Genomic DNA, 57671 nt, shown 5'->3' on the forward strand with positions numbered 1-57671 from the left:
CCATATCAGAGAAGACAAGACCTCCTACATCGTCCATGTCCCCGGAGAAGACAATCCTTCGGTGATCATGAAAAGACTGCTGGAGGAAGGTGTGGAAGTCAGAAGCTTCTCTCCTTATCTTCCTTCCCTGACTGAAATCTTTGTGGAAACGGCAGGTGACAAACTATGAGAAATCTGAAAACCGTCTATCTCTTTGAACTGAGCAGCCTTCTGAAGAAGAAGGCCTACATCGTCACCACAGTCATCATCTGCGTTCTGATTCTCGTGGTCACCACCCTCCCCACCCTCCAGAGCATCATGGGTGGAGAGAATACGGGGGAGGAAGGGGCTTTTCAGGAAGGAACCTTCGGCATCTACAATGAATCGGACGAAATCACGCTTACGCATCTAGGTGAAAAGCTGCCAGGTGTGACGCTTCTTCCTTATGAGAGTGAAGAGGCGCTGAAGGAAGCGGTGCTGGAGGAAGAGGTGAGCTCCGGCTACATCCTGAAATCCTCCACGGACTATGTCAGCGTGGTCAATAACGTCGCCATGTATTCCGGTGGAGACTACCTCATGGATTCCGCCCTTCGCCTCGTAAATGAAGACCTGGCGCTGCAGGAAGGCGGTCATGACGTGGAAGCCATTAGAAGCATCATGAGCGGCATCACCATCACCCAGGAGGAGCCCATCGTCCTTGGCAAGGATGTCCAGAACAACTACTGGGTGGTCTACATCCTCATCATGCTCACCTTCATGATGATCATGTTCTACGGAAACAACGTGGCCACCTATGTAGCCAGAGAAAAAAGCGACCGCACCATGGAGATCCTCATCACAAGCTCTGATTCCAACAGCCTGATCATCGGAAAAGTCCTGGCATCGGGCACAGCCGGAATCATTCAGGCTCTCTTCATGGGTGTGACCCTCTTTGCAGGATACAGGCTGAACTACAGAAACTACGATGAGGAGATTCTTGATTTTCTCAATATGAATGTGGATCCGATGCTTCTTCTGGTCTACTTCATCTTCGCCTTCACCGGTTATTTCCTCTTCCTCTTCGTCTATGCGAGCATCGGAGCCCTCATGACCAAAGTGGAAGATGTGCCCTCAGCCACAACCCTTGTGACCATGTTCGTCATGGCCGCCTACTTCATCGCCATGTTCTCTCTGGGACTTTCCAATGAGAGCATCATCCTGAAGATCGCCTCCTACTTCCCTTTCACTTCCTTCATGGTCATGTTTGTACGGTATGCCATCACCAGCGTATCCCTGTTCACCGTGGCCATATCCTATGGGATTCTCATTCTCACAGCGGTTTTCACCGCCTTCGCTTCCGTGAAGATCTACCGCTTCGGTACACTGAACTACGGAAATACAGGCAGTGTGGTGAAACTCATTAAAACCGCCCTGAAAGACGACAACGGACGATAGAAAGAGCGCTTCCAGCGCTGTAATAAAGCAAAATAAGACAGGCATCTCGCAGAGAAGAGAAACTCTTCCCGCACAGGTTGCCTGTCTTTTCTATCTGTCGATCTCTTTTTTAAGGTCTTTTTTCAGATGCCTACTTGTAGAAATAGAGGAGCCGGTAGATCTTCTCCCTCTGAAGGACTCGCTCCACGTAGTTTCTGGTCTCCTCAAAAGGAATATCCGTGAGGATTTCTCCATCTGAAACATCCTCATCTTCAAGCCATGTCCTGACCCGATTCGGTCCGGCATTATAGGCTGCAAGGAGCGTTTCCACCCTGGGAAAGCTTTCCTTGAGATAGCTGAGATACCAGGTGCCCATTCGGATGTTCAGCTCCGGGTCCTTCAGCAATTCTTCCGTAAAGGAGGAGATCTTCAGCTGCTCGGAAATGAACTGCCCCGTATCCGGCGTCACCTGCATGAGACCGATGGCCCCTGCCGGAGAAACCGCATCTTCTCTGAACCTGGACTCCGTGTGAATCACAGCATAGACCAGAAAAGGGTCCACGTCATACTCCTTCGCATAGGCTGAAACGGTCTTTTCATGCTCCATGGGAAACAGCCGCCCATAGAGCACATAGGCTGATGCCAACACCAGCAGAAGTAGACTCATGAAAATACTAAGTCCACGGATCCCTCTTTTTCTTTTCTCTTTCTTTCTTACCATATTTTATACCTATCTTATCAAGAATCGCATGCAGATCCCTTATGGTGTCCTCCAGAGCTCCACTGTTGTTGAGCACATAGGTGGAACGGTCCATCTTCTCTTTCAGGTCCATCTGGGCACTGATCCGTCTTCTTGCCTCTTCTTCCGTAAAACCGTCTCGTTCCTTCAGTCTCTGAAGCTGCACCCTCTCCTGTGCATACACAGTGATGGTCAGATCCACATCCTTCTGGAACCCTTCTTCAAAAAGCAGCGGCGCATCTAAAACAATACACTCTTCCTCTGATTTCTCCAGCCTCTTTTCGATTTCCTGCCGGATTCTCGGCATGATCACCTGAAGATAACTCGAAAGCGCTTCCTTGTCCTGAAAAAGGATCCTGCCCAGAGCCCGTCTGTCGAGCTTTCCACCCGAAAAGACACGGTCTCCGTAGGTTTTTCGGAGATACTCCAGAATCTCAGGATATATCGTCAGCACTTCTCGTGCAATAAGGTCCGCATCGATGACCGGGATGCCCAGAGAGGAAAGGTATTTCGAAATGGTGGTCTTTCCAGTGGCGATGCCACCTGTAAGTCCGATCTTCACCATAGAATCACCTACGCCTCAAACCAGGTTTCTCCCACAGACTCTTCCGCCTGGAGTTTCACCTTCAGCTTCACTGCATTCTCCATCTCTTCCTTCACCAGTTTCTTCACCGTCTCCAGCTCATCCTTTCTGGTGTTCAGAATCAGTTCATCGTGGACCTGAAGGATCAGGCTGGATTTCAGGTTCTTTTCCTTCAGCGCTTCATAGACCTTCACCATGGCCATCTTCATGATATCCGCGGCACTGCCCTGGATGGGGCTGTTCATGGCCAGACGGACCCCTGCGGCCTGGACGATCTTGTTTCTCTGATTGATTTCAGGAATGTATCTTCTTCTGTTCATGATGGTTCGTACAAAGCCCTTTTCCTTCGCTTCCAGAACGATGTTGTCCAGATAGGCCTTGACCTTGGGATATCTGGAGAAATAGATGTCCATGTATTCCTTGGCTTCCTTTCTGGTGATCCCCAGATCCTGAGACAGACTGAAATCGGACATGCCGTAGATGATGCCGAAATTCACGGCCTTGGCGCTGCTCCTTAAGGCGTAGGACACCTCTTCCATGGGAACGCCGAAGACTTCCGAAGCGGTTTTGGTATGGATGTCGATGTCTCCGTTGTAGGCTTCAATCATCTTTTCGTCTCCGGAGATATGGGCAAGCACTCTCAGCTCGATCTGGCTGTAATCGCAGGAAAGAAGAATGGAGTCCTCATCGTGGGGAATGAAGACCTTTCTCACTGCTCTGCCCATTTCATGCCGGATGGGAATGTTCTGCAGGTTCGGGTCCGTGCTGGAGAGCCTTCCTGTGGTGGCCAGGGTCTGATTGAAGGTGGAATGGATTCTTCCATCTCCATCAATGGCTGCCTTCAGCCCCACGATATAGGTGCTGTAGATCTTCGTGACGGTTCGGTACTGCATGACCTTCTCGATGATGGGATGCTTATCCTTTAAAGCTTCCAGCACATCCACATTGGTGGAGTATCCGGTCTTGGTCTTCTTGATCACAGGCAGGTCCAGTCTTTCGAAAAGGATGGTCCCCAGCTGCTTCGGCGAGTTGATGTTGAACGCTTCTCCCGCCAGGTCATAGATCTCCTTTTCCAGCTGATCGATGTCTTCCTTGAAGGTCACGGTCATCTCATCCAGAAGGGCTTCATTGACATTAAATCCTTCGATTTCCATGTCCGAGAGAATGCCGGTCAAGGGAAGCTCCACTTCGTAATAGAGCCCATGAAGCTCCGTCTCTTCCATTTCCTCAGAAAACTTCTCATAGAGGTCAAAGAGCTTTGACGTGAGATAGACTTCTCCGTCTTTTCCTTCAGGAACCGCCGCCTCCGGCAGATTCTTCAATGTCAGGTCTTTCAGCGTCAGCTTTCCGTCTGTGGGTTCCAGAAGATAGGCCGCCAGATTCACATCAAAGCTGATGCTTTTAGGCTCTATACCCAGTCTCTTGAAAATGGTGAGGCCGTCTTTGATGTCGAAGGAGATCTTCGGCAGGCGCTCATCCTCCAGGAAATCTTTGAGCACATCCAGCGCTTTCTCGTCCGCGAATATGTTCTTCGTATTGATGTAGAGGTGCTTGTCTCTACTGGAGAGCACCATCCAGCTCATTTCCCGTTCCGAAAGCTTCGGTGCATGGTGCACATCGAAATAGAGGGCCACGGGCTGATCTTCTGCGATGTCCTTCTTCAGATCAGAAAGAGCACCCTCCAGGTCTTCCGGCTGCTCCACTTCCATAAAGTCCATCTTCACCGCTTCCTTCGGCTCAGCCTCTTCAGCCGGACCATCGGAAAGCTTCGCCAGAAGCGTACGGAACTCCAGCTCCGAGAAGAGTCTTCTCAGCTCATTGACGTCATAGGCCTCCGAGCTTTTAAGCTGCTCCATGTCCATATCCACCTGCACATCCCGGATGATGGTGGCCAGCTTCTTGGAGAAGATGGCATCTTCCGCATGGGCGATGAGATTCTCTCTCACCTTCTTCATGGTGATGTTTTCCGCATTTTCGATGGTATTCTCGATGGAGCCGTATTCCTTGATCAGCTTGAAGGCGGTCTTTTCCCCGATGCCGGGCACCCCCTTGATGTTGTCCGAAGCATCACCCATAAAGCCCTTCACATCAATGAACTGTGTGGGGGTGATACCGAATTCCTCTATGAACTTCTCTCTGTCATAGACATCCACCACACTGACCCCTTTTTTCGTGATGACCACCTTGGTCTTATCCGAAGCCAGCTGCAGGGTATCCTTGTCTCCGGAAAGGACATAGACCTCATCCCCCTCATTCTCCGCTTTGAGAGATAAGGTACCGATGACGTCATCCGCCTCGAATCCGTCGATCTCCAGTATGTCCACCGCCATATGCTTCAGCACTTCCTTCATCACGGGAAACTGCATGGCCAGCTCTTCCGGCATCTTCTTTCTGCCTGCCTTGTAGTCATCGTATTCCAGGTGACGGAAGGTGGGCGCTTTTCTGTCGAAGGCACAGACGATGTAGTCCGGGGAAAGGTCTCCCTTGATCTTCATCATCATGTTGATGAAGCCATAGATGGCTCCCGTATGCATCCCCTTGGACGTGATGAACTTGGGGTTTGCATAGAAGGCTCTGTTCATGATACTGTTTCCGTCAATAATCAATAATCTACTCATTTAAAACTCCTAAACGTTTTTCTCGTATTCTGATGGCTGCCGTAAGCTCTTCCTTGTTGTCTCTGGAGAAGGTCTCCAGTACTTCTTTCAGAAGCTCAAAGGCCAGTACGTTCTCAAGAACGATGGTAAGCGGCACCACCGCGGTCACATCGCTTCTTTCGTATCTGGAATCCGTATTCTTCTTCTCCTTCAGATCCACCGACGGCAGTTTCAGAAGGATACTGGGGATGGGCTTCATGTAGCAGTACACATCGATGTTCTCGCCGTTACTGATGCCGCCCTCAATGCCTCCGGCATGGTTGGAGGCTCTTATAAGCGCTCCGTCTTCGTACAGTATACCGTCATGGTATGTATATCCTGTGAAGTTCAGGAAGGGATTCCCGATGGAAACCTCCTTGACGCCCTGTATGGACATGACGGCACCGGCAAGGGAAGCATCCAGTCTTCTGTCATAGTGCATGAAGGAACCCAGTCCCCTCATGACGCCTTCCACCGAGGCATAGACCCATCCGCCCAGGGAGTCTCCCTGACGCTTCGCGCTGTCCACTAAGCTCATGAAGGCCTCTTCATTACGCAGAACCCGCATGGGGCTCTTCTCAATCTTCTCATAGAGACCATCATCAAAAAGGTCGCAGAAGGAATCATTGATTCCGTAGAGGGTCTGAACCTTGGAGCGGATTCTTATGCCCAGCTCCTCCAGAATCTGTCTGCAGATGGCCCCCACGGCGGTTCTGATGGCGGTTTCCCTGGCAGAGCTTCTTTCGATGCTGTTTCGAAGGTTCCCTGTACCGTATTTGAACTCCCCTGTGAGGTCCGCATGACCGGGCCTTGGAACGGACACGAAGGTATCCTTGGGGTCTTTGTTTTTCCAGTTGTCATGGTCTCTGTTCCGGATGAGGATGGTCACAGGCGCACCTGTGGTCTTCCCTTCCGAAAGACCGGAGATGATCTCTACCTGGTCTTTCTCCAGCTTCATTCTTTCTCCACGGCCGTAGCCCTTCTGTCTTCTGGCAAGTTCCTCATCGATCTTTTCTCTGGAAATGCTGAAATTGGCAGGAAGTCCTTCCAGAACTGCGCAGAGTCCTGGACCATGTGATTCTCCCGCATCTAAAAACCTGAGCATGGCATCACCCCTAAAATCATATTCTACCTATCATTATACCGATTAAAGGGCGAAAAAAATAGGAATCTTTCCTTAAGATTCCCATTTCATTGGAGACTTTGCCATGCCTTCTTAACCGATCTGGAAAATACTCAGCTCCAGCTTGCGGGACAGATATTCCATCATCCTGATCCCTGCGATGGAATTGCCCTTGGCATCCAGAGCCGGTCCGAAGGTGCCGATGCCGTACCTGCCGGGCACTGCGCCTAAGATTCCTCCGCCCACACCGGACTTTGCCGGCACACCGCAGGATACCGCAAATTCTCCCGATGCATCATACATGCCGCAGGTGGTCATGATAGTCTTCACGATTCTCGCATTCTCCTTCCGGATGACTCTTTCGCCCGTCACAGGATGAATGCCGTTTGCCGCCAAAACCGCCCCGATGGTTGCGATGTCCTTGCAGGTGCCCAGAATGGAACACTGCATGAAGTAAAGGTCCAGAATCTCTTCAGGGTCTCCCTTCATGATGCCTGTGCTTTTCATGAAATAGGCCAGGCTTCTGTTTCTGTTTCCTGTGGCTTTTTCCGATTCATACACGGTCCTGTCATAATGCGTCTCCTTATTACCTGTAAGAAGACTGGTGAACTTCAGAATCCGCTCGATCTTCTCCTTCTTGCCTTCTCCACGGATCAAGGACGTCACCACCATGGCCCCCGCATTGATCATGGGATTGAAGGGCTTCTCCGGATTCTTCACTTCAAAGGACATGATGGAGTTGAAAGGGTCCCCCGTGGGCTCCATGTGCACATGCTTGAACACTTCTTCCTCTCCGATGTCCTCCAACGCCAGAAGAAGGGTGATGACCTTGGTGATGCTCTGGAGCGTAAAGCTCTTGAGATACTGCCCTCTGGCCTTGTAGTTCCCTTTTAGATCCATGAGGACAAAGCCCACATCCTCCGGATTTCCCTTTTCAAGCTCCGGGATATAGCTGGCCACATTCCCCGATGCTGCCACTTTCGTTCCTTCCTCATAGGCCTTGTTCAGTAGATCTTCCATAAAAATAACTTCCTTCCCCCATTTGTTCTTTCATTTCTAATGATACCACGCTTTTTCATCCTTTCAACCCATGAGCGGAAAGGTTCCGGAAGAAGTGTACAAGGCTTCCCTCCACGGTTTGTCTATTGATTTCTTCCATGTGGTTGTGGTATCATCTTTAAGTAAGCAAAAAATCAATTTGCCGGTGTGATGGAATTGGCAGACGTGCGGGACTCAAAATCCCGTGGTAGTGATACCGTGCCGGTTCGAGACCGGCCACCGGCACCATCTTATAAAACGAAATCCCATACCCGCTTCCTAAGCAGGTATGGGATTTTTTCCGCTGTTTTTAAAAAAGGCTCTGCATTCTCATCTTCACTCAGCACCGGATCAGTTTTTGAGCAGTCTCAGACCGTTCAGAATCACGAGGATGGTGCTTCCTTCATGAAAGACCACGCCAAGAGGCAGTGTCACCACCTGAAAAAAGTTGGATGCGATGAGCAGCATGATCACTGTGATGGAAAAAAAGATGTTCTGCTTCACAATCCGGTTCATCCGGGTGGACAGCTTCACGGTCTGAGCAATGAGGGGCAGATGATTCTTCATGAGCACCACATCCGCTGTCTCCAGCGCCACATCGCTTCCTTCTCCCATGGAGATGCCAACGGTTGCTGTAGCCAGCGCTGGGGCATCATTGATGCCGTCTCCCACCATGGCCACCATGCCGAATTCCTCCTGGAGCTTTCTGATGGCCTCCGCTTTGGACTCCGGCAGACAATGGGCCGTATACCGGTCAATGCCGCTTTCCCTGGCAATGGCCGCAGCGGTCCGTTCATGGTCTCCTGTGAGCATGACGGTTTTGATTCCTTCTTCCTGAAGGGTACGGATGGCTTCCAGCGCCTCTTCCCGGACCACGTCTTTCAGTGCAATGAGTCCCGCAATGCCTTCCCCGTCTCTGGCGAAAATCACCGTCTTCCCTTCATCTGAGAGCCTCTTCATGATTTCTCCATGAAAAGCCTCCGCTTCCTCTTTCCCGACAAACTCCGCCTTGCCTACTTTCCATTCCACGCCTGAGAAAGTGCCTCGAACACCGAATCCTGCGATATCTTCCATCCCTTCCACTCTGCAGAGCGCAGTCTCCTGGAGCTGTTCCGTTGCATAGGAAACCACCGCTCCGGCCAGGGGATGATTGGAGTACCTCTCGATTTCCGCCACATGAGAAAGAAGGTAGTCTTTCGTGATGCCATCCCGGACATAGACATCCGTGACTTCAGGCTTTCCTTTGGTCAGGGTTCCGGTCTTGTCGAAGGCGATGACTTTGATCCTTCCGATATTCTCCAGATGAACGCCTCCCTTGAAGAGAATCCCGTTTCTTGCCCCGTTACTGATGGCGGACAAGGTGGCAGGAGTCACCGAGGCCACCAGAGCGCAGGGGGAAGCCACCACCAGAAGCACCATGGCTCGATACCAGGTCTCGTTCCAGCTCCAGCCGAAGGCATAATGGGGCACAAACATCATGAGCCCCACTACGATGAGCACCGTTCTGACATAGGGTCCTTCAAAACGCTCGATGAACTGCTGGGAAGGTGATTTTTCACTCTGGGCTGACTGGACCAGCTCAATGATCTTATGGAAAAGCGTCTCGTCACTGGATCTTATCATCTCCACCGTGACGATTCCTCTGAGATTCACTGTACTGGCGAAGACCTCATCCCCTTTGGATTTCTGTACCGGGATGGATTCTCCCGAAATGGAAGATTCGTCGATGTTTGTCTGACCCTTCACGATCTTTCCATCCGCCGGAATTCTTTCTCCGGGCCTTATGAGCAGAAGATCCCCGATGGACAGGCTTCCGACAGGCACAACCTCTTCCTCTTCTCCCTTAATCCTCGTGGCCTCTTCCGGCTGAAGATCCATCAGCGATGAGATTTCCCTGTGGCTCTTGTTCATGGTGTAGGTTTCCAGGGCGCCGCTGAGACCGAAGATGAAGATGAGGATGGCCCCTTCCATCCAGTATCCGATGAGGGCAGACCCGACGGCTGCAAGAATCATCAGAAGCTCCACATTGAGCTTCTTTGTGGCCAGGGTGTCCTCGATGCCCTGCTTCGCTTTGGCATACCCACCTATGACGAAGGCAGAAACGAAAATCACTGCAGCAGCGGTATCCACCTCCTGATTCAGAAGGTACCATCCAATAAGAATCAGCCCCCCGCTGAGACCTGCCGCCATGAGTTCCACATGAGGTTTCATGCCATCAAAGATGGTTTTTCTTTCTTCATTCTTAACGCTCGCAATCATTTCATCATCTCCTTCGTTTACTTATAATCCGGAATTTCTGCTCCGTATCTTCCTTTTATGTCCGCTTTTCTAATTGAGAATTCTTCTCAACCCATTGATATCACTGACTTTTCTTCATTCCCATCATACATCAGTTTAAATATTTTGTAAATAGAATCATTATAAAATAATAATTATTATTGTTAATTGATATTGAATCTCATTCTCATCATCATGGAGAAGTTGGCACTTTTGCCAGCTGTTTTCAGGAAAGAGAACCAGAGGATCTCTCCTTATCCACACCGTCAGGAAGGGACTCCCTCTCCGGCAGCAAACACCTCTTTCTCTTTACTGTCGCCCATTGAAGCATTATAGTAGAAGCAGATGTTATTCTTTCAATTGGAGGACTCCTATGGAACTTGAAATTCTGCGCGCCATTCAGAGTATACACAATCCTTTTCTGGACACGTTCTTCGAAGGCATCACCATGCTGGGAGAAGAGACCTTCATCATTCCCCTTCTTGCCATCATCTACTGGACACTGGACAAGAAATTCGGTGAAGTCCTGGCTTTCACCATGTTCACAAGTTATCTTCTGAACAACTCCATGAAGGATCTCTTCTCCTTCAGCCGTCCCATCGGAGAAGAAGGCATCCGGACCCTTCGGCCGGAAACGGCCACTGGAAAATCCTTTCCCAGTGGACACAGTCAGAGTGCGGGTGCTGCTGCAGGCGCATTTTCGCTGCACCTCAGAAACAGATGGGTCACGCTCCTCACCATGATACTGATGATCCTCGTGGGATTATCCAGGCTCTATCTTGGTGTTCATTATCCGAAGGACGCTGTAGCGGGCATTCTGCTGGGACTACTTACGGCAGGTGTCTGCGCCACACTGTTCCGGAAAGTGGATGAGCTGAAACTCTATCTCCTTGTCCTGGTCCTGTTTCTCCCGGCACTTCTCTTCGCCCAGTCCACGGACTTCATCAAGTCCCTGGCCTCCTACATGGGATTTTTCCTGGGCATCCTCCTGGAAAAGAGGAAAGTGAACTTCACCACCGATGGCTCACTTTTGAGAAAGGTGCTGCGCGTTGCTGTGGGTCTCATCCTGGTGCTGCTCATCAAAGAAGGTCTTCATGTGGTCTTCCCGGAAACGAATCTCTTCGATTTCATCCGCTACTTCCTCCTGACCTTTGTGGCCATGGGGCTCTATCCCTGGTTCTTCGGAAAAGTCAGGCTGTAACTTGGAAAAATCTTCTCTGAAACGATCCGTTATACCGTAAAATGAAAAGTCGCCAAGATGCATCAGGGATCTGTGCTGCATCTTGGCGACTTTTTCTATTCATTCATTTTCTTTTCTTCTGCTTCTTTTTCTTCTGCTGCTGCTTTTTTTGCCTTGCCTGATTCCGGAATTCCCTATCGACTTATCTCACAACCACTGCCCATTTCAGCGCATTGTAGGAAGCTTCGAACTTTTCCCTGGAAACCCAGTACTTGTTTCTGCTGCTGGCGGGGTCTGTCACATGGTAATCCCCTTCGGAATTATACCCTGTAAGCACCATGACATGCATGTTGTCCACGATGTTCACGATGCCTGCTTCACCCATGTCGTACTCTTTCCACTTGGGCGCCTCATAGTCTCTTGTGGTGACGTAGGCCACCACCGGGTTCCCCTTGTCGATTTCAGCCTTCAGCTGGGCCGTGGTGTAGCCTGAAATATTCACTACATTCGCATCATATTTCTTTCCGTAGGCGGTGAGCGCTTCGGGGAAGATGGACTGGAAGATTTCAGGATCCCCTTTGACCACTGCAAAGGGGGTGCTGGCAAATCCCTCGAAGGGATTCCGCTCTGTCTTGGGCATCTTCTCGAGGAATTCCTTGAGCCCCATACTGGTGCTTTCTTTGTACTGAAGCGCCATGAGAAGACTGGCCCCCTCACAGCCCATGGGCGCATATACGGGACTGTACTGATTGATATAGGGAAGGTCCAGGACCTTCTCACTGTAATTCGCCACAGCCTTCAGATAGGTTCCAGAAGCCCAGCCTGTCTTTCCGTTATAGGTCACCTTGAACCATCCCCCTGAGGATCCGGAAACAGGCACCACGGTCCCTGCCGGCATGGTGGCCAGAACGCTGTAGGAAGTGCCCACGCCCGCTCTCATGTTGAGGTTCACCGTGGTTTTCATGTAACTGGTGCTGACTTCCCCTGCCGGAGGAGCTGCCACTGTCACAGCCTTCAGATATTTTCCTGAAGACCATCCCGTGGATCCGCCATAACTGACCTTGACCCATCCATCTCTGGTTTCATAGGCCGTGACCTTTGCACCGGACGGGATGATTCTGACACTGCTGTAGCTGGTGCCAGGACCCGTTCTCATATAGAGATTCACCGTGGTTGTCATCTGACTGCTTTTTACCGGTTCAGAAGGTGCTGGTGCCGGCGCTGGCTGCGCAGTGGATACGCTCTTCAGATAATTTCCTGAGGACCATCCCGTGGACCCGCCATAGGTGACCTTATACCATCCATTACTGCTTTCCGATACCGCCACTCTGGCTCCATTGGGAATGATGCGGATGCTTTCGTAGCTGGTGCCAGGGCCTGTTCTCATATAGAGATTCGCCGTGGTGACCATTTCGCCGGTGGCTGCTGGCGCAGAAGGCGTCGGCGCGGTGCCTGCGGCTTTAAAGGAGACATAGGCGGTATTTGCTGTGATGTAACGCCCGTTATCCAGTCTGTACATCTCCCTGCCATCCACTGTGACTTTATCCACCACTGTAAAGGAAGCACCCTTTCCCACCACTTCGATCTTTGCAGACCAGGCAGCCCTGCTGTAGGTCCAGAGGGCACTGCAGGTTACCGTCACCGTTCCGGTTTCCGCAGCCATGACCACAGAGGGCTCCTGACTGAGCGGTGACCCGAAGGGCGCCGAGAACACCACAGGAGAGGATGCCGTCAGCAGGGTCATCAGGGTGATTTTCGCAATGAGTCTTTTCAGATTTTCACTTCGCATTTCATTCACATTCCTTCTCATCATATTTCATTCCATTCTAGTACCATTATACCCTCAAAGGATTCTGGTTTCACGGGTTCCTGAAATTTCACGATTTCTTGGACTGTAAATTTGATTTCCCTATATCTATCCACTATACTATACTCAATACAAACAGGAGGTAAAGAAAAATGATTCACAAAGAAGAATCCAAAACAGAATAAACTTCTTGCCTCAGAAAAGGCAAGATCTGGGAGTTGATAGACCTTGCTGAAAATACTAGTAAAAGACGTAACCATGCACTTTCCATCGAAAGCGCTTTTTTCCCATGTTTCCCTGGAGGTCCAAGATCGAGACCGTATCGGCATACTGGGAAGAAACGGCTCCGGAAAGACCACCCTGATGAAGATCATCCTGGGAGACATTCTGCCCGTGGAAGGACAGGTGAAGGTCCCCGTTCCCTATGGATATCTGCCTCAGAGCGCCGAAGTCTCAGAAGAGAAGATCAGAAGCATTCTGGCAGGCAGTTACGGAAAAGACCTCCTGAAACTCATGGAGGATCTGTCCATTAAGCCACTCATGAACAGGGAAGTCCATACGCTCAGCGGAGGAGAAAAGACAAAGCTTCTTTTCCTTCATGCGGTGAAAGACAATCCTCCACTGCTCATCCTGGATGAACCCACCAATTTTCTGGATACCGGAAGCATTGAAGTCCTGGAGAACTACCTGGCCGCCTATAAGGGAGCCGTGCTTATGATCTCCCATGACCGGGATTTTCTCGACCATACGGTGGATACCATCTACCATCTGAATCAGAACAGCCTCAAGAAATACAGCGGCAACTACAGCTTCTTCAAGGAGAAGCGGCAGCAGGAAATCAGAAGAGCCAATCTGGAGTACATCCGCTACACAAAAAAACGGAAAGAACTGGAAGCAGCGGCCAGAGGAATCTCCGATAAGGCAAACAAGATGGAAGGCCTGTCTTCAAACGATTATCTCCGGTCACGAAACAAGCAGCTGCAGAAGAAGGCCAAGTCCATGCGCAAACGCATCGAAAAGATGGAAGTGAAGGAACGACCCCATTACGAGAAGGAAGTGAACCTCTCCTTCCATGTCTCTTCGGAAAAAGCGGCTCCGATTCTTCTCCATGGAGAAGACATCGGCAAATCCTTTGACACGCTGCTCTTTGACCAGGTGAAGTTTCATGTGAGAAGCGGCAGTAAAATCGCCCTGCTCGGAGAAAACGGAGCGGGGAAGACCACCCTGATGAAGATCATTCTGGGACAGACAGACTATGAGGGAAGGATTCATATACCACCTTCCACAAAAATCGGCTACCTTTCTCAGGAGCTGTACCATCTGGAAGAGGAGAAGACGCCGCTGGAAGATCTTTCCCGGTACTCCGATGACAAGACAGAAATCAGAAACCTTCTGGGCTCCATGCGGATCACGGAAGACATGGTCTTTCAGAAAATCGGCACCTTAAGCTATGGAGAAAAGCTGAGAGTGGAGCTCTGTAAGCTGATCCTCAAGCAGTGCAATCTTCTGATTCTCGATGAACCGACAAACTTTCTGGACATCGAAACCAAAGAAATCATTGAGGAAGCCTTGAGAGACTATGCAGGTGCCCTGCTTCTCATTTCCCATGACCGTTACTTTGTAAGGGCCGTGGCAGAGGAGGTCTGGCATCTGGCAGAGAAGAAGCTCACTGTCTATGAAGGAGACTATGATTACTTCCTTTCGAAGCAGATTCCCGAGAAAGAGAACCAGGAGATTATCCTGATCATGGAGATGAACCTGGCGGAGCTGGCGCACAGGATGACCCTGGCAGGAAAAGAAGAGAAAAAGAAACTGGAAGAGGAGTATTTCCGTATCGCTTCCAGAGTGCATCAGATCAAACACAGGTAAATACGAAAGGATCTTCCCGAGCCGGGAAGATCCTTTTTCTTCTGTCATATTATCATTTCGTCTCTAGTTGAACAGTCTCAGAATATTACCCAGCAGGATACCTACGATACCAAAGTCCGCATCACTGAATGTCGTGTTAGCGAATCCAAGGTTGCCAAGAACAGGCATCAGAAGGACCGGCAGGAAAGTGATCAGCAGACCGCTGGCGATGGCACCAAGGACAGCACCTCTTCTTCCACCTGTTGCATTACCGAATACACCTGCTGTGGCTCCTGTAAAGAAGTGAGGCACTACACCTGGAAGTATGACGGGTGCATCCAGGGCGATGAGGATCGCCATACCGATGATTCCACCAACAAAGCTTGATAAGAACCCGATGATGACTGCGTTTGGTGCATAGGGGAATACCACTGGACAGTCCAGGGCAGGTTTCGCATTGGGGACAAGCTTCGTTGCGATACCTTTGAATGCAGGTACGATTTCACCAAGAATCAGACGAACACCAGCCAGAATAACATATACGCCTCCAGCAAATGTGATGGCCTTCAGCAGTGAAAAGATGATGAAGTTCTGTCCGCCACTCAGCTGGGATTCTACAAACTCCGCGCCCGAAGCGATGGCTACGATCACGTATAGCACGCCCATGGTGATGGAGATGGCAACGGAGGTGTCTCTCATGAACAGCAGCCATTTAGGGAAGTTCATTTCCTCTGTGGATTTGGATCCCTTTCCTACCAGTTTACCAACCTGTGCTGAGAGCCAGTACCCTACAGCACTGAAATGACCAAATGCGATTTCGTTGGATCCGGTGATCTTTCTCATGGTCGGCTGAACCAATGCAGGAGAAAGAACCATGATGAATCCAAGTAAGATGGACCCGATGACTACCAGTGCAGTACCTTCCACACCACCTGCCACAAGAATGGCGGCGATCATGCAAGCCATATAAAGGGTATGGTGGCCTGTCAGGAAGATGTATTTCAGTGGAGTGAATCTTGCTATGATGATGTTCGCCACCATACCAAATGCCATGATCAGTGCAGTCTGTGTTCCATATTCCTGAAGGGCTTGAGCAACAATGGCTTCATTGTTCGGAACGATTCCTGCTATGCCGAATCCCTCCTGGAACATGATTCCGAACTGATTCAGCGCGCCGACGACAATATCCGCTCCGCCTCCGAGAACCAGGAAGCCCATGATGGTTTTGATGGTTCCCTTGATGATTTCCGATGCCGGTTTTTTCAGTGCAATGAGTCCGACCATAGCGACTATACCAACGAGAATCGCAGGGGTACTTAATATGTCAAGTATAAATTGCAGCATGTTTTATCCTCCTTAAGCATTATAGTGATGATTAGATGACATTCATTTCTTTCAGTTTGTTTTCAAGCTTTGTTTCCAGTTCCTTTTTGTCCAGCATGTTGTCAAGAGAGATGACTGGTTTTCCGATGGTTTCAAGCTCTGGTGCGATGTCTCGTGTTCCGATGTAGAGATCCGCAAAATAGCCTTTTGCCGAACCCAGGTCTGAATGATCCACCGTGATGTCTGAGGGTGCTCCAATGGATTTCAAAGCTGCCTCCACATTCATTTCGATCATGAAGCTGGATCCTAATCCGCTGCCGCAGCATACAAGTATTTTCATGAATTTTTCCTCCTTTCCTGTTTACTGATTTTTGAAAAGCGCTACAATTCGCTCAGAATCTTTTTCGAATTTCAGTGTGTTTAGTTTGTCCTCTTCCATCAGAACACTCATGAGCTCTCTCAGCATTTCCAGATGGGATGTATTGTCACTGGCGGCCAGAGAGAGGACCAGATGAACCGGGTCGTTTGTTTCATGCCCGAAATTGATGCCTTCCACCAGATTCATGATGCTCAGTCCCATCTTCAGCACTCCATCTTCGGGCCTTGCGTGGGATAGAACCACGCCTGGCGCAATGACCATGTAAGTACCCATTTCCTCAAAATTTTTCAGAATCGCTTCTTCATAACTTTCTGTGATGTATCCCTTGTTTCGCAGTGGCTCCAATCCTTCATGGATTGCTTCTTTCCAGTCTCCACATCTGATCTGTGTTCGTACTACATCTTTTGTTATCATTTTTTCTATCATACTTCTTCATACCTTTCACTTTATCAATATCTAAAGGTTTACATCTGCTTTTATCATACTCTTACCGCCAAACGATTGAAATATGGTAATGGCTCAACTTCCTTTCCTGTGAAATTGGAATAATTGAACTATTCGCTTTATTTTTCACAAAGCACTTTCGCTTCCCGGACAATATCCTCTTTTGTCATGCCGTATTTTTCCATCAGAAATCTTGTCTTGCCCACTTCACCGAAATGATCTTTGATGCCGATGGCTTTCATCGGTACCGGACAATGCTCAGAAAGCACTTCTGCCACAGCACTGTAGAGCCCCCCATGGATGTTGTGATTCTCAAGGGTCATGACCTTTCCGGTTTTCCTGGCACTTGCAATGATCATCTCCTGATCGATGGGTTTAATACAGTGAATGGCAATGATCTCCGCATTGATGCCCGCTTCCTTCAGCTCCTTTTCCGCCATCATCGCCTCGTGCACCATGATGCCGGAAGCAATTATTGTCAGGTCCTTTCCCTCTTTCATGTGAGTCCCTTTGAAAAGATCGAACTCGTGAGTCTCATCAAAAACATCAGGTGTATCTTTTCTGACCATACGAACATAGACGACGCCCTCATGAGCATGAATCACCGGCAGCGCTTTTCTCAGCTGAACGCCATCCACCATATCCAGCACTACTGTACCTGGTATGCTTCTGACGATGCCGATATCTTCCAGGGACATGTGGGTTCCACCATTGGTCTGCGCTGTGACCCCTGCATCTGTGGCAATGATCTTCACATCCTGCTTCGCGTAGGCACAGGAAATCGCCAGCTGGTCGCAGATTCTTCTGGATGCAAATGCGGTGAATGTCACGATATAAGGCTTCATGCCGTAGGCGGACATTCCAGCAGCCATACTCGCCATATTGGCTTCACTGATGCCTACGTCGATGGCCCGTCCAGGAAACTGATCCCTTAGTCCGAAGGTTCCATTTGCCGATGCCAGATCCGCATCCATCACCACAATCCGCTCATCCTTCTCCATCATATCCTTCAGTGTATCCGCAAGAACTTCCCTCATCACCGTTACAGCCATTTCATTCCACTCCTTCCAAACAGTTCCATGTTCGCCTCATCAATGAGCTCCTGTGTCACCGGCATACTATGGTTCTTGAACCCGATGTCCTCGATGGATTTCACGCCTTTTCCCTTCAATGTGTGCAGAAGGACCATCTTCGGTTTTCCCGTCTTCTTCTTCGCTTCATGGACCGCATCGAAAATCTCGGAAAAACTGTGTCCGTCCACGCTGAAAGTATCAAAACCAAAGGACTTCCACTTCATTTCCATGTCGCCCATGTCCACGATGTCCTCCAGACTTCCATCCAGCTGCAGCTTATTGTAATCCATGAAAAGAATCAGGTTGTCCAGACCGAAATTCGATGCAGCAAGAGCTGCTTCCCATACCTGTCCTTCCTGCGCTTCTCCATCTCCCACCATGCAGTAGATGGTCGCCCCATCCTTTCTCAGTCTGGAGGCATACGCCATGCCCACAGCGCAGGAGATGCCCTGCCCCAGAGAACCCGTAGTCATGTCCACTCCCGGCGTCCGGTTCATATCCGCATGACTGGGCAGGTTTGTATTGGACTGGTTGAGGGTCAGAAGCATCTTCCGGTCAAAATATCCCCGCTCAGCCAGAACTGCATAAAGACCCGGACCCGCATGACCCTTGGACAGCACAAACCGGTCACGCCTTTCCATGTGCGGATCCAGAGGGTCGATCTTCATGATTCCGTTGTATAAGGCAACAAGGGCTTCCACTGCTGAAAAGCTGCCTCCCACATGGCCTGTTCCAGGCACAGCGATCTGCTCCAGAATCATCATTCTGATTTCCTTTGCTTTTTCTTCCAGTACAGCGTAGTGATTACTATTCATTCCATACCTCCATATTCATATCAGTTTCTGTATCTCTTTCTTCGTATCAGCGTTCATGATCTTCAGTACCCGTTCGGAATCTCCGAGCAGCAGTGCAAGATCTCTAAGCGCCTGAATGTGACTCACTCCATCCGTTGAAGAAAATGTGATGACGAGTCTCACCGGATCGTAATCTTCTTTTCCGAATCGGATTCCCTGTCTCAGGGTCATGATGGAAAAATCGGTCTGCAGTACTCCTTTATCCGTGTCCGTATGCAGAAGTGCAACCCCTGGCGCAATAACCATATAAGGCCCCAGTGTTCTAAGCTTCTCCTTGATGGATGCGCAGTAGGATGGGAGAATGGATCTTCTGTCCTCAAGCACGGCACACGCTTCCTCCACTGCATGTTCCCAGTTCTTCACCGGAACGGATACTTTTATGCTGCTCTCTTTCAGATATTCTCTAAGTGGCGCTCCTTCCTTGCTTGTTTTGCTGGTGACTCGATCGGCGAGAATCATCAGCAGCTCCAGTTTCAGTTGGTCTTCGTTCTCCACCTTCGCATATTTCCCCACAATTCCCATCACGTCATCTATGGAAACCATCTCTTTTGAAGCGAAAAGATTTTTTCTCTTCTGAAACAGTTTATCCAGACGCTCGTAATCATTCTTCATGAGAAGAGGATTAATCCGGATGTACTCTGATGGGTCCATCTGCGGAATGGGTATGGTTGAAATGATCAGCTCATATTTATCCCGGGGATACTCTCTGACACTTCTTGCTCCAAGGGTGTCCACCACATTCATCTGGTACACTTCATTCAGCTGAGACTTCAGCATATTGGCTGTCCCCACCCCCGTACCGCAGACCAGAATCACTCGATAAGGCGCTTCACTTTCTGTGGAGTTCTGAAGCGCAGCACCGAAGTGCAGCATGATGTAGGAAATTTCATGAGCACTGATGGTTTTGCCCAGATACTCTTCCAGTAGTACACATACTTTTCTGGTGTTTTCAAAAAGCTCGCGATACTGAATCAGAATATCCTCATACAAGGGGTTTTCGATCTTCAGATTAAATCGGATCCGATTCACAGCAGGTCTGAGATGCAGAAGCAGTCCATCCAGAAGCGCCTCTCTCTGAATGAATGCGACGCCATAGATGCTCTCTATGGCACTGATCATTCTCATGATCACATTTCTCAGACTTTCCTCCTCCGAAGAACTGATGCCAGGTCCTTTCGTGAGCTTTGCGCCTATAAGATGAAGCACAATATAGTTCACTTCCGTCTCCGGTATTTCAATGTCAAAGTGCTTCTCGATTTTAGCGACCATCTTCTTTGCCAGCTTGATTTCATAGGCATACATCCTTTCATCAATGGGGGCATCGATGACAAGAATCTTCCTGTCTGTCTGAATGCGCTTGATCATGATCACCAGATGGGTGATCATACTGCTGTAAGCTGTATCACTGAACTCTATTCCACTGTCCTGCTCAATCTCAATGAGCAGTCTGTCCAGATAATCCGTATCGATATCGGAGAAAAGCGTCTCAAACTGGAGCGTATTGCTCTTTGAATTTCCTTCTCCGGTGGAGATGAAGTTCAAAAGATCGGAAACAGTCATGATTTCTGAGTTAACCCTGGAAAGCGCAAGACGCTTATCCTTCTCCCTTCCTTCCACATAGATGCCTACTCTTGGCTTTCTTCTGAGTTTCAGGTTGAACTGGGCAAAAACGGATTCAATTTCATTCAGCTCCTTGATCACCGTATTTTTTGAGATATCCATCACAGACATGAAGTAGGATATGTTGATCGGTTCTTCACTCTGCAGAAGCTCAGACTGTATAAAACGTTTTCTTTCGTCCGATGAAAAAACATACCGATACGGTGTATAGGTCTTCTTATACTTCTCAAGATAGGTCATAAGCTCAGGCGTCGCATTCAATCTGATGCCTTCTCCATACTTCCGGTCGAGGGCTTCAAATCCTTTGGTCTGCAAAAAGTCCTCAATCTTTCCAAGTTTGTTCCGAATGGTCTTCTCAGTCACCTTGAATTGGTCGCTTAATTCTGATAATTTAACATATTCATTATCATACTCTGCCATGAAATTCAGAATCCGAATACAATCATTGTTCAGTTCCAACGAGATTCACCTCCTATTGATTTGATTATAAAACATAAATTTGCGTTTTGGGATTCTGTTTCGTGCAATTCTTTTCTTTTTGAATGGGAAAAACTGAACCATTACTTTCAGAATATTCCCATCAGAAAAAGGATCTACCCGAAACATCAAAGTTTCAGCAGATCCTTTTCATTGATTATACGATTCATTCTCTGACCTTATTTCGTCTGGGTGTTCAGTGCATCCATTTCACCGATGAACTCAGAAACACCAAAGAACACCGCTGCAGCGGACAGCACGATGGCACCATAGCAGAGCACAGACTGTTCTCCATCCCGAAGGATCGCCAGAAGTCCAGTGACAAGGGATATGATGGCGCAGCCGAAGGCAACGAGGGTCATGATGGCCAGATTCAGATGATCAAAGAATCCTCCATTATAGAGTATTTCAATATCCTCTGCCATATAGGCGACAACCACCACCAGAATCACCGCGATGATCATGAAACTGATTGAAAAAACACCGGATTTGGTTCTGGGATACAGTGTGAGCTTCATGGATATCACCTCCAGAATAACTTGGTTCTCTTTGTGATTCCATTATAAGTCTATCCGCAGAAACATGCCATGATTCCTTTTCACTTCACGCAATACTGACTGAATCATCCCCCACTTACACCACAAAAGAAGGACTAAGATTACATAATCATTGTTATGAAATCTTAGTCCTTATCATCAGTTCTCTATCTTCGTGACCTCTTCCAGCAGCGCAAGCCCCTTTTCATGCACGTTCAGAAGGATTTCTCCATTTTCCACTGTATAGATTTCATCTGTGTACGCATCTCTTATGGTTGCCCCATCGGAAAATGCATCACTGACCATAACCGTCACCTCACCAGGTTCTCCTTCGTAGATCACCACGGTGTTTTCCAGTCCGTTCCGGTCATAGGTTCGCATATACACGTAGGGCTCTTCACTTAATCTTATATGCTCCCCTGCCCCCACAGCAAGATTTCTGTTTCTGAAACTGCCGAGTTTTCTGAAATGGGTAAGCAGCTCTTCATCCACCTCTTCCCAGTTCATGGGCGATCTGGTTCCCTGAGTGGCATCGGATCCGCCGTCTCCCATGGGTCTTGCGGTCTCATCTCCATAGAAGATCTTCACCGCGCCGGGCAGAAGAAGAAGATAAGTTCCCCCTTCCTCCAGACGGTCTCTGGGGAAAAGGTTGGTGTCATGCTGAGAAATGTAGCTTAGTACATTGAACGCCTCATCACTGTTCAGCACTTCCGCATAATTGGTGAAGACACTGTCCTTGTTTCTTCCCCGAAATACAGGTCCGTCTTTCTTCAGCCCCTGGAAGGTGAAGTTGATGAGAGCATCGAATCCGTTGTCGAAATAGTAATCCTTCAGGACACCATGACCCCAGACCTCTCCCATCATGAAGAAATCATCGGAGAAGGCAGCCGCCGGTTTATCCGGATTGTTCTCTCTATAAGTGTGGAGGGCTTCTGTGGCCGCCTCTTCAAGCTCCGCCCATCTTTCCACTTCCACATGCTTGGCGGTATCGATTCGGAATCCGTCGATGCCGAATTCTTCCACCCAGGCACTGAGCCACGCGATGATGTACTCATAGGGCGCCAGGGACAGGTCACGCCTAAGGTCCTTCGCACTGGGCAGAATCCAGGGTTCATAGGCTTCGTCCTCATTCATCCACTTTCGCTCCAGGATGGGTGGAAGGCCGATATCTTCCGTCACATCGGTTCGGATGTCCGGAAGCCCAGCAAGGGAAAGATCGATTTCCGTGGCACCGGGCTTCTCATAGCCCGGTAGATCTGCCCTCACCCAGTCTCCCCAGTAGTTCTCCCAGGCTTCTTCGCTCTCATAATCCACATAATCCGTATAGGAGAAGAAGTCATCTCCCTCCTCCACGGCGAAGTCTTCCGGCAGATCCACGCTTCCATAGCCGTATTCCAGCATATCCTGAAGATTCGGATAGCCCACATGGTTCATGACCACATCCATGATGATCCGGATGCCCTGTTCATGGGCCGTATCCACAAAGGTTCTGAACTCTTCCACAGTACCCAGATTCTGGTCCATCATGGTCCAGTCCAGAGCATAGTATCCATGAAAGCCGTAGTGAGCGAAATCGCCCTCTCTACCGCCGCCGATGTAGCCGTGGATCTGCTCGTAGGGTGCTGTGATCCAGATGGCATTGATGCCCAGATCCCTGAAATAACCTTCCTGAAGCTTTTCCGTCATGCCTCTGATGTCTCCGCCGTTGAAGGTGCCGATGCTTGTGCCCAGGCTGTCCACGGTTTCTCTCCCGTAGGCGTTGTTGTTCTCCTCATCCCCATCATAGAATCGGTCGGTCATGGCGAAATACACCGTGGCGTTTTCATAGGAAAAGACTCCTTCCGTGGAGGTTCTGTACTGCGTTTCCTTCCCTTGGCATCCCATGACCGTCAGGGTCATCAGAGCAAGAAGAAAGGAAATCCAGATTCTTTTACTCATTTGCTTCCCTCCTCTTTATCCAGGCGTTCTCTTGTCTTCTCTTCCATGGCCAGGAAGGAGAGGCCTTTCATCTTGATGCTGCCGTCAAGAACCACGTTTTCTCCGGTATAGAGATCCGTTCCCGTCAGCTTCTCTTTGAGCTCGATCTCTCGCAGACGGTTGTCCAGATTGAAGAAGGCAAGGATCCGTTTCCCGTTGTGATTTCTGCTGAAGGAAAAGACTTTTCCTGAAATCATCTCCACCTGGAAATCTCCCTCGGAAAGCACGTCGTTCTCTTTTCTCATCCGGATGGTTTCCTGGAAGAACCGGAAAAGCTCCATGTCCCAGTCTTCTCGATCCCAGCTCATGGTTCTCCTGCACAGCGGGTCCATGCCGCCGCTGATACCGATCTCGTCTCCGTAGTAGACGTAGGGCACACCCTTGTAGAGGAACTGGAAAGCCGTGGCCAGCATCAGCTTCACTCTGGAGCCTCGGGTCTCGGTAAGAAATCTCGGGGTATCATGACTGCCCAGAAGATTCAGCATCTGGTGGGTGATCTCTTCTCTGTAGATGGTCTGATTATGGATGAGCACCTGGAAGAATTCCTCCAGGCTCAGTTCTCCTCTGGCGAAGGTGTCGATCATGGCATGACGGAAAGGATAGTTCATGATAGAGTCCAGCTCGCTGCCCTCCAGAAAATCCTCTGCCTCATGCATGATCTCGCCGATGATCACCGCATCCTTCTTCGTTTCCTTGACCACCTTTCTCAGGTCCTTCAGGAAACTGTGGCTGAGCTCGTCGCAGACATCCAGTCTGTATCCGTCGATGCCCGTCTCCTCGATCCAGTACCTGGCTACATCCAGCAGGTACTGCCTGGCCGCCAGGTTCTTGAGATTGATCTTAGGCATGTAGGCGATGTAGTTGGCAAAGGTGTAGTAGTTGACCTTCTCCTTGGATACAGGGAAGGAATCCAGATGATACCAGTCCTTGTACCGGGACTCCTCCTGGTGCTTCAGCACATCCTCGAAGGCGAAGAAGTCATGTCCCGTATGATTGAACACCGCATCAAAGACCACGCGGATGCCCTTCTCATGGCATTTTGCCACCAGCTCTTTCGTCTCTTCCAGCGTACCGAAGCTGGGATCGATCTTATAGTAGTCCTTCGTGTTGTATTTATGGTTGGAAGTGGATTCGAAAAGCGGTGTGAAGTAGAGCAGTGTGATGCCCAGCTCCGAGAGATAGGGAATCTTCTCCGTAATGCCTTTGATGTTGCCTCCGAAATGACTTCTGGTGGTGGGCGTATCTCCCCAGGGGGAGAGCTTCTTTTCCCCTATCACCACTTCCGCATTTTCCGAGCGATGGAACCGGTCGGGAAAGATCTGATAGCAGACGGATTTCTTCAGCCAGTCCTCTCCCTCATAGACATCCTCCTCCGCAATGTAGGGAAAGGCGTAATGACGAAGGACCCTGGGCCTTTTTTCCCAGACGCCTCTTTCGTCCATATACAGAACCTTCCCCTCATGGTCTCGCAGAAGGAAGTAGTAGGCATAGCGGTTCCTCGGAAGATCCAGCACCGCATCGTAGTAGTCGAAATGGATATCCCTGTAGGATTTCTTCATGGACCGGATCTTGAAGATGTTCTTCGTGAGATAACGGTCCCGGTAATAGACCTTGATTTCAGAAAAATCATCCCTGGCCGTTCGAAGTCTTACATAGAGATGATCCTTGTCCTTCGCATAGGCATAGGGAATGGTGGTCTGATGATGAAGTGCATGGATATTGATCATGTTGCTCTCTCCTCCTCAAGGATGCTTTCCATAGGGCTAAAGCATCTTTCTGTCAAAAAAGGTGTCATAGTAAAAAATACTATAACACCTTATGGTCTGTTCTACTCTCCCTCTGTGGACTGTCTCTTCACGATGTCGTAGGGGATAATGAGTTTTCTTCCTTTCACTCCATCATTGATGGCTTTCACCAGAAGATCTACTGAGTAGTATCCCAGATCAAAGGAATTGATCTCCACACTGGTCAAAGGAATGTCGGAGTATCGGGAAAGAATACTGTTGTTGAAGCTGGCAATGGCCATATCTTTGGGAATGGATATGCCAGCACCTTTGAATACCTTGGTGGCACCAAAGGCGATGAGATCGTCTGTGATGATGATGGCATCGGGCATGGGTTCCAGATTCAGAATGGCCACACCATAGGTGTATCCGGTTTCCTCATCGAACTTCCCCGTAAACAGAAGCCTTTCATCAAAGGCGAGATTGCTCTCCATAAGGGCTTTCTTGTATCCTTCTATTCTCTTCATGGTCACCATCTGACTGTCCTCTCCGGCGATGAGCGCGATGCGCTTTCTGCCGATCATGCTGAGGTAGGTGGTGATCTCATAAGCTGCCATATAGTTGTCGTTGTCCACATGATTGACCTTGTCCTTGTTGTCATAGGGAGACCCTATGAGGGAGAAAGGAAAATCGATGCTGTTTAAGTATTCCTGGGTCTCGTCATTGACCTTACTGCTCATGAGGATGATGCCATCCACCTTGGAGCTTCGGATGAAGGTCTTCACGATTTCCAGTTCACTCTTGGATTCCGTGCTGCTGGAGAGCAGCACATCATAGGAAGCCGCTGCCGCCCCTTTCAGAATCCCTCTGAGGGCTTCCGGGAAGAACGGGTTCAGGAGAAGATCCTCCGACCTTGAAGGCAGAATCACGCCCACGGTTCCTGTTTTGCGGGAGGCCAGAGAACGGGCGATGGCATTGGGATAATACCCCATCTCATCCATGATCTTCAGCACTCTCACTCTGGTTTCTTCACTGATCTTGGGATTGTTTGAAATCACCCTGGAGACGGTGGATGGGGATACCTTCGCCTTCAGGGCCACGTCTTTCACGGTTGTCTGATTCGATTTTCTCAAGGCTTTTAGCTCCTTCCTGTTCTGTGTCAATTAGTTGATTCGTATGCCGGTTTCCGTATCGAAGAAGTGCAGAGAACCCTGATCGATGCCGAACTTGCTCTTGGTGTTCTCTTTGAAATCCAGATGTCCTGGTACGGAAATGATGATCTCCTGTCCCGATGGAAGCTGTGTATACAGAATCTTTTCCTTACCCAGCATTTCCATGACGTCGATTTCCACTTCAACATTCTCCTCTGAGGGTTCTGTGAGGAAACGCTCGGAACGGATGCCTAAAGACACTTTCTTGCCTTCATAGGCTTCCACGGCTTTCCTGTCTGCCTCGGATGGGGAAGCTTTGATGAATCCGTCCGTGGACTGGAAGCTTCCGCCCCTGATTTCTCCTTCAAAGATGTTCATGGTGGGGGATCCGATGAATCTGGCCACGAAAAGGTTGGCCGGCTGATTGTAGAACTCTTCCGGCTTTCCGGCCTGCTGGATCTTCCCTGCATTCATCAGAACGATTTTTGTGGCCATGGTCATGGCTTCCGTCTGATCATGGGTGACATAGATGGATGTGGTGCCCAGCTGCTTGTGAAGCCTTACAAGCTCCACTCTCATATGCTCACGGAGTTTGGCGTCCAGGTTGGACAGAGGCTCATCCATTAAGAAGACCTTGGGTCTTCTCACCATGGCACGGCCCAGGGCCACTCTCTGACGCTGTCCGCCGGAGATGTCTGAAGGCTTGGAGTGCAGATAGTTTGTGATCTGCAGAAGCTCTGCCGCCTCACGGACCGCTTTGTCGATGACGCTCTTTCTTTCCTTTCTCATGGTCAGCGAAAAGGCCATGTTGTCATAAACGGTCATATGGGGATACAGGGCATAGCTCTGGAAAACCATGGCGATGTCACGGTCTTTGGAAGGAACCTTGTTCATTCTCTTGTCGTTGAAGAGCAGGTCGCCTTCCGTGATGGAATTAAGGCCCGCGATCATTCTTAAAAGCGTGGTCTTCCCGCAGCCTGATGGTCCCAGGATGACGCAGAAATCCTTGTCTTCGATTTCCAGATCGATGTTTCTCAGGGTGAATTCTTCACGTCCTTCATATTTCTTACCTATATTCTGTAATGTTACTTTCATTTCATTCTACCTCCACTATTTATTCTTCAGCCTTTCACTGAGCCCTGGGCAAGTCCTGAAATCAGCTGCTTCTGAAGCGCTGCGAACAGGATGACGATAGGCACCGCAGTGAGGAGGCCGCCAGCTGCAAAGGCTGGCTGGTTCAGTGTTTCTCTGTTGTTCATGAGTGTGTATAGTCCCTGGGCCAGTGTGTACTGGTTGGGGTTTGTAAGTAGCACTCTTGGAAGTAGGTAATCCATGAAGGGTCCGATGAAGGACCAGAGTGCGATGATGGCAAGCATAGGTCTTACGATCGGCATGATGATCAGTCTGTAGACTTTCATATTGGAACATCCGTCGATCTTCGCCGCATCATCCAGCTCCGTGGAGATGGAATCCATGTATCCCTTGAGGATAAAGGTATTGGCCGCGATACCACCCCCTGAGTAGATCAGAATCAGCATCATCTGCCTTGTGAACAGCGGCGCCACGGAGGAAATGATGGAATGCAGGGTATAGTACGCTGTGATTCCCGCAAAGGCCGGTATGGTCTGAATCAGCATGATGGCCATGAGAGAAGCTTTTCTTCCTTTGAATCGGAATCTTGAATAGGCGTAGCCTGTAAAAGAAACGATGAGGATGGTGATGGCTGCCGTTGCCAGTGCAATGATCAGCGTATTCTTCACCCAGGTGAGATACAGCGTCTCTGTGAAGAGAAACTCGAAGTGTTTGAAGGAAAACTCATAGGAGCCTTCTGAGATCTTATTGAGGATCAGATACCGTCCCTGTTTTCCGTTGAAGGCCGAGATGACCATCTGAGTCAGCGGCCATACAATGATGAATGCCCATCCGATGAGCAGCACATAATTGAGGAAAAGCATCACTTTTCCTGCAGTGGTCAAAGGCTGTCGGTCGGAAAGATAGAGTTCCTGTTTTTTCCTGAATAATTTCATTATAATCTCTCCTCCTTGAATGCCTTGGAATTCTTGTATCCGATGAATGCGAATATCATCAGTCCCAGTGAGATGACGATGGATATGGCGGCACCGATGGCCTGATACTGATTGTCCATGGTCAGCTTGTAGATGTAGGAAATAAGGATATCCGAGGATCCCGCCAGGTTTCCGTATACCGATGGATTAAAGGGTCCACCACCGTTGAACAGATAGATGATGGAGAAGTTGTTGAAGTTGAAGGTATACTGATTGACCAGAAGCGGTGCAGTCTGGAAAAGCACCATGGGTAGTGTGATCTTCCTGATTTTCTGCCAGCTGTTCGCACCGTCTATATCCGCTGCTTCATACAGGTCTTCCGGTATGGCCTGAAGGACACCTGTGGACAGAAGGAAGACATAGGAGCTTCCCAGCCATCCCTGCAGCATGATGAGGATGAATCTCGACCAGAACGTGTCGTTCTTGAAGTCGATGAGCACCCCGAATACATTTTCTATGATTTCCGTCAGGGCTCCTGTACTACTGAACATGATACTGAAGAACATGATGGTGATGAATGCAGGGACCGCCCAGGGCAGAAGATAGATCATTCTTAATATGCCCTTTCCTTTGATTCTCGGATTATTGGCCAATAGCGCCAGTCCGAATCCGATGAAGATGGCAAGGGTTGTGGCCAGCAGTGTCCAGATGACGGTCCAGGCAAGAATCTGCCAGAAGACAGAACCTGCAAGTCCTTCACCCAGGGCAATGAGCTTGTAGTTGCCAAAGCCCACCCAGGGGAACTTGGACTGATTCTTTGGATCCATCCCCGTAAAGGACAGTAATATGGCTGTGAAGATCGGCACCAGCACGATGAATGCGATGACGATCAGTGCAGGAATGGAGACCAGATAAGGGAATCCTTCCTCTTCTATGCTCTGCTTGGTCTCAAACCAGTTTTTGGGCCGGATGCCCTTCATGACATTTTTCTCTGTGCCCTTGACATCTTTGTAGTTTGCGATATAGATGCCTGCTGCGAAAAGAAGCAGCACAATGGCGATGATACCTTCAATCATGAAGATCAGCGACTTGTCGATTCTTCTTCCACCCTCCGCCAGAGAGATGAGTCCTGCGATTCCGCTGCCCTGGTAGTTTCCATAACCCAGTGCATAGGGAATGGCAATGGCGTAGATGAATACAAGCCCCAGGAAGAACAGGGCCGCCTTCACAGGCTGCTTGTTCAGAAGCTGTCCAACACCCGGGAAAAGAGCTCCGATGGCAGTATTGACCGGCTGGGTCTTCATGACTTCCACCGGCGTGTTCCTTCTGGCGTCTGCGATATCCGCATTGACGATTCTTCTGCTGACCTTGATGAAGTCTTTCAGTTCGAATCTTCTGCTCTTTATGAGCTCTTTCTTCATCTTGTCCGGATCTTCGAATTCCTTCACTCTTACAGCATACTTGTAGTTCTTCTTCAGTTCCTTCATGCCGTTCTTCAGGGCTTTTTCTGATATAAGCCCATCGTTTCTCTTCTTCTTCAGCTCTTCGGAACGGGTATCGTAAAGCGCTTTCTGTTCTGCCTTGAACTGCGCGATTTCCTTTCCGATGGCTTCCTTGTCCCCTTCCGCTTTCAAGGTAAGCGCTTTTCTCAGCTCATCTTCCAGTCTCATGGTCTTTTCAATGACCTCTGGGAGAAGCTTCATCTGGATCACCGCTTCTCTATAGCCAAATTCCGCGTCATAGGTAAGCTGCACATAGTCTTTATAGAACGCTTCCTTTAGTTTGCTTACATAGAGCGCAAGTTCCAGTTCGGCCACTTCCTTGGACAGAGATTTGTCCAGGGTCTCTTTGTGCGCACTGGACTTTGCTTTAAGCTCCTCCAGGAATTTCTTCTCCCGTTCTTCATACTCCTTCAGTTTCAGGAGATAGGGATGGCTGTCTTTCTTGCTTATCAATTCTTTCAGCTGATTTTTCAAGGTCTGCTTCTCACTTTGAGAAGCATGTGCGATCTTATCCTGCAATAAGGCGACTTCCTTGAGATACAGATTTTTTCTTTCATATTCGCGTCCGATATAGTCATATAAGACCTTGCTGTATTTCGCCACGATCTCTTCCCACCTTTACAAATTTCTATTGCTGTTCATCTCTTGGGTCAAAGAGAGAACTGTAATAATAAGGACCAGGTACCCTGCCATCACAAGATAGTAGAACACCGAACCAAAATTCAGTTCAAAGAATGTATAAGCCATTCCTCCCGCTAAAAGGACCGCCCAGATAAATATAAACAGACGATTCAGTCTCAGCTTCTGATAAGTGACAAAGGTCAGAAGGCCGAATCCCATGGGGATGGCAATCTTAAACAGATACCGAAACATTTCCGCCCCTGCGTAATCATCGAAAGTAGGATTGAAGCCTTCCGGATAAGCTCCGCTGCTTAAAACCGAACGCTTCCATAATTCAAAAAAAGTCTCATCCTTCACTCTCATAAGCACATCAATGGAACTAATGAAGATAATGAAAGCAACTGCTATAAGTATAATATAAAGCTGTCTTTTAGGAAATCTGGTATAACTGTTCATGCATAATCCTTTCTGCTTGTCACTGATTTATTTATGATCACGATTTTTCATTTGTTATGAAATCTCATTCTTTGTGAATGCTATAAGGTCTCTAAAACAGATATATTATACAAAAGAGAGGCCGTAGCCTCTCTCTCATATACATACTGTCTATTCTAGAAGTTCAGCATCATTGCATCGAATGCTGCCTTGATTTCCTTGTAAGCTCCCTCAGCATCAGTTGGCTTTACTGATGACCAGGATAATACTGCGTTCTTCCATGTATCCCATACTGAACCCCATTCTGTGAACAGTGGTCTAGCTGGTGCATCTGCATAAGAAGCAAGTACGTTCTCGATGATGGCCTTATCGGAATCACTCAGTGAGGAATTCAGATATACATCTGCAGGAACGTTTTCCATGATCTTACCAGTTCCCTGGAAGAATTCAACTGCGAATTCAGGATTCATCAGTTCAGCGATGAACGCTTCAGCAAGAGCCATCTTTTCATCGTCGCCTTCATTTCTGGAGTTTACAGCGATTCCCCAGCCACCTTTCCAGTGCTTCAGTGGCGCTCCATCGATGGTGATGGATCCAAGTGGCATAACTTCAAGGTCAGCGCCGTCTCCAGCCTGCTCTGAGAATGCACCTGCATCCCATGGTCCTGAGATTCTAAGAACCGCATTTCCACCTGTTGCGAACTGTTCGTCCATGTAACCCCAAGCAGCTTCAGCATCCCACATTGGCACGTTGGCTTCCTGTGTTGCCTTCCAGTATTCGAATACACCTTCCACTACAGCCTGCTTTTCTGGAGCAAGGTCTGCCCATTCAGCTGTGAAGTCGGAGTACAGTGTTCCGTCATCATTCATGCCAAGCATTTCGATGTCTCCGGAGTTTACTGCGGATACGCCGAACCATGCATCAAAGAAAGGAATGAGAACCTGAAGACCTGCATCATTCAGTTCTACGGACTTAGTAAGGTCGATTCCCGCAGCTTCCGCATTGGCTGTGTTTGCATAGGCGATGAGTGTTTCGATGTTCATTGGGAATGCAAGGTAATCTCCATCGATGTTGAAGTTTCCACCTAGACCTGCGTCATAGTCGTCAAAACCTCCAACCTTGTCAGCGATGGCCATTGCATCGATTGGTGCAAGTGCTTCATTATCATTCAGTCCGTAGATTCTATCCGCTGGAATAGAGAATACGTCAGCTATGTCTTCGTTTGTTGGGTCTGTGCTGTCAAGAATGTCCAGCATATCGAAGGATCCTGTTTCTATGATCTCAACTGTTGCATCCGGATTCGCTTCATTAAATCTAGCAACCGCAGCATTATAGTATTCCATCCAACCTGATTCAGCCTGAACTGTTATGGAACCTGTAAGACCACCTTCCGCTGGCTCTTCGGGTTCTTCTTCACCTTCTCCTGGTGTCTCTACAGGAGTTTCTCCTGGAGTTTCTTCTGGTGTTTCATCCTTTGTTCCGCATGCAGCTACTGAAAGCGTCAGCATAAGAGCAAGTACGAGGCTAGTGATTTTCTTCATTTTTTATCCTCCTAATACATTTGTATTTTGTTATGTATTGAATCAAATGCGTAACCGTTTACTTCTCAGTCAAAGAACAAGGGTAATTCCCTGGGATGAGCCTGCCAGAATGGACAAGGCAGTCTATCTTCGGTGCATACGCTTGCACAAAAACTAAAATGAAAACGCTTTACTCTTTGATTATACAGCTTAATTGTGGAAAAATCCAGTGAAAAAGAGAAAAAAGAGGATATTTCAGCGATTTTCCAATGCTAGCGTTTGCACTATACTGATGCAATCGCTGAAACCCTTGAATCCCAGCAGTTTCGCGCTGCTGTATTTCTCTTCTCATTCTGTGATTTTTTATACGGCCAGGGATTCCTCATCCTCTTCCGTGATGCTTGGAATGTTCCAGATCTCATTGGCATATTCCACGATGGTACGGTCTGAAGAGAACTTCCCTGCAGAGGCCATGTTCAGGAATCCTTTTCTGTAGAACTCCAGCTGGTTCTTGTAGTCCTCATTGACTCTTTCCTGGGCTTCCACGTAGGCATCAAAGTCTCTGATGATGAAATAGTTGTCCGGATCATGCCACGATGCACCCTTGATCAGGGAATCATGCAGCTCCTTGAAGTTTTCTTCTGGTGCAAGGTCCAGTGTTCCATCGATTAAAGTGTTGACGATGGATTTCAGCACGGGATTTTTCTCCAGTTCCGCCTTCGGATCGTAGACAGCCTTCAGCTCTTCGATTTCCTCCACGGTGAGTCCGAAGATGTAGTTGTTCTCAAGACCCGCCTCTTCCACGATTTCCACATTGGCCCCGTCAAAGGTTCCTATGGTGGGCGCACCGTTTAACATGAACTTCATGTTTCCTGTTCCGGAAGCTTCCTTCCCAGCAGTGGAGATCTGTTCGGAAATGTCCGCAGCAGGGAAAAGCTTCTGCGCATAGGATACGCCGTAGTTTTCCACAAAGACCACCTTGATCTTTCCGTTAATATCCGCATCGTTGTTTACAACTTCTGCGATTTCATTGATGAACTTGATGATAGCCTTGGCTCTTGCATAGCCCGGAGCGGCTTTCGCACCGAAAATGAAGGTTCTTGGTTCCATGTCGAAATTCTTGTCGGTTTTCAGTCTGTTGTAGAGATACAGGATATGGAAGGCGTTTAAAAGCTGTCTCTTGTATTCATGCAGTCTCTTGATCTGGATGTCATAGATGGAGTTTTCATCAATCTCGATGCCTTCTCTTTCCTTGATGTATTCCTTCAGTTCCAGCTTCTTGGCTTTCTTGATTCTCATGAACCGCTCGATGATGGTATCATCCTCTGCAAACTTCTTGAGCTTTGAAAGCTCGGAAAGCTCGGTGATCCATCCGTCATGACCCAGAAGCTCGGTGATGAACGCCGACAGCTCAGGATTGGATTCCAGAAGCCATCTTCTCTGGGTGATACCGTTGGTCTTGTTGTTGAATCTTTCCGGGAACAGGTTATACCAGCCGGAAAGCTCCGTATCCTTCAGAATATTCGTGTGAAGCTGCGCCACGCCGTTTACGGAATGGGTTCCGTATATGGAAAGCCATGCCATCTTGATGTTTCCTTCGGATATGATCTCAAATTCACTGATTTCCTTCTCTGTCAGTCCCTTGTCTGCCAGCTGCCTGCTCAGCATGTTGTCGATCTTCACGATGATGGCATAGACTTCAGGAAGAATCTTCTTGTAGAGCTTCACGGACCACTGCTCCAGCGCTTCCTTCAGGATGGTGTGGTTGGTGTAGGCAAAGGTATCCACTGCGATGTCGAAGGCATTCTTGAAAGAAACCCCTTCCTTTCCGAGAAGCCTGATGAGCTCTGGAATGGCCACAGCAGGATGGGTGTCATTGAGCTGCACCGCATGGAGTCTGCTGAACTCTGTGAAGTCTTTGTGATCCTTCTTGTAGGTCCTGATGAGATCCTGCAGGGAAGCGGATACGAAGAAGTACTGCTGCTTCAGTCTCAGAATCTTTCCGGATTCCATGGAATCGTTGGGATAAAGGACTTTGGAGATGTTCTCCGCATCGTTCTTCTCCTTCACGGCCTTATCGTACATCTGATTGTTGAAGGCTGTGAAGTTGAACTCCGTGATGGCTTCAGACTGCCACAGTCTCAGGGTGTTGATGGTCTCTCCCGAGAAGCCCACCACCGGGGTGTCGTAAGGCACCGCATAGACGCTCTGATCCTTGAAGTCCACGACGACCTTTTCATCCTGGCGCCGGATGGACCAGCTGTCGCCATGCTCCAGCCACTTGTCCCCTTCTTCCACCTGATAGCCTTCCACGAACTTCTGCTCGAAGATGCCGTAGTTGTACCTAATGCCGTATCCGGTGAGGGAGTAGTTCATGGTGGCGCCGGAATCCAGGAAGCAGGCAGCCAGTCTCCCCAGACCGCCGTTTCCAAGTCCCGCATCGCTTTCCGCTTCTTCCAGGGCGTTGTAGTCCATACCCATGGAGGAAAGCATTTCCTTCACTTCACTCATATATCCCAGGTTGATCAGGTTGTTGGAAAGGGCACGTCCCATGAGAAACTCCGCAGAAAGGTAGTATGCTTTCTTCTTTCCTTCGAATTTCTCTTCAGAAGCCTTCCATTTAGGCAGAATGTCTTCCATCAGCGCTTTGGAGAACACCGTATACCTCTCCTTGTTGTTCAGTTCCTTAAGTTCTCTTCCATAGGTAGTGAGGGCATAGCCCTTCATTCTCATTGTCAGCATTTCTTTGTTCATTCTTATTTATCTCCCATACATTCTAGTCAGTTTTGCTATTTTCTCGGCCAGCCGATCCGTCAGTTCATTTTCCTTCATTCTCCAGATCCAGTTGGTGCCCAGGGTGGAAGGGATGTTCATCCTTGCTTCGTTGCCCAGTCCCAGGAAATCCTGCATGGGAATGATGCAAAGGTCCGCAACAGAGCTGTAGGCTCCCCGGATGAATCCCCAGTTGATGCCTTCCTCGTAGCTCAGCTTGAGGTATTTCCCTGCATAGGCCATGTCTTCGGGCTTCACCGTTCTCACCCAGCCCATGATGGTTTCATTGTCGTGGGTACCGGTGTACACCACGGCATTGCGCTCATAGGTATGAGGCAGATAGTCTGATTCCTCTCTGGGGTCGAAGGCGAACTGGAGCACTTTCATGCCCGGATAGCCCGTTTCCCGGATCAGCTCATGGACTTCTTCTGTAAGAAAGCCCAGATCTTCCGCGATGATGTCCAGCTCACCCAGCTCCTCTTTCACTTTCTTAAAGAGCTTCATGCCCGGTCCCTTGGTCCACTGACCATGCACTGCTGTCTCAGAACCGCTCTTGATCTCCCAGTAGGCCTCAAAGCCCCTGAAGTGATCGATTCTCACCACGTCATAGATTTCGAAGCTGGCGCGGATTCTTTCGATCCACCACCTGTATCCGTCCTCCTCCATGGCTTCCCAGTTGTAGATGGGATTTCCCCAGAGCTGCCCGGTTTCAGAGAAGGCGTCAGGAGGACATCCCGCCACGGTGATGGGTTCAAACTGATCATTCACCTTGAAGAGACTGCTGTTTCCCCAGACGTCCGAGCTGTCTTCTGCCACATAGATGGGGATATCCCCGATGATCCGGATGTTCTTGTCATTGGCGTAGTTTTTCAGCTTCTTCCACTGTCTGAAGAAATAGTACTGGATGAACACATGGAAATACATATCCTTCTCATGGGTCCTCTCAAACTCCAGCACTGCCTCGGAATGAATGTCCTTGTACTTCGACGGCCATCTGAGCCAGGAGACCCCCTTGTGCTCAGCCTTGATGGCCATGAAGAGCGCATAGTCCCGGAGCCATCCCTTCTCTTCCTCATAGAAAGCCCTAAGTTCGCTGCCCATGGTTCTGTAGGCTCTTTTGTAGGCACGCCTTAAGAGCTCCATCTTGTTTCTGTAGAGAATGCCGTAGTCCACTTTTTCGGGATCGTCACCCAAAGGCAGATTCTCCAGTTCCTCCCGTTCAATGAAGCCCTGGCTCAGAAGCTCGCTGAGGTCGATGAAGTACGGATTGCCCGCAAAGGCGGAAAAGTTCTGGTAGGGTGAATCTCCGTAGCCTGTGATGCCCAGAGGCAGAATCTGCCATTCTCTCTGGCTCGCTCTGTCCAGGAAATCCACGAATTCATAGGCGCCTTTCCCGAAATCCCCGATTCCATAGGGACCGGGAAGGCTTGAAATGTGCATCAGTATTCCACTTGATCTTTTTTTCATGTAGAGCGGTATGAACCAGTTTCTGATTCTATACCTGCACCTCCTTCGTTATACTGTTCTCGTCCCCATCCATGAGGGTAAAGATTACTTTCTCAATGTTCGGATTCTCATTTCTGACGCTGACCTTGATGTCTCCATCCTCGTCTCTTCTTGCAGAAAACTCCGTTTTATAGACCATGCCGTCCTCATAGCCGTAGCTCGTGCCGTCATCGTCATAGAGGGTGTAGAAAGCCTCCGTCTCCAGGTATCCCACTAGATGGATGACCTTCATGGAAAGATCCTTCACGCTTCTGCCTGGAGCGATATAGGGCATCATTCTGTTTCTTCGAAGGAAGAATTTCAGATCCTCCATCCCGTAGGAAAGATACGTGACTCCTGCCTTTGCTGCAGAGAGTCTCACCTCATCCTCCCTGAAGGAAACCAGCGCCATGTCTTCAGGAAGATAGACGTATCTTCCTCTGGCATTGGACTTCACCACCGGGGCAATCATCAGCTCTTCTCCCAGAAGCAGCTGGTCTTCGGCCTGGAGCGCTTCCTCTCCGAAATATTCGAAGGAAAGGGGGGTGAACATCATGGAGCCGTCCTCGTAGGATTTCAGCATTTCCGAGTACAGATAGGGAAGAATGCTGTATCTCGCCTTGATGAGATGCCGGTTGTATGCCGTGACCTTCTCTCCGAAGGCATAGGGCTCCTGGAAGGCGCATCCGATGGCTGAATGGTTTCGAAGAAGCGGTGTGAAGATGGAAAACTGCATCCAGCGCGTCAGAAGCTCCCCGCTGGCATTTCCGCCGAAGCCACCTGTGTCTGCCCCCACATAGTAGAAGCCCGACATGTTGAGGGCGGGCAGCATCTTCACATTCAGGTCCAGATGACTCCACCAGGAACTGTTGTCCCCGGTCCAGATGCCGCTGTATCGGTGCATGCCGATGGAGGAGGCTCTTGAAATGAGCACATGACGTTTGCCCAGATGTTTTCTCAGCCCTTCTGATGCGGATACGGTCATCTGGAAGCCATAGAGATTATGCACCTCTTCATTGCTGTATCTTTTTCCATCAATCTCATGATAGAACCTTCTGTAGTATTCGTCCCTGTTGCCGATGTTCATGAATTTGTCCCGCAGCGCGAAGAACGGCATGACGCCGAGATTCTGTCCCTTGGCTTCTATGGCTGCCTCGATGCCTTCCGACAGGGAGGTCTCGTCATAGAAGATGGCCGGTTCATTCATATCGTTCCAGACCCCTTCGATGCCCAGGTCTGTGAGAAACTGGTACTTGTCTCCGAACCAGGCTCGGGTGGACTCCTGAAGAAAATCAGGAAAGTGGACCTTTCCAGGCCACACGGCCGCCACATAGGGTTTGCCGCTTTCGTCTTTCACGAAATGATTCCCTGCCACGCCTTCGTCATAAACATCATATCCTTCTTCCATCTTCACGCCGGCATCGATGATGGGAATGAGGCGTACCCCATCCTCCTTGAGATCACTCACCAGGGTCCTGAAATTCGGGAACCTGTCTCCAGATAAGGAGAAGTCCTTGAAATCATCCATGTAGTCCAGATCCAGATAGATTCCATCCAACGGAATATCCTTTTCTCTGAAGGTCTCATAGACTTTCCGGATGTCCTCCTCTGTTTCGTATCCCCATCTGGACTGGAAAAAGCCCAGGCCCCATTTGGGTGGCATGTAAGGTTTCCCGATGACTGCATGGAAGTTCACCACGATGTCCTTCAGGGAATCTCCCTCGATGATGTAGAGGGTGAAGTCCTCTCCATGGATGTCGATGGTAAAAAGATCCATGTCCGTGAAGCCCACATCGTATCGGATTCTGGAAGGAAAATCGATGAAGAAGCCTGTGGCCACATCATCATCCTCCAGAATGAAGAAGTTGTGCGCCCCGTAGAGAGTCGTCTTGTCTTCATGATGCAGCGGATCATCTGTGCAGTAGGACTCGTATTGTCTTCCTCTTTTATTGATTCCACCCAGATTGGGCCCCAGCCCGTAGACTCTGTCATGCTTTGTGAGGCTGAATGAAATGGAACCATACCCCTTTTCCACATGCACTTCCAGAGGAAGTTCCTGATGACCATAGGTTTTTTCTCCTTGGATGATCCCTGTTTCCACAGGGTCTCCGAAGGTGTATCCGGTGACATGTTTCGTAAGCTTGAATGCGCTCATTTGAACCTCCAGATTATCTGTGCAACCGCTTGCACTAATTTCTTAACTCCATTATAGTACAAAATCATCAAATGTAAAGGTTATTACCAATTTTTGTCAATATCGCAATCTTGCCTTTTGATATCACCATGGCAGTCCCATCCGCATCTGGACAGGATCTGGAAGAATCCTCATCAGGAAAAAATGCGCAGAAAAATACCTGGTTCGGACTGTTCACCGATCCAGGTATGTAGTGCATCATTCATTATGAAAGTTTCATCAGCAGACGCTTGCTCCACTTCTATTTCACTGACGGTCAAGGCTCTCCCAGTCCGAAGTTTTCTCTTGAAACAATCAGGTCCGTGACCATCTGACCGATGCTCTCCATCTTCTTCAGGTTGAGATTCGAAAGGGTATCCTTCTCTGTCCCCTTCTGATTATGATAGGCTTTCCCGATGCCCACAGCCAGATGGGCATTGGTTCTGAAATTGAGCAGCTGCCGGGAAACGGTCTTGTAGATTGGGGTGGATTCTCTCCAGTCGTCCGGCGGCAGAAGACTCTGATACCTGGTATAAGGCACTTTCATCTCTTTCAGAGTACTTTCCATGCGAAGAAGACTTCGGAAGGAGTCCTCCTTGTTCAGCTGCCCGAAATAGGCCAAAAGGTCCACCTCTTTATCCCCTTTCAGTCCCGAACCCAGAAGCTCCAGATACATGTAGCCTCCACCGGCGGAGACTTCCGCATGGCGCAGATAGTAGTCATTCCGGTTTTCACCCAGAAGATCCGACTCCCGGTCCAGGAAGAGAAAAAGAATGGATTTCTTATACCCTTCTTCTTCTTCTTCTTCTGTGATGGCTCTGGCGATCTCCAGGGCTGTGGCCAGGGCTGTGGTTCCTTCCACGGAAGATGTCCCATTTGAAAGCCTTATGCCATCATAGGGCACCCCGATGATGAGGCTCTGACCGGGGTCTTCCAGGGTTCTTCCTTCAGGAATCAGCCAGGACTCGATGATTCTTCCTTCCTTCGGCGGAATCTCCGGCACCGTGTATTCGATGGCCACGTCACAGGGGCCTGCCATCAGCTTCTCCTGCAGCTCACCGTAAGGGATGATGGTCAGCTTATAGGAGGAGTAGGTGCCGCTTCTTGCCTCATGACCATCCACGATGAGAAACTCCGCGATGTCTGTAGGATCCATGAAACCCGGCAGATGATCCATGCCACGGATCACTTCATCCAGCCCTGCATAGCTCACAGGAAAGAGGCTGCGGTCCTCCATGCTGTAGTCCTCCCTTTCCCACTCCATGGCTCTGCCTTCCCTCACCACCTTCTCTCCGGGACGGTCATAGTCCATAGGCACTTCCAGCACGGAGAAATCATCGTAGAGGTTGTATTTTCCCACATTACCCTCTGCATCCGTCAGGGTGATCTTCGCCTCTTTCATGATCAGCGGTGTCCTGTGAGCCAGTGCAACGTCTACCTCCCGATCCGGGTTCATATTGGGATAGGCATACTGGATGGGAAACTCCCGGGTCTCAAATCCGTAGCTTTCCATGGTGCTGATGATGTATTCTCCCGCTGCATAGCCTCCTTCCGAGCCGGAGACTCTCCCCTCATACTTCTCGTTGATGAGCTCGATGAGATGTTCTCTGGCGCGGTCCACGCTGAAATCCCCCAGGGGACTGTAGCTGGGCACCAGTAGCAGCGCAAGAAGAACCGAAACAGAGACGGTCTTCAGAAGAACGGGTTTCCAGTGCCTTCTGAGATGTCGAAGCTCCATGAGAAACACTCTGGGGGAAAGAACGAAGTACGCCTGTCTCACATGACTGACAAATCTGGAGTCCCGTTTGCTAAATTCCAGTCGGAGCCCTTCACCCAGAAGATTCAGCGCCATCACCGCCAGGGTGAAGGTGAGCACCGGAAAGACCACAAGCCACCAGTTGTCCTCAAAGCGCTCCAGCTGGGAGGTGAGCTTGAGAAGCATGGATCCCCATTCCGGTTCGATGCTCATTTCGTAGCTGGCACGAAAGGCCAGGGTCTTCACTTCCCGGATGGTGCCCACGAAAATCCCCAGCACCGCCAGCTGCGCAATGAGAAAGATGCCCTGCCCCGCTTCCTTGAAGAAGCTGGAAAGAGCGGTAGGCACCACGTGGGGAAAGAGGTTCTGACGGATGATCTGAGGCCAGGTCTTTCCGATGGCGATCTGACCTTCTATGAAGTCCTCCTCCATGATGCGCTTCACCGTATCCGCAAGGATGCCTGCCACCCTCGACCAGCCAAGGACAGCAAGAATCAGGGAATAGAGCAGAATGGAGCGGTCGATCTGCAGATTCCGGAAGAAATTCATCCTGAAAATGAGAAAGGACAGAATCAGAATAGGCACCGCACTGAAATAGGTGTTGAAGAAAAGAATGAGCTTCTGGAAGAACTTCTTTCCCATGCCTGCCAGGATTCCAATGGGCATCCCCAGAAGAATCCTGAAAAACGCAATATAGAAGCCAAGCCTTAAAGTGTTTCCCGTACCGTAGACGAGCCTTGCATAGATGTCTCGCCCTGCCACATCCGTACCCATGAGATTATGATCACTGGGCCAGATGGGATGCATGGTGAACTCGTCTTTCACCTCTCCTTCCACGACCACTTCCATGGTTCGAGGCGGCTCCTCGAACATGGGGTCCTTGTCCGTGAATAGGGCCGGAAACATGGCAGCCGCCATGAAAAAAAGAAATAGAACTCCACCGATCATCAGTGGATAGTTGATCTTCTTCATAGGTCCCTCCAGTATTGAGCTAATGTATTTCAACTGATTCCATAGAATATTTTCTTACTATTATTTTTATTTTTAATTATAGTATATCGTATCTGTTCTCCTACTGAAAGCATTACCAGTTTTTTATATTAAACAATCCTGTGAGGGCAGAATTAATATCAAAAGAAATCATTTTTCACAAACTAACTTAATTTTCAGCTCCTATATACTTTTTATTGAATTTCCTCTATAAACACCAATTTAGACTTTTTTCTTATCTTCAGATGTTTTAGTTTCTGATACTAATATATGCTGTATACATAATTGATAAAGATATTCAAAAATGCACTAACTTTAAACACAACGTTGACAAATACGTATTTAATGATAAAATATATTCATATGTACGTACATACAAAATGATAAAGGGGGCTTTAATAATGAAGAACATTGCAATAATTGGTAGTTCAGGGGGTAATCTATATAATTTAGGTGGGAAGGAACCCCATAAGTTGCTTAACGAGATTATTCAACAAGCGAATTCCGCTGGAATAAATGTAGCAGATATTGTTTTCGTTGGTGCTGATATGTCTATGGATAAGGTAAACAGTACGACACAAGCTAGACTAATTACTTTTGATAATGAAATGGTTACTGGTAATTATGAAATTTTAAAAACCACTAATGAGAAAGCAATGAAAGCAGATCAACAATTAGCACAGAAGATTATTAATAATGAAATTGACGGGATAGTAGTAATGAGTGCAGATCCTAGTTCGATAAATAAGGCTAGTCTGGAAGCTGCAGCTGAAAAGAACATTCCAATTGTAGGTACTGGTGGAACATCCATGGCGAAAATACAAAACATTGGGGCTAATATATTAGCTGTCTCTGGGACAACTGGAACTACAAATCGTACGAGAGCAATTTCAGCAATAAGCAGTTTAAGTAAAGCGTTTGGATTGAAGTATAAACCCGTTATTGGTTCAAGCGGCTCTTCATCTACTGAAGAATCTGGTAATTTAAAAGACAGAATAAGCGTGAGAGGTATTATGATGGCTTCATTACCTGGATTCATTGCTATGTCTCTGGTTTTAGCATTAAGCAAAGTATCTTTTCTTAGCGAATTTGGAGAAATTTTTAATTTGTTAATCAATGTTTTACCAGTAATTGTAGCTGCAATTGCGGCTAAGCAGGTTTCTGGATTAGATGAGATTGGTATCGTCTCTGGTATTGTTGCAGGAGCATTGTCTGTGCAGGGTGGAATTATCGGTGGAATTATCGGTGGAATTTTAGCTGGCTTGCTAGCATCGTATATGATAAGAAAAGCATTCGATTGGAAAATACCTGGTACTACAGCAAATTTGATAGGAGGAGGCTTGGCAGGACTCATCGCGGGGCTATTCGTTTATTTCCTAATAGCGCCGATTGCTTTAGCAGGAGGTAATGCAATTCGTGATTTAATTGAAGGAGCTTTAGCTCTTAGTCCAGCTTTAGCAGGTCTTGTAGCCGGAGCTTTAATCTGGCCTGCAATTTTAGGTGGCGTATACCATGCGGCAATATTACCTATCGTATTATTAGAAATGGAATCTACAGGTATGAGTTTTCTAGGTGCCGTTGATATGGTAGGTCTTGTAATGGTTTCCGCAGGGATAACATTAGCAAACATATTATCACCAAGACGTAAAGAAAACCGTTCCTTAGCAATTCCTGGTTTTTTGATTAATATTGGGTTTGGTACTTTTGTTGAAGCAGCATATCCTTTTATGTTTTCTAGTAAATATGTAATGGGAACTGCTATTCTCTCAGCAGCTATAGGTGGATTGCTGGTTGGTGTTCTTGGGGTGTTTGGAACTGCATATGTTCCTTCTGTAATTGCACCGGGACTATCCAATAATGCACTAGGATTTGTTATTGCTATGCTTGTGGCTATGTTTTTGTCTATGGGATTAACAATAATATCCAATCGATTCACAAAGGAGAAAGTTAATGATTAAAAGTGATATGGAACTAAAAAGAAAAAAAGCACTAAAAAAAGTAACTGATGCGATTGAACTACATAATGGCACTACGATCCTTAGTACTGGTATCACAGGAGATGATGCAAGACTCGCTAAAGCAGCTGTAGATGGAGGAGCAAGAATGCTTGAACCGAATCATCCTGCATTAGCTCTAGCACGAGGCTATAAGGGCGTAAACAATATGCATGATGCAGAAATGGTTAGGCATGAAATAAGTTTGGATCAGATGCTTGAATCTACAAGTGGTGTCAGAAATGTTGTTGGTCAGGATATATTTATCACAGTTGGTGTCCCTGGTGGATTTACGGAAGTTATGCCGGTGGAACTTTCAGATGAGGATTTTAAAAAAATATCTTTATCGGGTGCCGATGGACTACACACACATAAATCAAGTTTGGAAGATTTGAAGATATGGGTTGAAAAGGCACATCGATATGGACTTCTAGTAGATGCCTATATTGGGCACCCAAATGACCTACATACTTTTGGTATTGCAGCAGAAACTCCTGAAGATGTGAGTATTGTGGCTAAAAAACTTGAAGAAATTGGTGTAGATATGATCGGCTTAATGACAGGTATGAGTTATGAGGGGGTAAAGGCTGGTGAAATTCCAGAAATCATAGAAAAGCGAGTCAGAGCTCTTGTTTCAAGTGTAAGTGTTCCAACATTAGCTGAAGGTGGAATCAATAAAGCGAACTTTCATAGATTTAAAGAGTTAGGTATTAACATATTGGTAGTTGGAACCTCTATTGATAATGTTGTTACTAAAGCAGCATCAGATACCGTAAAGAAATTTTTGGAGAGATGATCATTAGATCCGTACTAAACTATTATTTAATTCGAATCATTCTACACAAATAATTATTATCTTATAGCAAAATATAACTAAACAACTCCTATCATAGTAATACTTGAATGAATTATTCTTCAAGTTAGCTAGGATAGGAGTTATTATTGATAATTATACTAAATACAAAACCTTTCTGAATGCTGTATTTTCATAAGATTTATTGATAAAAGCTATTTATTTTTTTCTTGTGGTTAGTGAATTATCATTCCTCGATAGTATTTATGGGTGCCTGAAAAGGATTGCCTATACTAATTACCTCGTGAGTTTAGTTGAAAATCTATACTTTGACCCTATATAGTATGCTTTCACGTAATACAATGGAACACCAGAATTGAGGAATATAACAGCATCCATATATAGCAATGCCGAATTAATTGATATTTTCAATATTTTAGAGATATCATTTGGAGCGTTGATTGCCTCGAGTTTATATAAACCATCACCAAGTTCAAGATTGTATTTTTTTTCATATAGATTATACAAAGAGGCTTTTGGAGAAATGTAATCATCTAAATCGGGGCAATAACTTGCTACGACATATGTAATTTCATAACATAAAACTTCATCATCGTTTCTTCTCAGTCGTTCAATGTAGTATACAGGATCTTCTGGATCTATACTTAGCCTATTACATACTTCTTCTGACGGCGAAATTAATTTTGCAGATAAAATTATACTGTTCGGATTCCCCCCTTGTTTCCTGATGATTTCAGAAAAACTTGTCATGTTACTGAGAGTATAGTCATAATCTGGTTTAATGTGGTTAACAAATGTCCCCGTTCCTTTGATTTTTCTTATAAATCCATTGCTTTTCAGTCGATCCATTGCTTTTCTTATAGTATGCCGACTTACTTCAAATTCTTCCATAAGGTCAACTTCTCTGGGCAGTAATGAGTTGGTTGAATAATAACCGGATAACAATCTATCCTTTATCTCATCGTATACTTTTTCGTGTAAAAACTTCTTGTTGTTCATTATATCACCAGTTTCTATAATAGATTTTGTTCGAGTGTTATGATTGTGACATTTTTAGAATCGTATATAATTAAATAATATCAAAAGATACACTTGTATGGTTAATGTTATACATCATACAAGGCCACCAACTTACGATGTCTTCTAGCTATTAGTCTACATCAAAAAGAAGAAAGAATAAATACCAAATACTCTTCTGATCCATCAACCATAATATCCAGTAAATCCGATTCTGTCATCCAGAGCCAGAAATGTTATAATGAAATGAAAAATATTCTGAAGCACGAAAAAATAGAGAATCAGATTGAAAAAGGAGAACCATCATGCAGAAGTTTCTAGAAATCATACAGCAGTCCAGGAGCGTAGACTCCCTGCCTTCCCTGAAGTCCATCTACAAAAAGGTGAAAAAGAAAATCACTGCGGGAGACTATCAAGAAGAAGAGCTCGATGCCATAGAGGAAGCCTTCAGGGACGGGGTCACCGTCACCATCGAAGACGGCACAAAAGTGCAGCTGGTGAAAGATGTGGTCTGCGCCGGGCATTCCTATTTCGAGAAAAAAGAGACCCACGCCTACGGCATCGGAGACAATAAGTACAAGTGCCTCACCTGCCATAGAACCCTTAGAAAGATCGAGGAAGTTTCAGAGAACATCCTGTTCCCCCTGGAATGGCCCCTTCCCGATGCACAGTTTTTCAGAGACAACACCTATCCATATACTTTCGCGAAAATCATTGCCGATGCCAAAGACATCACAGAGCTTCCAAGCTTACCGGTCCTTTTTGAAGAGCTGAGAAAACTGGAGATTCTGGACGAATGTAATTTCGACCAGGAGAAGAAGGCACTGGAAAACAGCTGGGCAGAAGGCATCACCATCACCATCGCCGATGGCACCAGCGTGAAACTCACCTTCGGAAAGAGGTGTGTGCTTCATCGCTTCAACACCCCTTATATCCGGTATTCCTATCAGGTGGAAGAGAATGTCTATCTCTGCGGGAACTGTCTGGAGAAGGGAGAGGAGCACAAGGACATCATGGAGCTTCACCCACTTGTTGCGGAAGAGCTGCTCTTTCCTCTGGACTGGACCCGCTCCGGCATCGATATCTGGCTGGAGAACGTGGAGAGAAGAATCGAGGCGCTGGAGGAAGCGAAGAAACACTGATTCTAAGAAGAACACAGATTGCAATAAGAACAGAAAGAACGCTTCAAGCAGTTTCCTCCTGAGAGGGGATCCGCTTGAAGCGTTCTTTCTGCTGTCCATGGTACTGATCTGCGAACCATTCTGATTCTATCTCCTCAAAAGCGCTCCGCTTTTCAGATATAATTCACACTAAATTCACTATGGAGATACCATATATACGATAAAATAAATATAATATCAGGGAAAGAAGGTGCATAGAATGGAACTCATCACCAGAGAACTGGTCGCTTTTCCCATGGAGGCTCAGACGAAGATGGAAGCCCTGTCTCTGCTCTCGGATGCGCTTTGGAGAGAGAAGAGAATCTCTTCAAAGGAACTATTCATGGAAGACGTCCTCAAGAGAGAAAAGGAATTCACCACGGGCTTTGGTGGCGGCTTCGCCATCCCCCATGGAAAATCCGATGCTGTCCTCACCCCTTCCATCGCCGTGGGCAGATCTTCCCATCCGCTGGATTGGGATGCCATGGATGAAAAACCGGTGTTTCTGGTGTTTCTTCTGGCCGTTCCAGAGGCCCATGCAGGAGACACCCACCTGCGAATTCTGGCGAAGCTTGCAGAGAATCTAATGGATGATGAGATCCGAGAGGAGCTTCTGGCTCTTGAATCATCCGAAGCGCTTTATCACTATACAAGCCGAATTTTAGGAGGTATTTAGTATGTTTATTGTAGCAGTCACCGCCTGCCCCACCGGAGTCGCTCACACCTATATGGCAAAAGCGGCACTGGAGAAAGGTGCGAAGAAAAGAGGACATGAGATCAAAGTGGAAACTCAAGGTGCCATGGGGATCGAAAATGAGATCACGGAAGCGGATCTTGAAAAAGCAGACCTGATCATCCTTGCCATAGAGACCGCCATCAACAAGATGGAGCGTTTCAAAGGAAGAAAAGCCATGAAGATCACCATCAACCAGGCCATCGGAAAAACAGACGATGTTTTCGCAAAAGCCGAAAAAGCAGTAAACGGCTAGAATAAAAGAAAAAGAGGTGTTCTGATGAAAAATGCAGTACTTAATCTTAAACGCGCCCTGATGACAGGGGTTTCCTACATGCTGCCCTTCATCGTGGGGGCGGGTATGCTCATCGCCCTTGGCACAGTGCTTTCCCAGTTCGGTCTTAAAACAGGTCCCATGCTGGACCTGGGCTACGGCCTGTTCGGATTCATTCCCCATATCGTAGGGGCCTACGTGGCCTTTGGTATCGCCGACAGACCCGGCATCGCCCCAGGCTTTGCCGGCGGCTATGTGGCTGCACAGATCGGAGCAGGTTTTCTGGGTGGCATTCTGGCGGGGTTCATCGCAGGGTATCTGGTGAATCTTCTGAAGAAGGTTCCGGTCCATGAATACATCTACGCGCTGAAGCCCATGCTTCTCATTCCCCTTCTCGGCATCGCCTTCACAGCCCTTGCCATGAGCATTCTGGGTCAGCCCATCGCCTGGCTTCAGACGACGCTTAACGTCTGGCTCACAGGAGTCAGCGGAAGCAGCGCCGTTCTTCTGGGCGCGGTGATCGGTGCCATGATGGCCTTTGACATGGGCGGTCCGCTGGGAAAGATCGCCCTGACCTTCGTGGTCGGTGCCTACTCCCAGGGCATCTACGGCCCCAATGCCGCCGCCTTTCCGGGCATCATGACGGCGCCCGTATCGGTAGCTCTGGCCGCCATGCTCTTCCCGAAGAAATTCAACACTGTGGAGCGGAAGAATGCACCCGCAACCCTTGTGACCGGACTTTTCGGTATTTCTGAAGGGGCCATACCCTATGCCATGGCCAACCCCTTCCGAACCATCCCCGCCTTTATGGCAGGCGCTGCCGTGGGCGGAGGCATGATGATGGCGCTGGACCTGGAGACCAAGATGTTCAGCGGACTGGTGGCTCTGCCCTTCACCGATCGGTGGCTGCTCTTCTCCCTCAGCATTCTGGTGGGGGTGGCTGTGAGCATCGCTCTTCTATATCTTCTCAAGAAGGAACCTACCCCGGAAGAGGAAGACGAGATTTCCGATATCCTCGACATCATGGAATAGTAAAAAGCAGTATGAAGGCTTCTTGCCTCATACTGCTTTCGCGTTCAGGTGTATTTATTTTGCTTCCTAGTTGGCGGAAGTGATTTCCGTCCAGATTCTGTCGTAGACAGAAAGCACATCGGAAGGGTCTCTGAAGATTTCGGTGTTCTCCAGCACTTCGTCGGATGGATACGCAATGGGACTGTTTCTGATTTCTTCAGGCAGCATCTCCACCGCTTCGGTGATCGGTGTGGAGTATCCGATGTAGTCCACATTCTGGATGGCGATATCGGGTCTCAGCATGAAGTTGATGAACTTCTCCGCACCTTCCTTGTTGGCCACGCTCTTCGGGATGACCATGGAATCGAACCAGATGTTGGTTCCTTCTTCCGGAATGGCATAATCCAGGTTCGGATTCTCTTCGATCATATACATGGCATCTCCGGACCACACAAGGCCCATGGCTGCTTCTTCGGCAATGAGGGCATCCTTGATGTCATCGCCAAGGTATGCGTAGACGATGGGCTTCTGCTTGATCAGTTCATCTCTTGCCTCTTCCAGCTGTGCCACATCTCTGGTGTTCATGGAGTAACCCAGTCTCAGCAGGGAAACCCCGATGGTGTCTCTCTGGCTGTTCAGCATGAGGATCTCATCCTTGTATTTCTCATCCCAGAGAATATCCCAGGAAGTTACCGGCTCTGTGACTACATTCTTGTTGTAGAGGATCCCGAAGGTTCCCCACATGTACGGCGCAGAGTATTCATCATTGGGATCAAAGACCAGTCCCTGGAAATCCGGGTCGATCTTATCACGATTGGGCACATTCTCCCAGTTGATGGGTACAATGAGATCTTCATTGATGGCTCTTTCTATGGTGTAGTCGGAAATGAAGATCACATCATAGGAGTTTCCGCCCTGCTTCAGCTTGGTGTAGATGTCTTCGTTGTTGGCGTAGGTGTCGTAGACCACTTCGATTCCGGTCTCTTCCTCGAACTGCTCCAGTACGTCAAAATTGATGTAATCTCCGAAGTTATAGACGTTGATGGTTTCCTTTTCTTCTCCGCAGGCGGCAAGCGCCAGGGAAGATACCCCGATGAGGGCCGCTGCAATGATTTTTCTTATATTTTTCATAGTACTCCTCCTGTTTTCCATGCATGAGCATGGACATATACTGTTTCTTTTATTCTATAGATCTCTTTCTTCCTCTTCCTCACTCTTTCCGATCCGGTTGATGATCAGAAGAAGGATGAAGAATCCGATGAGCATGAAGGTCGATAGCGCATTGATGACGGGGTTGATCCCTCTTCTCGCCATGGAGAAGATGAGGATGCTGAGGTTCTGCACCCCATGTCCTGTGGTGAAGAAGCTGATGGCGAAATCATCCACCGACAGGGTGAAGGCCAGAAGCGCCCCCGTGACGATGCCAGGCATGATTTCCGGCACAATGACCTTTCTCAGGGCATACATGGGTTTTGCCCCCAGGTCCATGGCCGCTTCCGCCAGGTTCGCATTCATCTGCTTCAGTTTCGGCAGCACCGCCAGCACCACGTAAGGTGTGCAGAAGGTGATGTGGGAAAGAAGCACTGTGGACAGGCCGAAATCCAGTCCCATGAACCTGTACAGGGCAATAAGGGATACCGCGATGACCACATCCGGGTTCAATATGGGCAGATAGTTGAGATTCAGCGCCATCTGCTTGAAGGGCCCCTTTCTGGAATAGTGGATGCCGATGGCGGCAAGGGTCCCAAGAATCGTCGCCACGATGGTGGTCACCACGGCGATGATCATGGTGTTGGTCAGGGCACTGATGACGGCTCTGTTACTGAACAGGTCCTGATACCATTTCAGGGTGAATCCTGTGAAGGCTCCTCTTGATTTCGATTCATTGAAGGAATAGATGATCAGTACAATGATCGGCGCATAGAGGAAGAGAAAAATAAGCACCGTATAAAGATTTCTGAATCCCTTTCTTACCATAAGCCGCCTCTACCTCCTTCCAGATCTCCTCCGCCTTTATTGGTCAGCGCCATGACGATGAGAATGATCACCATGAGAACGATGGACATGGCGGAGCCGAAGTGCCAGTCTCCCGTGTAGATGAACTGCTGCTCGATGACGTTACCGATGAGGGTCGTCTTGTTTCCACCTAAGAGGTTGGAGATGATGAAGGTGGATACCGCCGGGGTGAACACCATGGTGAATCCCGTCATGACGCCAGGAAGGCTGAGGGGGAAAATCACTCTTCTGAAAATGGTTTTTCTGTCCGCACCCAGATCCTGTGCCGCCTCAATGAGCTTCTTGTCCATCTTCACCAGTACGGAGTAGATGGGCAGCACCATGAAGGGCAGGAAGTTGTAGACCATACCCAGGATCACCGAACCGCTGTTGTAGAGAAGCTCCATGGACTCGAATCCCAGGAAGTTCAGAAAGGAATTGATGATTCCGTTCTTCCCGAGAATGGTGAGCCATGCATAGGTTCTCAGAAGAAAATTCATCCACATGGGTATGACGAAAAGCAGGATCAGATTGTTTCTCGTCTTGGCCTTTCTCTTATTTGCGATGATGTAGGCGATGGGATAGCCCAGGATGAAGCAGATCACCGTGGAGATCAGTGAAAGCATCAGAGACCTTCCCAGTACGTCCAGATAGATGGGGGACAGGAAACGCCTGAAGTTCTCCAGGCTGAAGCGGAAAGTCTCATAATCGGTGCTGTTTCCCGTGGTGAAAGCGAAATACCCCACAAGAAACAGGGGGATGAGGATAAAGATCAGCATCCATAGAACATATGGATACGAAGCCTTTCTCATTCTCAAGACGCTTCACCTCTTTTCATGATGTGGATGGCATCAGGCAGAATCTTCATGCCGATGACTTCTCCAAGAGGTGCCATGGCCGTACTCTGGATCAGGTAACGGAACCCGTCCACATTCACCACCATCTCGTAGTGCACCCCCTTGAAGGTCACTTCCTCCACCAGGCCTTTCAGCTGTCCTTCCTTGGCAGTGGTCATCTGGATGTCCTCGGGCCGAACCACCACCTCCACAGGCTCCATAGGCGCAAAGCCCTTGTCCACGCAGGGGAAGGTGACGCCCTGGAATTCCACCAGATAATCCTTGTGCATGATACCCGGCAGAATGTTGGATTCTCCGATGAACTTCGCCACAAAGGCATTCTTCGGTTCATTGTAGATGTCCACCGGGGTGCCGATCTGCTGGATGAGCCCCTCATTCATGACCACGATGGTATCGCTCATGGTGAGCGCTTCCTCCTGATCATGGGTCACATAGATGAAGGTGATGCCTACTCTTTTCTGGATGTTCTTGAGCTCGATCTGCATCTCTTTTCTAAGCTTCAGGTCCAGTGCACCCAGGGGCTCATCCAGAAGCAGCACCTTGGGTTCGTTGACCAGTGCTCTAGCGATGGCGATTCTCTGCTGCTGTCCGCCGGAAAGGGAGTCCACTCCTCTTTTCTCAAAACCGGACAGGTTCACAAGCTTCAGCACTTCCGTGACTTTTTTCGTGATCTCCTCCTTGGGCATCTTCTTGATCTTCAAGCCGAAGGCGATGTTCTCATAGACATTGAGATGGGGAAACAGTGCATATTTCTGGAACACCGTATTCACCTGCCGCTCATAGGGAGGCACATCGGAAATGTCCTTACCGGAGAAAATCACTTTCCCTTCTGAAGGCGTCTCGAAGCCTGCGATGATCCTAAGGGTTGTGGTCTTGCCGCAGCCCGAAGGTCCGAGAAGGGTAAGAAATTCATTTTCTCTGATATAGAGATTCATGTTTTCCAGTACGGTGGTCTTTCCGAAACTTTTGGATATATTTTTAAGATCGATCATGATATTGGTTGTCATAGCGCTGTGTCCCCTTTCTAGAATATTGGCGGTGTGCTCACCCAGATGACCATGGCGGTGTTCTTGCCTTCATTGGAGAGATAATGGGCTTTCCCCGGCTTCAGGTAGAAGCTCTCCCCTTTTTTCACTTTGTGTCTGTCTTTTCCCACATGAAGAATGATCTGTCCTGTCAGCACATGGCCGAACTCTTCCCCTTCATGGGGTGGTATTTCCTTGGTTCTGCCGCCGGAGCGGATCTCCACATGGATGGGCTCCATGGCATTCTTCTGGGCATTGGGAATGATCCAGTTGATGATGTTCCTGTTTTCCTCGTTTTCCTTCTCAAAGGCATCTTCTTTGCTGAAGACGATTTTCTCATCGGTGGTTTCATTGAAGAAATCTTTGAGATTGGTCCCCAGGCCCTCCAGTATATCCACAAGGGTTGCAATGGACGGAGACGTCAGGTCCCGCTCCAGCTGAGAGATGAACCCTTTTGTGAGTTCACAGCGGTTTGCCAGTTCTTCCTGGGTCAGCGCATTCTTGATGCGCAGGTTCTTGATTTTCTCACCGATCTGCATAACAACCTGCTACTCAAAATATGGACAAATCTATCCATATCGAGACTTTTACTGCTTCTTCCTGTATGCTTTCGCCTCAGTTTCCTGAACTGCTACTCACAAGTTCCTGTACAGTCCACAGTCGTAAATTCCCGACTAGCCATCGGTACACATCTACAATAGCGTTACAGTGCTACCGTGTAGACTTTCGCATTCAGAAGATTGATGCTGGCGTTCCTGTCCCTGTCTATGACGAGGCCGCACGCATCGCATCTGTATGTTCTATCAGATAGCTTCAGATCCTTTCTGATGGAACCACATTCCGAGCACAGCCTGCTTGAAGGATACCACCTGTCAGCAATTCTTAACTCTATCCCATTCTTCCTGCACTTGTCAGCAAGTTTCAGCCTGAAGGAATAGAAGTTCTGGCTTTGTACAGCCTTCGCTAAATGCCTGTTCTTCATCATGCCCCTCACGTTCAGGTCTTCCATGGTGATGAAACGTGGTTTTTGCCTGATCACCTGACTGATTACCTGATTGACGTGATTTTCCCTTATGCAGGAAAGTCTCTGATGAAGTTTCTGTACCTTTATGGTCTGCTTATGGATATTCTGTCTAGTAGCTTCTCCTTTCATTTTTTTATTTCTGACTTTCAGACTTTCGTATTTTCTCGAAAGACTTCTTTGTTCGCGTTTCAGCCTTTTTTCCAGGTCACGCACGGATCTGGTCTTGTTGATGTTTGCAAATGGATTCTCCATGGTGCTTACCACCGCAAAATCCTTGATGCCCCGATCGATGCCGATGCCATTTCCTTCGGGCACATCATAGGGCTTCTCTTCTGCTTCAATCAGCACAGACACGTAATATCTGCCTGCCTTCATGGATACGGTCCCGCTTTTCACCATGGAATCCATCGGGATGTATCCTTTCTCTTTCAGCCTGACAAATCCCAGTGTGGGTATTTTCAGGCGATGCCTTTCAATGGTCCAGTCCGTTCTGCTGTTCCTGGGGAAGTATGCTTTCACATCCGATCTGTTCTTCTTCTTGAATCTCGGAAATCCGGACTGTTTCCTGAAAAACTTCCTGAAAGCCTTCTCCCCATTCATGATGCTCTGCTTGACAGCTTTGCTGCTGACCTCTTTGACCCAAAGGTATTCCGGATTCTCTGGCAGGAACTCGTTGTTCAGCCATTTCGAGAAATCCATTCCGGACATAAAGCTTTTCTCCGCTTTGTAGATCTCTATGTTTTCCGCAATATAGAAATTGTAGATGAACCTGCAGACACCGATGGTTCTGTTTATTTTGTGTTTCTGCTTCTCAGTCGGATGTATTTCCGTCTTGTAACTTTTCAGCACCCTGATCATCACCTCTATGTACTATTTTTCTGGACCTTATTTAAGAAAATTATAGCACATATGTTCTTTTTCAGCAATTGAATATGAAACATATAGTATTCTATCTGAATTGCACCAAAGCTGGACTGTCATAGCAGAAACAGGTATGAACTCAGAAAGTCCATGAATCATGGGTATATTGCTTCACTTTTGTCTGTGATTGTGTATATTTTTAAGAATCATTTGCTGTTCCTGTACTACCTGATTCTGTATTGATTAAACTTTTTGTTTAGTGAAGTTAAACTGCAAAACCCATTATATAGAAAATTATTTTCGAAATCAATGGATTTCCTTCGAAAAAATGACGGTTTTTTCAGATTCTGAAAATATACCTTCAAAGCACTGTCATAGAGCCATTTCAGGCATCTTCAGAAATGTTAATAATCTGGAAATGATTCCTTTGATTTTCAAATTAGCGTACTGGGAGTTTACTCTGACTAAACCCGAAACGTTTACTTTTTATCCTGAATTGTCAAAAAACTCATGGGATGCTACACTACTCTTACAAGTGTTTAATTTTGGAGGCTATCATGAAAAAAGTGAAGACCAATGCCATGCGGCTTTTGGAAGACCAGAACATCCCCTACGAACTGCTCTCTTTCAGTCTGAAAGCGGATGCCATCACACCGGAATATATCGCAGAAGAGATCGGGAAAGAGGTGGAGCGCATCTTCAAGACCATCGTCACCGTAGGCACCAGCGGAAACCATTATGTGTTCTGCCTGCAGATCATCGAAGAACTGGACCTGAAGAAAGCGGCCAAGGCCGCTGGTGAAAAGAGCATCTCTCTCATCGACCAGAGGGATCTTCTGAAAGTGGCGGGCTATGAAAAAGGCGGATGCTCCCCTGTAGGCATGAAGAAGCTCTACAGGACTTTTTATGATGCCCATGCCCTGTCCTTTGACAGGATCATCGTCTCCGCAGGCAAAAGGGGCTATCAGATCGAAGTCCCCGTGGAGGGGCTTCTAAAGGCTACAGAAGGACAAACATCCGATCTGCTCATGGAAACGAAATCCATCTTCAGGTAGAAGCACCGCTTCCTGAGTCCATTCCTCTTGCATTCAGAAAAAGGAAGAGGCTTCCGTCTCCCGCACCAGGGAAACGGAGGCCTCTTTATTTCTTTCTTCGTCTTCTTTTCAGCCGTCAGGGCAAAAGTTCCTCCGCCAGGGGCACAAAGGATTCATTAAGCGTTTCAAGGTCCAGCCTCGTCACTCTTCTCTTCTCGTCATTGGTGATGTAGAAGAGATACTTATCTGCGATGTTGAAGCTGGAAGCAAACTCTGTCTTTTTCAGCAGCGTCGCCTCACTTCCATCGGGCCTGCTTCTGTAGATGCCCTGATCCTCATTATCCATCCGGACCCCACTCCAGAAGTAGTAGATGAAATCTTCATCATATACAATGTCACTGATCCAGGTGTCCAGAAAATCCGTGATCTGCCCTGTTTCCGTATCGTATTTCTTCATGCCTTGGGTGTCATTGCTTCTGCCGATGTAGATAATATCGCTTCCGGCCACATGGATGGTTCCGCCAAAGGTGCTCACAGGATCCACCTTCACAGGTTCTCCACCGGTAAGCGCCATCTTGTAGAGGTAACTCATGGAATCATCCCCGTCCAGTGATGCATGGAGATAGAGCTGGTCCTTTAGAATGACGATCTGGGGATAGGCGCCTTCCAGAAGAAGGGTTTCCTCTGTTCCGTCATATTTCATGCACAGAAAATTTCCATCCATCACATCATAGAAATACAGATACTCGTCATACAGCACCAGTTCTTCAAAATACCCTTCCTTCAGGAGCGTCACCTCACTTCCGTCAGGCTTAAACATGAAGATTCCGGACGTACCGAAATCATCAGGATTCAGAGGATCCACATCCCCCACCGCAAAAATTCTGCCATCCCCCACATTGATGTCGTGGAGGGTCCCTTTCACCAGAAGCTCCGTCTCATCGGTCTTTACATCGGTTCTCATGAGATTGCCGAACATCATCTTGTCGGAGTGGTAGATTATGCCATCTTCATAGACTGCTGTCCCGTCCTGGAGGAGATTGCACATGAGATTGCCGGGTCCTTCCAGGGATAAGACCACCTTCTCCGGCTCCGCTTCCTCTGATTCTTCCGCGGTTTCCCCCTCCTCGCTTTCAGAAGGATTCTCTTCTTCTTCTCCGGAAAAAGGCTCTTCCTCAATAGGACCGCCTGCCCCCTCTTCCGGTGTTTTTTCTGCTGCACATCCAGAAATGATCGTAGTCATGAATAATAGCATGAGCAGTACTGACATGAACTTCTTCAGCATATTTCGCATCCCCTTTTCCTCTGTTTTATTCGCTCATATAATACCATTATTATAGTATGCGAAAACCATATCGGTACAGAGAAATATCATGATGTTATCCTCATATTGAAAAACCCCCATGAAAGATCATTCTGATTCATCCATGAGGGTCTTTGAATATGACTATTGTATCCCTTGTGATTTCGTGCTTTGAAAAAGTTTATCTGATCACCGTGACTCTCTCGCTTACAGGAAGAATCTTCTTATCTGCCGGTTCACCCACAGGGTTTCCGAATACCAGCTGACCGAGAAGCTTGTAGTCCTTGTTGATGCCGAAAACTTCTGCCACTTCATCGTCGATGAGCGGATTGTAGTGCTGGATGGATGCCCCCAGGCCTTCACTCTCCAGTGCCGTCCAGATGATGAACTGGAGAATGCCGTTCCCCTGATGGGCCCAGGGCACAAAATTATCCTTGTACAGGGCGAACTCCTCTTCCTGCCTGCGGATCACCCGGGTGTCTTCGTAGAAGAGCACCGTACCATATCCTGCCTTGAAGGAGTCCAGCCTTTCCTTCGTTCGCTTGAAGTCCATGTCCGGAACGATCTTCTTCAGCGTCTTCGTCACGATGTCCCACAGCCTGTCATGGTGCTCTCCGAAAAGCACCACCACTCTGGAGCTCTGTGCGTTCATGGCCGAGGGCGCATTCATGACGGCGGTGTTTACGATCTCTTCGATCCGTTCTCTGCTGACGATTTCCTTCTTGTCCAGGGCATAATGGGATCTTCTCCTTGCCACGGCATCTAAAAATAAATTTGCACTCATCTGTCAATCTCCTCTTTCTATCTTCTTTTACTTTTCAGTTGGGTTCTTTGTAAGTGTTTCATAGACTCTGTGAAACACTTCCGTGGGCTGAGCACCGCTGACTTCCGCTTTTCCGTCGAAAAGAAAGTAGGGTACTCCTCTTATGCCCAGCTCCTGGGCCCTTAAAAGGTCTGCTTCCACCGCTTCCGTCATCGTCTCCGATGCCAGAGCTTCCCTTGCTTCCTTCTCTTCCAGTCCCGCCTCTTTCCAGAGTGCCAGAAGGACCTCGTGATCGTTCAGATTCAGACCCTCCACGAAATGTCCTCTGAAGAGGGCATCGAGGAGCGCTTCATCTTTTCCCGTTT

At 48.2% G+C, this 57671-nt stretch carries 47 protein-coding genes and 1 tRNA gene (2 of these 48 running past the window's edge); 12 read left to right on the forward strand and 36 right to left on the reverse strand.

The features are described 5' to 3' along the window. Positions 1–169: the end of an ABC transporter ATP-binding protein gene (locus tag J3A84_RS03590; RefSeq protein WP_207598644.1), read on the forward strand. The gene continues 740 nt to the left of window position 1, outside the view; 169 of the gene's 909 nt are visible here — the last part of the coding sequence; its start codon lies off the left edge, out of view; its stop codon occupies positions 167–169. After that, entirely contained in the window at positions 166–1413 is a 1248-nt protein-coding gene (locus J3A84_RS03595) for an ABC transporter permease (RefSeq protein WP_207598645.1), read from the forward strand. The genes J3A84_RS03590 and J3A84_RS03595 overlap by 4 nt, the downstream gene beginning before the upstream one ends. 130 nt (positions 1414–1543) lie before the next feature. Here J3A84_RS03595 and J3A84_RS03600 read toward each other — a convergent pair whose 3' ends face one another. From J3A84_RS03600 to glsA, 5 genes are all read right to left on the reverse strand, one after another. Continuing rightward, positions 1544–2113: a lytic transglycosylase domain-containing protein gene (locus J3A84_RS03600; RefSeq protein ID WP_207598646.1), complete on the reverse strand. Its 570-nt coding sequence runs from the start codon at positions 2111–2113 to the stop codon at positions 1544–1546. Continuing rightward, a complete protein-coding gene (gene coaE, locus J3A84_RS03605; RefSeq protein ID WP_207598647.1) occupies positions 2067–2696 on the reverse strand; it encodes a dephospho-CoA kinase in 630 nt (209 codons plus the stop codon). Before coaE ends, J3A84_RS03600 begins: the two co-directional genes overlap by 47 nt. 8 nt (positions 2697–2704) lie before the next feature. Then, positions 2705–5332, reverse strand: coding sequence for a DNA polymerase I (gene polA / locus J3A84_RS03610; RefSeq protein ID WP_207598648.1), 2628 nt, complete (start codon positions 5330–5332; stop codon positions 2705–2707). After that, positions 5325–6455, reverse strand: coding sequence for a chorismate synthase (gene aroC, locus J3A84_RS03615; RefSeq protein ID WP_207598649.1), 1131 nt, complete (start codon positions 6453–6455; stop codon positions 5325–5327). The genes polA and aroC overlap by 8 nt, the downstream gene beginning before the upstream one ends. 111 nt (positions 6456–6566) lie before the next feature. After that, positions 6567–7493 carry a glutaminase A gene (gene glsA / locus J3A84_RS03620; protein ID WP_207598650.1) on the reverse strand — a complete coding sequence of 309 codons (927 nt, stop codon included), beginning with the start codon at positions 7491–7493 and terminating at the stop codon, positions 6567–6569. A gap of 180 nt (positions 7494–7673) precedes the next feature. On the opposite strand from glsA, the gene J3A84_RS03625 reads away from it, so the two are divergent. Continuing rightward, a tRNA-Leu gene (locus J3A84_RS03625) sits at positions 7674–7760 on the forward strand. Between the two features lie 102 nt (positions 7761–7862). Here the strand turns inward: J3A84_RS03625 and J3A84_RS03630 are convergent. Further along, positions 7863–9770 carry a heavy metal translocating P-type ATPase gene (locus tag J3A84_RS03630; RefSeq protein WP_207598651.1) on the reverse strand — a complete coding sequence of 636 codons (1908 nt, stop codon included), beginning with the start codon at positions 9768–9770 and terminating at the stop codon, positions 7863–7865. 391 nt (positions 9771–10161) lie between these two features. Here J3A84_RS03630 and J3A84_RS03635 point away from each other — a divergent pair, with 391 nt between their 5' ends. Beyond that, positions 10162–10989 (forward strand): phosphatase PAP2 family protein, encoded by an 828-nt coding sequence (locus J3A84_RS03635; RefSeq protein ID WP_207598652.1) that lies wholly within the window; start codon positions 10162–10164, stop codon positions 10987–10989. A 181-nt stretch (positions 10990–11170) separates the two neighbouring features. Here the strand turns inward: J3A84_RS03635 and J3A84_RS03640 are convergent, their stop codons facing one another. After that, positions 11171–12757, reverse strand: coding sequence for an SH3 domain-containing protein (locus tag J3A84_RS03640; RefSeq protein ID WP_207598653.1), 1587 nt, complete (start codon positions 12755–12757; stop codon positions 11171–11173). A 246-nt stretch (positions 12758–13003) separates the two neighbouring features. Here J3A84_RS03640 and abc-f point away from each other — a divergent pair, with 246 nt between their 5' ends. Continuing rightward, positions 13004–14644 (forward strand): ribosomal protection-like ABC-F family protein, encoded by a 1641-nt coding sequence (gene abc-f, locus J3A84_RS03645; protein ID WP_207598654.1) that lies wholly within the window; start codon positions 13004–13006, stop codon positions 14642–14644. Positions 14645–14707: 63 nt separating this feature from the next. On the opposite strand, the gene J3A84_RS03650 is transcribed toward abc-f, so the two are convergent. From J3A84_RS03650 to J3A84_RS03740, 19 genes are all read right to left on the reverse strand, one after another. Then, a complete protein-coding gene (locus J3A84_RS03650; protein WP_207598655.1) occupies positions 14708–15967 on the reverse strand; it encodes a PTS ascorbate transporter subunit IIC in 1260 nt (419 codons plus the stop codon). Between the two features lie 31 nt (positions 15968–15998). Then, entirely contained in the window at positions 15999–16286 is a 288-nt protein-coding gene (locus tag J3A84_RS03655; RefSeq protein ID WP_207598656.1) for a PTS sugar transporter subunit IIB, read from the reverse strand. Positions 16287–16307: 21 nt separating this feature from the next. Next, a complete protein-coding gene (locus tag J3A84_RS03660) occupies positions 16308–16751 on the reverse strand; it encodes a PTS sugar transporter subunit IIA (protein WP_207598657.1) in 444 nt (147 codons plus the stop codon). Positions 16752–16888: 137 nt separating this feature from the next. Beyond that, positions 16889–17821: a transketolase family protein gene (locus tag J3A84_RS03665; protein WP_207598658.1), complete on the reverse strand. Its 933-nt coding sequence runs from the start codon at positions 17819–17821 to the stop codon at positions 16889–16891. Next, positions 17812–18657, reverse strand: a complete 846-nt coding sequence (locus tag J3A84_RS03670; protein ID WP_207598659.1) for a transketolase — start codon at positions 18655–18657, stop codon at positions 17812–17814. Before J3A84_RS03670 ends, J3A84_RS03665 begins: the two co-directional genes overlap by 10 nt. Before the next feature lie 15 nt (positions 18658–18672). After that, positions 18673–20775 carry a BglG family transcription antiterminator gene (locus J3A84_RS03675; protein ID WP_207598660.1) on the reverse strand — a complete coding sequence of 701 codons (2103 nt, stop codon included), beginning with the start codon at positions 20773–20775 and terminating at the stop codon, positions 18673–18675. Positions 20776–20972: 197 nt separating this feature from the next. After that, positions 20973–21311 (reverse strand): hypothetical protein, encoded by a 339-nt coding sequence (locus J3A84_RS03680; protein WP_207598661.1) that lies wholly within the window; start codon positions 21309–21311, stop codon positions 20973–20975. A 177-nt stretch (positions 21312–21488) separates the two neighbouring features. After that, a complete protein-coding gene (locus J3A84_RS03685; protein ID WP_207598662.1) occupies positions 21489–23267 on the reverse strand; it encodes an alpha-amylase family glycosyl hydrolase in 1779 nt (592 codons plus the stop codon). Then, the gene (locus J3A84_RS03690) at positions 23264–25033 is read right to left on the reverse strand and encodes a glycoside hydrolase family 13 protein (RefSeq protein WP_207598663.1); all 1770 of its coding nucleotides are present in this window, start codon (positions 25031–25033) and stop codon (positions 23264–23266) included. The genes J3A84_RS03685 and J3A84_RS03690 overlap by 4 nt, the downstream gene beginning before the upstream one ends. 101 nt (positions 25034–25134) lie before the next feature. Continuing rightward, positions 25135–26163, reverse strand: coding sequence for a LacI family DNA-binding transcriptional regulator (locus J3A84_RS03695; RefSeq protein ID WP_207598664.1), 1029 nt, complete (start codon positions 26161–26163; stop codon positions 25135–25137). 30 nt (positions 26164–26193) lie between these two features. Continuing rightward, a complete protein-coding gene (locus J3A84_RS03700) occupies positions 26194–27276 on the reverse strand; it encodes an ABC transporter ATP-binding protein (RefSeq protein WP_207598665.1) in 1083 nt (360 codons plus the stop codon). A gap of 26 nt (positions 27277–27302) precedes the next feature. Next, positions 27303–28208, reverse strand: coding sequence for a sugar ABC transporter permease (locus J3A84_RS03705; protein WP_207598666.1), 906 nt, complete (start codon positions 28206–28208; stop codon positions 27303–27305). Then, positions 28208–30292: an ABC transporter permease subunit gene (locus tag J3A84_RS15445; RefSeq protein WP_207598667.1), complete on the reverse strand. Its 2085-nt coding sequence runs from the start codon at positions 30290–30292 to the stop codon at positions 28208–28210. The genes J3A84_RS03705 and J3A84_RS15445 overlap by 1 nt, the downstream gene beginning before the upstream one ends. A 15-nt stretch (positions 30293–30307) precedes the next feature. Then, positions 30308–30673: a hypothetical protein gene (locus tag J3A84_RS03715; RefSeq protein WP_207598668.1), complete on the reverse strand. Its 366-nt coding sequence runs from the start codon at positions 30671–30673 to the stop codon at positions 30308–30310. Positions 30674–30921: 248 nt separating this feature from the next. Further along, positions 30922–32286, reverse strand: a complete 1365-nt coding sequence (locus J3A84_RS03720; protein ID WP_207598669.1) for a sugar ABC transporter substrate-binding protein — start codon at positions 32284–32286, stop codon at positions 30922–30924. 342 nt (positions 32287–32628) lie between these two features. Then, positions 32629–35019: a glycogen/starch/alpha-glucan phosphorylase gene (locus J3A84_RS03725; RefSeq protein WP_207598670.1), complete on the reverse strand. Its 2391-nt coding sequence runs from the start codon at positions 35017–35019 to the stop codon at positions 32629–32631. Between the two features lie 6 nt (positions 35020–35025). Then, positions 35026–36504, reverse strand: a complete 1479-nt coding sequence (malQ, locus tag J3A84_RS03730; protein ID WP_207598671.1) for a 4-alpha-glucanotransferase — start codon at positions 36502–36504, stop codon at positions 35026–35028. A 28-nt stretch (positions 36505–36532) separates the two neighbouring features. Next, positions 36533–38677 carry a TIM-barrel domain-containing protein gene (locus J3A84_RS03735; protein WP_207598672.1) on the reverse strand — a complete coding sequence of 715 codons (2145 nt, stop codon included), beginning with the start codon at positions 38675–38677 and terminating at the stop codon, positions 36533–36535. A gap of 295 nt (positions 38678–38972) precedes the next feature. After that, positions 38973–41423, reverse strand: coding sequence for an ABC transporter permease (locus J3A84_RS03740; RefSeq protein ID WP_207598673.1), 2451 nt, complete (start codon positions 41421–41423; stop codon positions 38973–38975). 419 nt (positions 41424–41842) lie between these two features. Here J3A84_RS03740 and J3A84_RS03745 point away from each other — a divergent pair, with 419 nt between their 5' ends. Next, the gene (locus J3A84_RS03745) at positions 41843–43399 is read left to right on the forward strand and encodes a PTS sugar transporter (RefSeq protein WP_242693960.1); all 1557 of its coding nucleotides are present in this window, start codon (positions 41843–41845) and stop codon (positions 43397–43399) included. Next, complete coding sequence (locus J3A84_RS03750) at positions 43392–44231, forward strand: beta/alpha barrel domain-containing protein (RefSeq protein WP_207598674.1); 840 nt, start codon at positions 43392–43394, stop codon at positions 44229–44231. Before J3A84_RS03745 ends, J3A84_RS03750 begins: the two co-directional genes overlap by 8 nt. A gap of 294 nt (positions 44232–44525) precedes the next feature. Here J3A84_RS03750 and J3A84_RS03755 read toward each other — a convergent pair whose 3' ends face one another. Continuing rightward, a complete protein-coding gene (locus tag J3A84_RS03755; protein ID WP_207598675.1) occupies positions 44526–45248 on the reverse strand; it encodes a GntR family transcriptional regulator in 723 nt (240 codons plus the stop codon). Positions 45249–45571: 323 nt separating this feature from the next. Here J3A84_RS03755 and J3A84_RS03760 point away from each other — a divergent pair, with 323 nt between their 5' ends. The 4 genes from J3A84_RS03760 (at position 45572) to J3A84_RS03775 (ending at position 48465) form a co-directional block, all read left to right on the forward strand. Further along, a complete protein-coding gene (locus J3A84_RS03760; RefSeq protein ID WP_207598676.1) occupies positions 45572–46408 on the forward strand; it encodes a hypothetical protein in 837 nt (278 codons plus the stop codon). A gap of 238 nt (positions 46409–46646) precedes the next feature. Further along, a complete protein-coding gene (locus J3A84_RS03765; protein ID WP_207598677.1) occupies positions 46647–47102 on the forward strand; it encodes a PTS sugar transporter subunit IIA in 456 nt (151 codons plus the stop codon). Between the two features lies 1 nt (position 47103). Beyond that, positions 47104–47415: a PTS fructose transporter subunit IIB gene (locus tag J3A84_RS03770; protein ID WP_207598678.1), complete on the forward strand. Its 312-nt coding sequence runs from the start codon at positions 47104–47106 to the stop codon at positions 47413–47415. 24 nt (positions 47416–47439) lie between these two features. Next, positions 47440–48465, forward strand: a complete 1026-nt coding sequence (locus J3A84_RS03775; RefSeq protein WP_207598679.1) for a PTS fructose transporter subunit IIC — start codon at positions 47440–47442, stop codon at positions 48463–48465. A gap of 66 nt (positions 48466–48531) precedes the next feature. Here J3A84_RS03775 and J3A84_RS03780 read toward each other — a convergent pair whose 3' ends face one another. The 6 genes from J3A84_RS03780 to J3A84_RS03805 form a co-directional block, all read right to left on the reverse strand. Then, complete coding sequence (locus J3A84_RS03780) at positions 48532–49575, reverse strand: ABC transporter substrate-binding protein (RefSeq protein ID WP_207598680.1); 1044 nt, start codon at positions 49573–49575, stop codon at positions 48532–48534. A gap of 54 nt (positions 49576–49629) precedes the next feature. Further along, the gene (locus tag J3A84_RS03785; protein ID WP_207598681.1) at positions 49630–50421 is read right to left on the reverse strand and encodes an ABC transporter permease; all 792 of its coding nucleotides are present in this window, start codon (positions 50419–50421) and stop codon (positions 49630–49632) included. Next, positions 50415–51251, reverse strand: coding sequence for an ABC transporter permease (locus J3A84_RS03790; RefSeq protein ID WP_207598805.1), 837 nt, complete (start codon positions 51249–51251; stop codon positions 50415–50417). Before J3A84_RS03790 ends, J3A84_RS03785 begins: the two co-directional genes overlap by 7 nt. A 2-nt stretch (positions 51252–51253) precedes the next feature. Then, positions 51254–52303 (reverse strand): spermidine/putrescine ABC transporter ATP-binding protein, encoded by a 1050-nt coding sequence (gene potA, locus J3A84_RS03795; RefSeq protein ID WP_207598682.1) that lies wholly within the window; start codon positions 52301–52303, stop codon positions 51254–51256. Positions 52304–52320: 17 nt separating this feature from the next. After that, positions 52321–52860 (reverse strand): cupin domain-containing protein, encoded by a 540-nt coding sequence (locus J3A84_RS03800; protein WP_207598683.1) that lies wholly within the window; start codon positions 52858–52860, stop codon positions 52321–52323. A 164-nt stretch (positions 52861–53024) separates the two neighbouring features. Continuing rightward, positions 53025–54194: an RNA-guided endonuclease InsQ/TnpB family protein gene (locus J3A84_RS03805; protein WP_207598684.1), complete on the reverse strand. Its 1170-nt coding sequence runs from the start codon at positions 54192–54194 to the stop codon at positions 53025–53027. Positions 54195–54763: 569 nt separating this feature from the next. Here J3A84_RS03805 and ybaK point away from each other — a divergent pair. Continuing rightward, entirely contained in the window at positions 54764–55261 is a 498-nt protein-coding gene (gene ybaK / locus J3A84_RS03810; protein ID WP_207598685.1) for a Cys-tRNA(Pro) deacylase, read from the forward strand. A gap of 115 nt (positions 55262–55376) precedes the next feature. Here ybaK and J3A84_RS03815 read toward each other — a convergent pair whose 3' ends face one another. From J3A84_RS03815 to J3A84_RS03825, 3 genes are all read right to left on the reverse strand, one after another. After that, a complete protein-coding gene (locus tag J3A84_RS03815) occupies positions 55377–56534 on the reverse strand; it encodes a DUF5050 domain-containing protein (protein WP_207598686.1) in 1158 nt (385 codons plus the stop codon). 190 nt (positions 56535–56724) lie between these two features. Next, complete coding sequence (locus tag J3A84_RS03820) at positions 56725–57327, reverse strand: nitroreductase family protein (protein ID WP_207598687.1); 603 nt, start codon at positions 57325–57327, stop codon at positions 56725–56727. Between the two features lie 27 nt (positions 57328–57354). Continuing rightward, on the reverse strand, positions 57355–57671 hold the 3' portion of the coding sequence (locus tag J3A84_RS03825; protein WP_207598688.1) for a DsbA family oxidoreductase. Its footprint extends 328 nt past the window's final position; only the last 317 of its 645 coding nucleotides appear in the window; its start codon lies beyond the right edge, outside the window; the stop codon is at positions 57355–57357.

It is taken from the genome of Proteiniclasticum aestuarii, assembly GCF_017368455.1.
GTDB lineage: Bacteria > Bacillota > Clostridia > Clostridiales > Clostridiaceae > Proteiniclasticum > Proteiniclasticum aestuarii.

Bases quoted from the DNA above. Each gene is read 5' to 3' on its own strand.
- J3A84_RS03685 (WP_207598662.1), bottom strand. From the start codon at position 23,267: ATGAGTAAAAGAATCTGGATTTCCTTTCTTCTTGCTCTGATGACCCTG.
- J3A84_RS03735 (WP_207598672.1), bottom strand. From the start codon at position 38,677: ATGAGCGCATTCAAGCTTACGAAACATGTCACCGGATACACCTTCGGA.
- J3A84_RS03705 (WP_207598666.1), bottom strand. From the start codon at position 28,208: ATGAAATTATTCAGGAAAAAACAGGAACTCTATCTTTCCGACCGACAG.
- J3A84_RS03785 (WP_207598681.1), bottom strand. From the start codon at position 50,421: ATGGTAAGAAAGGGATTCAGAAATCTTTATACGGTGCTTATTTTTCTC.
- J3A84_RS03635 (WP_207598652.1), top strand. From the start codon at position 10,162: ATGGAACTTGAAATTCTGCGCGCCATTCAGAGTATACACAATCCTTTT.
- J3A84_RS03820 (WP_207598687.1), bottom strand. From the start codon at position 57,327: ATGAGTGCAAATTTATTTTTAGATGCCGTGGCAAGGAGAAGATCCCAT.
- J3A84_RS03700 (WP_207598665.1), bottom strand. From the start codon at position 27,276: ATGAAAGTAACATTACAGAATATAGGTAAGAAATATGAAGGACGTGAA.
- J3A84_RS03800 (WP_207598683.1), bottom strand. From the start codon at position 52,860: ATGCAGATCGGTGAGAAAATCAAGAACCTGCGCATCAAGAATGCGCTG.
- J3A84_RS03650 (WP_207598655.1), bottom strand. From the start codon at position 15,967: ATGCTGCAATTTATACTTGACATATTAAGTACCCCTGCGATTCTCGTT.
- J3A84_RS03690 (WP_207598663.1), bottom strand. From the start codon at position 25,033: ATGATCAATATCCATGCACTTCATCATCAGACCACCATTCCCTATGCC.
- J3A84_RS03755 (WP_207598675.1), bottom strand. From the start codon at position 45,248: ATGAACAACAAGAAGTTTTTACACGAAAAAGTATACGATGAGATAAAG.
- J3A84_RS03715 (WP_207598668.1), bottom strand. From the start codon at position 30,673: ATGAGAGTGAAGGATGAGACTTTTTTTGAATTATGGAAGCGTTCGGTT.
- J3A84_RS03745 (WP_242693960.1), top strand. From the start codon at position 41,843: ATGAAGAACATTGCAATAATTGGTAGTTCAGGGGGTAATCTATATAAT.
- J3A84_RS03770 (WP_207598678.1), top strand. From the start codon at position 47,104: ATGTTTATTGTAGCAGTCACCGCCTGCCCCACCGGAGTCGCTCACACC.
- J3A84_RS03760 (WP_207598676.1), top strand. From the start codon at position 45,572: ATGCAGAAGTTTCTAGAAATCATACAGCAGTCCAGGAGCGTAGACTCC.
- glsA (WP_207598650.1), bottom strand. From the start codon at position 7,493: ATGGAAGATCTACTGAACAAGGCCTATGAGGAAGGAACGAAAGTGGCA.
- aroC (WP_207598649.1), bottom strand. From the start codon at position 6,455: ATGCTCAGGTTTTTAGATGCGGGAGAATCACATGGTCCAGGACTCTGC.
- coaE (WP_207598647.1), bottom strand. From the start codon at position 2,696: ATGGTGAAGATCGGACTTACAGGTGGCATCGCCACTGGAAAGACCACC.
- J3A84_RS03600 (WP_207598646.1), bottom strand. From the start codon at position 2,113: ATGGTAAGAAAGAAAGAGAAAAGAAAAAGAGGGATCCGTGGACTTAGT.
- J3A84_RS03740 (WP_207598673.1), bottom strand. From the start codon at position 41,423: ATGAAGAAGATCAACTATCCACTGATGATCGGTGGAGTTCTATTTCTT.
- malQ (WP_207598671.1), bottom strand. From the start codon at position 36,504: ATGAAAAAAAGATCAAGTGGAATACTGATGCACATTTCAAGCCTTCCC.
- J3A84_RS03630 (WP_207598651.1), bottom strand. From the start codon at position 9,770: ATGATTGCGAGCGTTAAGAATGAAGAAAGAAAAACCATCTTTGATGGC.
- potA (WP_207598682.1), bottom strand. From the start codon at position 52,303: ATGACAACCAATATCATGATCGATCTTAAAAATATATCCAAAAGTTTC.
- J3A84_RS03720 (WP_207598669.1), bottom strand. From the start codon at position 32,286: ATGAAGAAAATCACTAGCCTCGTACTTGCTCTTATGCTGACGCTTTCA.
- J3A84_RS03680 (WP_207598661.1), bottom strand. From the start codon at position 21,311: ATGAAGCTCACACTGTATCCCAGAACCAAATCCGGTGTTTTTTCAATC.
- J3A84_RS03780 (WP_207598680.1), bottom strand. From the start codon at position 49,575: ATGAAAAATATAAGAAAAATCATTGCAGCGGCCCTCATCGGGGTATCT.
- J3A84_RS03660 (WP_207598657.1), bottom strand. From the start codon at position 16,751: ATGATAGAAAAAATGATAACAAAAGATGTAGTACGAACACAGATCAGA.
- ybaK (WP_207598685.1), top strand. From the start codon at position 54,764: ATGAAAAAAGTGAAGACCAATGCCATGCGGCTTTTGGAAGACCAGAAC.
- J3A84_RS03815 (WP_207598686.1), bottom strand. From the start codon at position 56,534: ATGCGAAATATGCTGAAGAAGTTCATGTCAGTACTGCTCATGCTATTA.
- J3A84_RS03775 (WP_207598679.1), top strand. From the start codon at position 47,440: ATGAAAAATGCAGTACTTAATCTTAAACGCGCCCTGATGACAGGGGTT.
- J3A84_RS03670 (WP_207598659.1), bottom strand. From the start codon at position 18,657: ATGAATAGTAATCACTACGCTGTACTGGAAGAAAAAGCAAAGGAAATC.
- J3A84_RS03595 (WP_207598645.1), top strand. From the start codon at position 166: ATGAGAAATCTGAAAACCGTCTATCTCTTTGAACTGAGCAGCCTTCTG.
- J3A84_RS03640 (WP_207598653.1), bottom strand. From the start codon at position 12,757: ATGCGAAGTGAAAATCTGAAAAGACTCATTGCGAAAATCACCCTGATG.
- J3A84_RS03655 (WP_207598656.1), bottom strand. From the start codon at position 16,286: ATGAAAATACTTGTATGCTGCGGCAGCGGATTAGGATCCAGCTTCATG.
- polA (WP_207598648.1), bottom strand. From the start codon at position 5,332: ATGAGTAGATTATTGATTATTGACGGAAACAGTATCATGAACAGAGCC.
- J3A84_RS03665 (WP_207598658.1), bottom strand. From the start codon at position 17,821: ATGGCTGTAACGGTGATGAGGGAAGTTCTTGCGGATACACTGAAGGAT.
- J3A84_RS03750 (WP_207598674.1), top strand. From the start codon at position 43,392: ATGATTAAAAGTGATATGGAACTAAAAAGAAAAAAAGCACTAAAAAAA.
- J3A84_RS03765 (WP_207598677.1), top strand. From the start codon at position 46,647: ATGGAACTCATCACCAGAGAACTGGTCGCTTTTCCCATGGAGGCTCAG.
- J3A84_RS03790 (WP_207598805.1), bottom strand. From the start codon at position 51,251: ATGAGAAAGGCTTCGTATCCATATGTTCTATGGATGCTGATCTTTATC.
- J3A84_RS03725 (WP_207598670.1), bottom strand. From the start codon at position 35,019: ATGAACAAAGAAATGCTGACAATGAGAATGAAGGGCTATGCCCTCACT.